At 72.3% G+C, this 44,261-nt stretch carries 48 protein-coding genes and 2 pseudogenes; 14 read left to right on the forward strand and 36 right to left on the reverse strand.

Features of this window, described 5'->3' with window-relative positions; translation table 11 throughout:
• Positions 1-895: pseudogene (locus BMY61_RS44565) on the reverse strand (transposase); the annotation flags it as partial.
• 170 nt (positions 896-1,065) lie between these two features.
• Between BMY61_RS44565 and BMY61_RS40785 the strand changes: the two are divergent.
• Together BMY61_RS40785 and BMY61_RS40790 are read left to right on the forward strand one after the other, a co-directional pair.
• Positions 1,066-2,235, forward strand: coding sequence for a tyrosine-type recombinase/integrase (locus BMY61_RS40785; RefSeq protein ID WP_236656653.1), 1,170 nt, complete (start codon positions 1,066-1,068; stop codon positions 2,233-2,235).
• Positions 2,236-2,238: 3 nt separating this feature from the next.
• Positions 2,239-4,587, forward strand: a complete 2,349-nt coding sequence (locus tag BMY61_RS40790; protein WP_075004258.1) for a site-specific integrase — start codon at positions 2,239-2,241, stop codon at positions 4,585-4,587.
• 136 nt (positions 4,588-4,723) lie between these two features.
• Here the strand turns inward: BMY61_RS40790 and BMY61_RS40795 are convergent, their stop codons facing one another.
• The 13 genes from BMY61_RS40795 to BMY61_RS40855 form a co-directional block, all read right to left on the reverse strand.
• On the reverse strand, positions 4,724-4,990 hold the full coding sequence (locus tag BMY61_RS40795; RefSeq protein ID WP_052439499.1) for a DNA cytosine methyltransferase: 267 nt from the start codon (positions 4,988-4,990) through the stop codon (positions 4,724-4,726).
• The gene (locus tag BMY61_RS40800) at positions 4,987-5,943 is read right to left on the reverse strand and encodes a serine/threonine-protein kinase (protein ID WP_042459743.1); all 957 of its coding nucleotides are present in this window, start codon (positions 5,941-5,943) and stop codon (positions 4,987-4,989) included. The genes BMY61_RS40795 and BMY61_RS40800 overlap by 4 nt, the downstream gene beginning before the upstream one ends.
• Positions 5,940-6,533 carry a hypothetical protein gene (locus tag BMY61_RS40805; protein WP_042459740.1) on the reverse strand — a complete coding sequence of 198 codons (594 nt, stop codon included), beginning with the start codon at positions 6,531-6,533 and terminating at the stop codon, positions 5,940-5,942. Before BMY61_RS40805 ends, BMY61_RS40800 begins: the two co-directional genes overlap by 4 nt.
• A complete protein-coding gene (locus tag BMY61_RS40810) occupies positions 6,530-7,054 on the reverse strand; it encodes a hypothetical protein (RefSeq protein WP_042459737.1) in 525 nt (174 codons plus the stop codon). Before BMY61_RS40810 ends, BMY61_RS40805 begins: the two co-directional genes overlap by 4 nt.
• A gap of 11 nt (positions 7,055-7,065) precedes the next feature.
• Entirely contained in the window at positions 7,066-7,626 is a 561-nt protein-coding gene (locus BMY61_RS40815; RefSeq protein WP_143094775.1) for a hypothetical protein, read from the reverse strand.
• A 39-nt stretch (positions 7,627-7,665) separates the two neighbouring features.
• Positions 7,666-8,424, reverse strand: a complete 759-nt coding sequence (locus tag BMY61_RS40820) for an SPDY domain-containing protein (protein WP_042459732.1) — start codon at positions 8,422-8,424, stop codon at positions 7,666-7,668.
• A 40-nt stretch (positions 8,425-8,464) separates the two neighbouring features.
• A complete protein-coding gene (locus BMY61_RS46830) occupies positions 8,465-9,229 on the reverse strand; it encodes a hypothetical protein (RefSeq protein ID WP_042459729.1) in 765 nt (254 codons plus the stop codon).
• Positions 9,230-9,275: 46 nt separating this feature from the next.
• A complete protein-coding gene (locus tag BMY61_RS40830) occupies positions 9,276-10,382 on the reverse strand; it encodes a DnaB-like helicase N-terminal domain-containing protein (protein ID WP_042459726.1) in 1,107 nt (368 codons plus the stop codon).
• The gene (locus BMY61_RS46835) at positions 10,379-10,552 is read right to left on the reverse strand and encodes a hypothetical protein (protein ID WP_161791360.1); all 174 of its coding nucleotides are present in this window, start codon (positions 10,550-10,552) and stop codon (positions 10,379-10,381) included. Before BMY61_RS46835 ends, BMY61_RS40830 begins: the two co-directional genes overlap by 4 nt.
• A gap of 41 nt (positions 10,553-10,593) precedes the next feature.
• Positions 10,594-11,886: a hypothetical protein gene (locus tag BMY61_RS40840; RefSeq protein WP_042459720.1), complete on the reverse strand. Its 1,293-nt coding sequence runs from the start codon at positions 11,884-11,886 to the stop codon at positions 10,594-10,596.
• Between the two features lie 26 nt (positions 11,887-11,912).
• Positions 11,913-12,401: a hypothetical protein gene (locus BMY61_RS40845; protein WP_052439498.1), complete on the reverse strand. Its 489-nt coding sequence runs from the start codon at positions 12,399-12,401 to the stop codon at positions 11,913-11,915.
• Positions 12,402-12,475: 74 nt separating this feature from the next.
• The gene (locus BMY61_RS40850) at positions 12,476-12,655 is read right to left on the reverse strand and encodes a hypothetical protein (RefSeq protein ID WP_042459717.1); all 180 of its coding nucleotides are present in this window, start codon (positions 12,653-12,655) and stop codon (positions 12,476-12,478) included.
• A gap of 31 nt (positions 12,656-12,686) precedes the next feature.
• Positions 12,687-14,129, reverse strand: coding sequence for a DNA cytosine methyltransferase (locus tag BMY61_RS40855; protein WP_042459713.1), 1,443 nt, complete (start codon positions 14,127-14,129; stop codon positions 12,687-12,689).
• A 26-nt stretch (positions 14,130-14,155) separates the two neighbouring features.
• Here BMY61_RS40855 and BMY61_RS40860 point away from each other — a divergent pair, with 26 nt between their 5' ends.
• Positions 14,156-14,542: a hypothetical protein gene (locus tag BMY61_RS40860; RefSeq protein WP_042459710.1), complete on the forward strand. Its 387-nt coding sequence runs from the start codon at positions 14,156-14,158 to the stop codon at positions 14,540-14,542.
• 246 nt (positions 14,543-14,788) lie between these two features.
• Here BMY61_RS40860 and BMY61_RS40865 read toward each other — a convergent pair whose 3' ends face one another.
• The 22 genes from BMY61_RS40865 to BMY61_RS40970 form a co-directional block, all read right to left on the reverse strand.
• Entirely contained in the window at positions 14,789-15,622 is an 834-nt protein-coding gene (locus tag BMY61_RS40865) for a hypothetical protein (RefSeq protein WP_042459775.1), read from the reverse strand.
• A 65-nt stretch (positions 15,623-15,687) separates the two neighbouring features.
• A complete protein-coding gene (locus tag BMY61_RS40870; protein WP_042459707.1) occupies positions 15,688-16,137 on the reverse strand; it encodes an XF1762 family protein in 450 nt (149 codons plus the stop codon).
• On the reverse strand, positions 16,134-17,912 hold the full coding sequence (locus BMY61_RS40875; protein ID WP_042459703.1) for a type IV secretory system conjugative DNA transfer family protein: 1,779 nt from the start codon (positions 17,910-17,912) through the stop codon (positions 16,134-16,136). Before BMY61_RS40875 ends, BMY61_RS40870 begins: the two co-directional genes overlap by 4 nt.
• Before the next feature lie 163 nt (positions 17,913-18,075).
• On the reverse strand, positions 18,076-19,170 hold the full coding sequence (locus tag BMY61_RS40880; RefSeq protein ID WP_042459696.1) for a hypothetical protein: 1,095 nt from the start codon (positions 19,168-19,170) through the stop codon (positions 18,076-18,078).
• Positions 19,167-19,517, reverse strand: coding sequence for a hypothetical protein (locus BMY61_RS40885; protein ID WP_042459693.1), 351 nt, complete (start codon positions 19,515-19,517; stop codon positions 19,167-19,169). The genes BMY61_RS40880 and BMY61_RS40885 overlap by 4 nt, the downstream gene beginning before the upstream one ends.
• A 73-nt stretch (positions 19,518-19,590) precedes the next feature.
• Positions 19,591-20,100 carry a hypothetical protein gene (locus BMY61_RS40890; RefSeq protein WP_042459690.1) on the reverse strand — a complete coding sequence of 170 codons (510 nt, stop codon included), beginning with the start codon at positions 20,098-20,100 and terminating at the stop codon, positions 19,591-19,593.
• Positions 20,097-21,170: a GNAT family N-acetyltransferase gene (locus tag BMY61_RS40895; protein WP_042459687.1), complete on the reverse strand. Its 1,074-nt coding sequence runs from the start codon at positions 21,168-21,170 to the stop codon at positions 20,097-20,099. The genes BMY61_RS40890 and BMY61_RS40895 overlap by 4 nt, the downstream gene beginning before the upstream one ends.
• Positions 21,167-22,456, reverse strand: a complete 1,290-nt coding sequence (locus tag BMY61_RS40900) for an ATP-grasp domain-containing protein (RefSeq protein WP_042459684.1) — start codon at positions 22,454-22,456, stop codon at positions 21,167-21,169. The genes BMY61_RS40895 and BMY61_RS40900 overlap by 4 nt, the downstream gene beginning before the upstream one ends.
• 589 nt (positions 22,457-23,045) lie before the next feature.
• Positions 23,046-23,339 carry a hypothetical protein gene (locus BMY61_RS40905; RefSeq protein ID WP_042459681.1) on the reverse strand — a complete coding sequence of 98 codons (294 nt, stop codon included), beginning with the start codon at positions 23,337-23,339 and terminating at the stop codon, positions 23,046-23,048.
• A gap of 11 nt (positions 23,340-23,350) precedes the next feature.
• Positions 23,351-23,845, reverse strand: a complete 495-nt coding sequence (locus BMY61_RS40910; RefSeq protein ID WP_042459679.1) for a hypothetical protein — start codon at positions 23,843-23,845, stop codon at positions 23,351-23,353.
• Positions 23,846-23,877: 32 nt separating this feature from the next.
• Positions 23,878-24,588 carry a hypothetical protein gene (locus BMY61_RS40915; RefSeq protein ID WP_042459676.1) on the reverse strand — a complete coding sequence of 237 codons (711 nt, stop codon included), beginning with the start codon at positions 24,586-24,588 and terminating at the stop codon, positions 23,878-23,880.
• An 81-nt stretch (positions 24,589-24,669) separates the two neighbouring features.
• Entirely contained in the window at positions 24,670-24,993 is a 324-nt protein-coding gene (locus BMY61_RS40920) for a hypothetical protein (protein ID WP_042459671.1), read from the reverse strand.
• 353 nt (positions 24,994-25,346) lie between these two features.
• Positions 25,347-25,877, reverse strand: coding sequence for a hypothetical protein (locus BMY61_RS40925; protein WP_042459668.1), 531 nt, complete (start codon positions 25,875-25,877; stop codon positions 25,347-25,349).
• Positions 25,874-26,602 carry a ParB N-terminal domain-containing protein gene (locus BMY61_RS40930; protein WP_042459665.1) on the reverse strand — a complete coding sequence of 243 codons (729 nt, stop codon included), beginning with the start codon at positions 26,600-26,602 and terminating at the stop codon, positions 25,874-25,876. Before BMY61_RS40930 ends, BMY61_RS40925 begins: the two co-directional genes overlap by 4 nt.
• A gap of 217 nt (positions 26,603-26,819) precedes the next feature.
• Complete coding sequence (locus BMY61_RS40935) at positions 26,820-27,110, reverse strand: hypothetical protein (RefSeq protein WP_042459663.1); 291 nt, start codon at positions 27,108-27,110, stop codon at positions 26,820-26,822.
• A 41-nt stretch (positions 27,111-27,151) separates the two neighbouring features.
• Entirely contained in the window at positions 27,152-28,678 is a 1,527-nt protein-coding gene (locus BMY61_RS40940; protein ID WP_042459659.1) for an ATP-binding protein, read from the reverse strand.
• Positions 28,679-28,706: 28 nt separating this feature from the next.
• Positions 28,707-29,141: a DUF6238 family protein gene (locus tag BMY61_RS40945; protein ID WP_042459656.1), complete on the reverse strand. Its 435-nt coding sequence runs from the start codon at positions 29,139-29,141 to the stop codon at positions 28,707-28,709.
• 42 nt (positions 29,142-29,183) lie between these two features.
• Positions 29,184-30,647, reverse strand: a complete 1,464-nt coding sequence (locus BMY61_RS40950; RefSeq protein WP_042459652.1) for an SCO6880 family protein — start codon at positions 30,645-30,647, stop codon at positions 29,184-29,186.
• Between the two features lie 57 nt (positions 30,648-30,704).
• A complete protein-coding gene (locus BMY61_RS40955) occupies positions 30,705-32,150 on the reverse strand; it encodes an SCO6881 family protein (protein ID WP_042459649.1) in 1,446 nt (481 codons plus the stop codon).
• A gap of 34 nt (positions 32,151-32,184) precedes the next feature.
• On the reverse strand, positions 32,185-32,850 hold the full coding sequence (locus tag BMY61_RS40960) for a hypothetical protein (protein ID WP_042459646.1): 666 nt from the start codon (positions 32,848-32,850) through the stop codon (positions 32,185-32,187).
• Complete coding sequence (locus BMY61_RS40965) at positions 32,850-33,167, reverse strand: DUF6112 family protein (protein ID WP_143094776.1); 318 nt, start codon at positions 33,165-33,167, stop codon at positions 32,850-32,852. Before BMY61_RS40965 ends, BMY61_RS40960 begins: the two co-directional genes overlap by 1 nt.
• Positions 33,168-33,324: 157 nt before the next feature.
• Complete coding sequence (locus BMY61_RS40970; protein ID WP_052439497.1) at positions 33,325-34,449, reverse strand: C40 family peptidase; 1,125 nt, start codon at positions 34,447-34,449, stop codon at positions 33,325-33,327.
• Positions 34,450-35,063: 614 nt separating this feature from the next.
• Between BMY61_RS40970 and BMY61_RS40975 the strand changes: the two genes are divergently transcribed.
• From BMY61_RS40975 to BMY61_RS44570, 11 genes and pseudogenes are all read left to right on the forward strand, one after another.
• Complete coding sequence (locus BMY61_RS40975; RefSeq protein WP_042459644.1) at positions 35,064-35,804, forward strand: DNA-methyltransferase; 741 nt, start codon at positions 35,064-35,066, stop codon at positions 35,802-35,804.
• Between the two features lie 49 nt (positions 35,805-35,853).
• Complete coding sequence (locus tag BMY61_RS40980) at positions 35,854-36,453, forward strand: GNAT family N-acetyltransferase (RefSeq protein WP_052439496.1); 600 nt, start codon at positions 35,854-35,856, stop codon at positions 36,451-36,453.
• On the forward strand, positions 36,450-36,929 hold the full coding sequence (locus BMY61_RS40985) for a hypothetical protein (protein WP_042459641.1): 480 nt from the start codon (positions 36,450-36,452) through the stop codon (positions 36,927-36,929). Before BMY61_RS40980 ends, BMY61_RS40985 begins: the two co-directional genes overlap by 4 nt.
• Positions 36,930-37,053: 124 nt before the next feature.
• Positions 37,054-37,749, forward strand: coding sequence for a hypothetical protein (locus BMY61_RS40990; protein ID WP_042459637.1), 696 nt, complete (start codon positions 37,054-37,056; stop codon positions 37,747-37,749).
• A complete protein-coding gene (locus BMY61_RS40995) occupies positions 37,746-38,618 on the forward strand; it encodes an SPDY domain-containing protein (RefSeq protein ID WP_042459634.1) in 873 nt (290 codons plus the stop codon). Before BMY61_RS40990 ends, BMY61_RS40995 begins: the two co-directional genes overlap by 4 nt.
• Positions 38,619-38,649: 31 nt before the next feature.
• On the forward strand, positions 38,650-39,618 hold the full coding sequence (locus BMY61_RS41000; RefSeq protein ID WP_052439495.1) for a hypothetical protein: 969 nt from the start codon (positions 38,650-38,652) through the stop codon (positions 39,616-39,618).
• A 48-nt stretch (positions 39,619-39,666) separates the two neighbouring features.
• The gene (locus tag BMY61_RS41005; RefSeq protein ID WP_143094777.1) at positions 39,667-40,464 is read left to right on the forward strand and encodes a winged helix-turn-helix transcriptional regulator; all 798 of its coding nucleotides are present in this window, start codon (positions 39,667-39,669) and stop codon (positions 40,462-40,464) included.
• A gap of 48 nt (positions 40,465-40,512) precedes the next feature.
• A complete protein-coding gene (locus BMY61_RS41010) occupies positions 40,513-41,094 on the forward strand; it encodes a hypothetical protein (RefSeq protein ID WP_052439493.1) in 582 nt (193 codons plus the stop codon).
• Positions 41,095-41,108: 14 nt separating this feature from the next.
• Positions 41,109-41,705, forward strand: coding sequence for a hypothetical protein (locus BMY61_RS41015; RefSeq protein ID WP_143094778.1), 597 nt, complete (start codon positions 41,109-41,111; stop codon positions 41,703-41,705).
• 711 nt (positions 41,706-42,416) lie between these two features.
• Positions 42,417-43,313: a hypothetical protein gene (locus tag BMY61_RS41020; RefSeq protein WP_075004260.1), complete on the forward strand. Its 897-nt coding sequence runs from the start codon at positions 42,417-42,419 to the stop codon at positions 43,311-43,313.
• 53 nt (positions 43,314-43,366) lie between these two features.
• A pseudogene (locus tag BMY61_RS44570) lies at positions 43,367-44,261 on the forward strand (transposase); the annotation flags it as partial.

Genomic DNA, 44,261 nt, shown 5'->3' on the forward strand with positions numbered 1-44,261 from the left:
CAGGCCTTCAGCTTGTTGATCAGGCGCTCGACGGTGTTCCGCTCCTTGTAGAGCTCGGCGTCGTGGCCGACCGGCCGACCGCCCGCGCGGCCCTTCTTCCTCCGATTCGCGGCCTGGTCCGTCTTCTCCGGGATCACCGCCTTGATATGGCGATTTCGCAGATGGGTTCGGTTGCCGCGGGACGAATAGGCCTTGTCTCCGGCGACTGCGTCCGGCCGGGTGCGAGGACGTCCGACGGCCCCGCGGACCCGGATCTTCTTCAGCACTGGGATGAACTGGGGGCTGTCCGCGGCCTGTCCTGCGGTCAGGATGAACGCCAGCGGGCGGCACTTGCGGTCCGCGGCCAGGTGCACCTTGCTGGTCTGTCCGCCTCGGGATCGTCCCAGGAGAGCCTGCTTCAGTCGGAGTCTGTGGCGTCGCCGGATACGTCGGCGCTCTTCCCGGTTGGGATAGGCGTCTGCGTCCTGCCGGTTTTGTTCCTCGGCGCTGCCCCCTTTGACCTGGCCGTCTCTTCCTCGGCCGCGGCCTTTTCCAGGGCGGTGAGCACGTCCTCGCTCAGGTGCATCCCAGCGGCGTCGTGATGGGCGCGCGCGGTGGTGGAGTCAATGCTGACCAGGGACAGGTCCACCTCGCCCCGCCTCGCGGCTTCCGCGATCAGGCCCTCCAGCAGGGCCTCGAAGACTCCGATGTCACGCCACTGCCGGAAGCGGTTGGCGACCGTTGACCAGGCGCCGAACTCCTGAGGCATCTCCCGCCACTGCGCGCCGGTCCTGAAGCGCCAGACCACGCCCTCGAACTGCTGCCGCAGTCGCTCCGGATACGGCCCGAAGGCGCCGACCGGCAGGTAGGGCTCGATGAACTCCCACTCCGCATCGTTCAGTTGCACGCGCGTCACCCAAGACGATCTACCGGATCCACTTCCACAACGAAGCAGATCCGGCAGATTGATCACAACCCGATACGCGCCCTAAGTCCTTGATCTTTGACCCCTGGATCGGCGGAGGAGTGCAGGTGAGTGGTGGAGCGCGCGATGTCGGGTCGTTGCAGCTGCCGAGAGTTGGTCGCGTGGCGGAGCCGGGTCGGGACGGACTCCCAGTCGAGGTTGTCGACGCGGCGGGCGAACCGATCGAGGCGATCACGCAGTTCATCCGGGAGTTGACGGCGGGTGACTACGCGTCGTCGTGCCGCTCGTACGCCTACGACATGCTGCGGTGGTGGCGCTTCCTGGCAGCGAACGATGTCGAGTGGGATCACGCCTGCCGGGAGGACGTCCGGGACCTCGTGCTGTGGATGCGCTCCGCGGACAACCCGCAACGTCGGCGTTCGCGCCCCGACACGCCCAGGGCCGGCGCGGTGAACGCCCGCACGGGAAAGGCCCATCTGCCAGACGGGTACGCGCCGCGGACGATCAACCACCAACTGGCCGTCCTGAGCCGGTTCTACGAGTTCCACCGCTCGTTCGCGCGTGGCCCGCTGGTCAACCCGGTGCCGACAGGTTCGCGCAGCGAGCGAGCGGGGGCGCACGGCAACCCGATGCTGCCCGTCGCACCGCATCGCCGCGGCGCCTACCGGCAGAAGGTGCCCAAGCAGACACCGCGGGCCCTGCCCGACGCCCTGTTCGACGAGCTGTTCGCCCTGATGACGAGCCACCGCGACCGCGCCCTGCTGGCGCACTACATCTCGAGCGGCGCGCGGGCCTCCGAACTGCTGGGGATGACCTGCGGAGACCTGGACTTCGGCCGCCAGACCATCCAGGTGATCGGCAAGGGGACACTGGCGGTTGAGAAGGTACCGGCCTCCCCGGACGCCTTCGTATGGACCCGGCTCTACCTCGCCGAAGGGCGGGTCAGCCCGGCCGACCAGCCACTGGATCCCGGGGCGCCGCTGTGGGTGACCCTGCGCGGAAGCCGCCGCCCCTTGAGCTACACCGCGATGCGCGCGGTGCTCAACCGCGCCAACGCCAAGCTGGGCAGCAACATCACGCTGCACGATTTGCGGCACACCTGCGCGACCCGCATGGCGGCTGACCCCAACATGGCCATCACCGACGTGCAGGCGGTCCTGCGCCACAAGAGCCTGACCAGCACTCAGGTCTACACGACCGTCGAGCTGGAGACGCTGATCGCCCGCACCCTGGAGCACCACGCCCGTCGCGCGGACCCGCCGCCGCCCCGCCCGCATCCCGCCTACGACGCGGCCGACCTTGCCCTTCTCTTCGGCGACGGGCAGGCATAGACGATGACCGGCACCAGAGACGCACTCACTCTGATGCGCCAGGCATCGGTGCTGACCGCCGCCGACTTCGCGGCGCCCGTGGTCGACCGCGCGGCCCTGGCCGCGTGCGGTCCCGAACTCGCGGACGCGGACGTCGACGCGCTGGAAGCCCTCAGCGTGGAGGTCCTGGGCGTCGAGGACCCGGTCCGCCACCACTCGCGGCGCTGGTGCTTGGAGGAGATCGCCAGGTGGCTGTCCCGCTTCCCCGGCACGACCTGGCAGCAGCGCTGGCTCGCCAGCGGAATCCAGGACGCGGCCAGGGCGTTCAGTGAGGCCTCCAACGCGCGCCGCTACCGCCTCGTGAAGGGCGTCGCCGTCCTGATCTGCTGCGGAGTGCTCCACCCCGACGCGGACTGGCTGGTGCGGCACAAGTTCGTCGACCTCTACCCGCTCTACCAGTCCTGTCGTGAACCGGAGCGCTTCGTCCTGCTCGCCAAGCTGCTGCGGGACCAGGGAGCGGACGACCGCATCGTCGGCATGGCGATGCGGCACCTGGTGATGATGCTGGTGTCCGCGGCCAAGACCATCGACGAGATCGCCGCCGAGGACCTCATCGCTCACCACTGGCGGCTCAAGGCCCGGTTCAACAAGATGCCGATCACGCCACTCGAAGCCCTCTGGCGCGTCATGCACGACCAGCACATGATCGAGGGGCCGGCCCGCCTGCGAGCCGCGGTCCAGTTCCGCCAGCTGACCGTCGAAGAGCTGGTGGACCGCCACGGCCTGGTCCACCGGCCCATGCGTGACCTGCTCGTGGAGTACTTCCGGCACCGGGCGCCGGGCACGGACTACAGCACCTTGTCCAACCAGGTCTACTGGCTCGGCGAGCTGTTCTGGGGCGACCTGGAACGCCACCAGCCCGGCATCACGTCCCTGAGCCTGCCGCCCCAGGTCGCCGACGCCTGGAAGCGCCGGATCGCCACCCGCCCGGACGGTACGGTCCGTCAGGAGCGTTACGCGCTGCTGAACGCCGTGCGGGCGTTCTACGCCGACATCAACCACTGGGCCTACGAAGACCCGGCTCGCTGGGCGGTCTGGGCGGCCCCCTGCCCGGTGACCAAGGGCGACCTGGCCGCCCGGCGCAAGCACCAGGGGGAGGTCAAGGCCCGGATGCACGCCCGCACCCGCACCCTCGCCCCGGCTCTGCCGCACCTGACCGCGGTCGCCCGCGCCCGCCGCGACCACGCACGGACACTGCTGGCCACCGCGCGCACGACGGAGCCCGGAACTGCCTTCGCCGTCGACGGCCGCTCCTACCTGCGCGTCGCCTGCAAGACCAAGCAGGCGCGACAAGTCTTGGTGCAAGCGACGCCAGCCGGCGACGCCAGGCCCTTCGATGCCGTCGCCGAGGAACGCGAGAGCTTCTGGGCCTGGGCCGCGATCGAAGTCCTGCGCCTGTCCGGGCTGAGGATCGAGGAGATGATGGAACTGACCCACCTCTCCATCCGCCGCTACACCCAGCCAGGCGGCGAGATCGTGCCGCTGCTGCAGATCGCCCCCTCCAAGATCGACGCGGAACGGGTCTTCCCGATCACCCCGGAACTGGCCCACGTGTTGGCGCAGGTGGTCACCCGAGTCCGCGGGGCGAACGGCGTCATCCCCTCCTGCTCGCGCTACGACATCCACGAACGCGTCTACGGCCCGCCGCTGCCACACCTGTTCCAGCGCACCGTCGGCTCGGGCCACCAGGTCTTCAGCCCCGAAACGGTCCGGAACTGGATCAGCCGCACGCTGGAGCGCTCGCCGGTCTACGACACCGACGGCACCCTCATCAGCTTCACCCCGCACGACTTTCGCCGGCTGTTCGCAACCGACGTCGTCAACACTGGACTGCCGATCCACATCGCGGCTGCGATCTTGGGGCACACCAGCCTGGACACAACGCGCAGTTACGCGGCGATCTACCCGGAGGAGACGCTGCGGACCTACCAGGCCTACATCCATTCCCGCCGACAGGACCGGCCCGGCGAGGAGTACCGCGAGCCCACCAGCGAGGAATGGGCTGACTTCGAGCGCCACTTCACGCTCCGCAAGGTGGCCTACGGCAACTGCGATCGGCCCTACGGCAGTCCCTGCGCTCATGAACACGCCTGCGTGCGCTGCCCGATGCTCCGAGCTGAGCCCAGCCGCCTGCCCTTGATGCGAGAACTCGAGGAGAACCTCGACGCGCGCATCACCGAGGCCCGCGGGCGGCAATGGCTCGGCGAAGTCGCAGGCCTGGAGCAGACCTTGATTGCCCTGCGGGCAAAGACAGCACACGTCGAACGCCTGCTCGGCGAAGGCGTCAGTGACGCCCCCGCGCCAATGTCCTGAAGTCCGACGCTGGGGCCGACCGAGCACCCGCCCCAGCGTTGACAAGTGCAGAGAAACCAAGGAGGGTCGAAGGACGGATATGGCGTCAGCGATGGTGTGCCACAGGCCGGAGCGGGCTCCGGCCAGACCTGCGCGCTTACCGGCGACGGAGAGGTCTTTGACAAGGGAAGCCGGCCACCAGGACGTCCACCGGCTCGGCCTGGGACCAGTCCACGGCGGTGAGGTCGCCCAGGTTCGGGATGCCCGGCCAGTGACGGGCAAGGATCCGGGCGGCGTCGGGATTGATCTCCGCATGCCACACGAGCTCGCCGCCGAAGACCTCCAGCGCGGCCAGGTCCAGCCCCCCGTAGCCGGAGCACATGCTGCCGATCCGCAGCCCGCCCGGCTGCCGGTCGGCACTCACCGGCGCCTGCGCTGCGTCGGCACACCGGAGCTGCGGGAGGCGCTCTTCGTCTGCACGATCGTGGGCGAAGTGCCGCCGACAGTCGCGGCGTTGGCCAGCCCGCGAAGGACCGCGACGGCCTGGTGCAGAGCGACGTAGGCGTCATCGAGACCGTCGTCGAGCGAGGCCCTGGCCACGTAGTCGCGGCCCGCGTCGGGGCGTGCGAGCGCCGCCTGGTGACCGGCGGCGTCGCCGAGCGCCGCGATGCCGCGACCGACGTGGCTGAGGGCGATGCTGAGAGCCGCATGCGCCTCCACCTGCCCCGGATCGGTGGCATCGGAGAGCTCGCGGATGTGCGCGGCCAGGACACCGGCGACATCGAAGGGCCAGTACGCCTCCTGAGCCAGGCGCAACTGTCCAACGAGGCCGTCGTGCCCTTCGCAAGGACGCGGAAGCCGGCGCAGCACGACGGCCAGTCGCCCAGCTACGTCCTCGGCGGACCGCACGGCATCCTGGCCCACGGCGGCACCCATGGCAGGAGGAGCCGGTGAGGTGGCGGCCTCCTCGACGGCATCGGCGCCCTCGCGGATCAACAGGCTGGCGGTCTCATGGAGATGCTCGCGGACGCGGGTGAGCCGGCGGGCGACCTCGTCGGCGTGCTGGTCGTCGGTGCGGATGAACCGGCGCACCGGGTCGAGGCTGTCCAGCGCCCCTTGCAGGCGCAGACGGCCGCTGGTCAGCGCGCGCAGGACGCCGGGAGTGGCACTGCCCGGGGTCATGGCCTGGAAGTGGACCTGCTGGGCCAGGCGCCGGGTCAACGCGTCGACGCCGTCGAGCAGACGCGAGAAGCGCTCCGCTTGGGTGGGGGCGAGACCGGGTGCGTGGTCGGGAGCCGCCGTGGGGTTCTCGTCCAGCAGCTGGTCGATCAAGGCCGCAACCACCCGGGGAGTGAGCTGACCGGGAATCTGGGTCATCGCCGCGCCCCGGTCCTGGAGTTGACGGTGCTCGGCCGCGCGGTAGCCACAGATGCGAGCGCGGTGGACCGGGTGGCTCGGCGTTCTTCGTGAGTGAGCAGCGGCTGTCCCTGGTAACTGCGGTCCAGCGACGCGGCGTGCGAGGTGATCGCGTCAGCGGTCCGGATCGCGGTGCTGCGGGCCTGGGCGAGGGCGAGGTTGCCACGGGTGGTCAGCGTCGCGTGCCGGACATCCGAGGTGGGCCCGGGGCGCAGCGCAGGCGCGAGGAGCGACGCGGAGACGCCGTAGGCACGGGCGAGGTGGGACTGGGCGCCTGTGAGCTGGTCGACTGCTTTGCCGTAGTCGGCGGTGAGGTCGAGGTGCTGCGGGTCGCTCTCGCCCTGTCCGGCACGGAACCAGCTGAAGGACACCATGCGGGAGAACAGCAGGTCCAGGCTGAGCACGTGGCGCGACAGCGTGGGCAGGTCGGGCAGCTCGGCGCCGGGGCGCGCGGCGGGCAGGTGCTCGGCCCACTGCCGCAGTTCGTCGGCGACTTCGCGCAGGGCGCTGCCCGCGGTGGGACGGCTCGGGTCGGTGGTCGTTTCGGTCACGGGCGGCTCCGGGTGGCGACGGGGCTGGTGGGGGCGGCGACGGCGTGGGAGGGAGCGCCCGGCGTCCGCGTCGGGGAGGGGGCGCGCAGGCGCTGGATCTCGCAGTGCAGCGCGCTGTGGGCGAGGAAGAGTTCGGTGCGGGCCTGGTGGACCTCCTGCGCGAGCGCCGCACGGGTCCGGACGGCGGACTCCCCGGCGGCAGAAGCGCCGTCTTCGGTGGGCAGGGCGTAGGGGAGGTGTCCGAGGCCGAACCCGAGGTGGGCGCCGGCCTGGCCCAGGCAGCCGGCGGTCCGGCCGAGCACGGTGAGGACCTGCGCGGTGTCGCGGGTCGGTGGTGTGGCAGTGAGTAGGGAGGCGTGCTCGCCGCACAGCTTGTAGAGGTCGGCGACCTGTTCGATGTGCCACAGGTAGTCGTCGACGTCGGGGGAGGGGTCCAGCCGGAGCGCGCACAGTGCCCTGCGCGTGGCTTCGACTTGGGTGTCCAGGCTGCCCAGGAGGCGGGCGGTGGTGGGATCGGTCACAGGCGGCTCCTTCAGTGGGTGCGGCGGCGGAACGGCAGGACCGTGGCCGCGCGCTCGGGTGCGGGCGCTGGTGGTCGGTGTCCCGCTGGTGCGAAGCCGGGCAGGGCGGGGGAGCGTTGGGTGGCGGCGACGGTGCGCAACTGCGTGGCGTCCGTGGGGTTGAGGGTGTCGTGGTGGCTGGCCAGCTGGGCGGCGTCGTCGATGCAGGCGCGGGCGAGGGCCGCAAGCACGCCGGTCGGGATGCCGTCCTCGGGTCGCTGACTGGACGGGACGGTCATCACCGCGGCGGCCTGGCTGAGGTGCGCGCCAGCGGTGGAGAGCAGCTCGGAGACGTGCGCACAGCTGGCGATGGCGCGAAGGAGTTCCGGGAGGTCCTTGGTGGAGGGAACCTGCCCGGCAACGTCGGCCAGGGCCTGGCCGGCGCGTTGAGCCAGGTCCAGGACGACGGGCAGATCCGCGGCCACGACCGGCAGGCTCGGCAGGGGATAGCGGGGGTCGAGGCTGGGCAGCGCGGTGGCGGCGGCGATGGCGTCGCCGAGCGCGAGCAGGGGCGAGGGGCCGGTTTCGGGCACGATCAGCAGTCCCAACGACGGTGCGGGAAGAAGGAGCGGTCAGCGATGTCGGACCGTCCGAGAACCTGGGCGGGCCGACATCGCGGCGGACAGTCCGGCCAGCGCGGGCAAGGCGGTGACCCGGGCTCCGCGGGCCATTCCCGTCAGGCTGGTGCGGGTGACGGGGCGGCGATCCACCGTTGCCCTTGCGAGCGCGGACAGCAGGGCGGCAGGCGTGGCTCGGCTCGCGGTGGCAATCCACGGCCCATGGCCGCCTGGCGCGCTGACCAGCCAGGTCTCGTCCAGGTGCGCCATCTCGCGCTCGGGGTCGACGTCGTAATGTTGACTGGCGTCGGCGAGGTAGCGACGTTCGGTGTAGAGGGTGCCGAAGCGCCCTCGGTGCCGGGACCAGCCCGCCTGTCCGAATGCCGCGAACGGATCGACGCCCGCCGCCTGTTGATCGCGGTCGGCGCGGGCCAGGGCGGTGGTGAACCCGGTGACGATCTCCACGGGGGTGTCCCAGGTGAAGGTGGCCGTCCACACCGCGCCTGCGGTCGCGCGGTCTGGGGCGAAGGCGTAGACGGTCCAGGCGGCGAAGACCCGGTCGTCGGGCCGGTGCCGCAGCAGCGTGTTCAGGTCCGGGGACAGCAGCGTCAGCCCGTCCAGGGCGACATCGCTGACCGGCGTCCAACCGGCCTGCAGCAGAGGCGCGAGCGCCTGCTCCGGCTGCTCTCCGGGACCGGCCAGATAGCGGGGCGACACCAGGTAGCGACGCCCGGGCGGCTCGGGAGGGGACGCGCTCGTGGGGGTGTCGGTCAAACGTGATCTCCATTCGCCAGATTGGGAGGTGAGTCGCTGCTCAGCGCCGTCGCGGGCGCCGCGGCGCCCCGGAGGCTGGGCGTGTCGCGCTGTTCGTGGCCGGGCGGACGGCGGCGGGTGTGTTGGGCGGGAAGCCGTCCCGGTGCCAGGTGTCGGCCTCGTCGGCGGTGGCGAAGCGGGCCTCGCGGACGCGGTAGTCCAGCGGCGCGTCGGAGGTGTCGGGGACCTCGGCCTGCGCGAGGTACGGAGGGAGCGCACCGGGCTGGTGGTCGCGGTAGAGCACGTAGACGGGGCCGTCCTCGTGCGTGAAGTGGTCGACCACTTCGAAGCGGCCAGCGCGGTCGGCCCGGATGCGCTGCTCGGCGGCGCGGCTGGCCGAGTCCGTGGCCCTCACGGTCCCGGCCGCCGGGGTCAGCGTGGTCGGGGCGAGGCCCTGCTCGGCGAGCCACCGCTGGGCGATGGCGAGCGTCGGAACCCGCTCGGCCCGCAGCCGGAACGTCTTCGCGCTCGGGGTGTGGAGCAGATGCACGGCCACCAGGTCCGCTGTGCCGGGCATGTCGAAGACCGCGCGGGAGTCGAAGAAGACCGCGGCCGTCTCCAGCACAGTGACCAGGCCGCCGCCCGGCAGGTCGAACAAGCCTGGCGCCGCTGGGGAGGGCGGGGCTTGCCGGAGCGTGCCCGTGTGGTGGGCCAGGACGGTGAGGCAGTTCGCGTACAGGTCGAGCGTGTTGACGGTGTCGGCGGATTCGGTGTCGGCCGGTCCGAGCCGGTCAAGGGCCCGAAACGGGAAGGCGAAGTCGGCCACGGGGCGGCGGGTCTCCAAGCTGGGTCGCGGAGTTAGCGGGGGTGGGTCAGCGGCGGGCGCGGAAGGACTGGACCCGCTCGGCTGCGGGCGCCGTGGCTGCCTGCCAGCGCTGGCGGGCCTGTTGGACCGGGGCGAGCAGCGCGAGCGCACGCGGGACGAGGCGGCTTGGCGGCATCGTCGCCGCGAAGTCCCGCACCTGCCATGCCGCCGCGCTCGCGGTGCGCGCCAGTGCGCGGCGGGCGACGATCTCGCCGCCGAACGCGGGGTCGCCCGGCGCCGGTACGAGGCCGAGGATTCGCTCCACTGTCAGTACCTGGTCGGTGAGCAGCCCTCGCCTGCGGGCTTCCCACAGCAGCGTGACCTGGTCGATCGCCCGGCCGTTTCGATGCAGGGCGACGAGCAGCGAGAACACGGCGCCCAGTCCCGGATCGGCGAAGTCGGCGGGGCGCAGCCACACCGCCATCTCGCCGATCACCTGCGGGGTCTGCAGCAGCGTCCCGAGAAGCATCTCCTCCTCGGCCAGCAGGTCCTGCCCCAACTGTTCCACCGAGCCGTTGACGACGGCGGGTTCACCCAGGCCCGGCGCGGACTGGTCGGCTCCGTGTCCCGGGCGGGGGACACCGGCCAGGCGGCCGAGCTGGTCGAGGACCTCGGTGAGGATGTCCAGGTGGGTGAGCAGGATGCGGGCCTCGCCGCCTGCGGCCAGTGTGGTCTGGGCGGAGGTGAGCATGCGTGTGGCGTGCTCGGCGACGGTGCGTTGCAGGGCTGCCTCCACCACCATGCGCCCGTAGACCGGGGCGTGGTCGCTGCGGGGGCAGGCAGCGGCCAGGGTGTGCGGGTAGGAGGGAGAGATCCCGCGGGTGGTGCGGCTCGCCGTTGCGACGGCGTCGGTCAGCCACGCCAACGCCTCCTCCTTCCCGGGGTGGGGGGCGAGCGCGGGGTGGCCGGCCCGGAACTGGTCCACCAAGGCCTGGTAGAGCGCCCGGTGGGCTGCCCGGTAGAAGTTCTGCGCCGCGAGCCACTCGTGGACTGTCCGGGTCTGCTGCGGGTCGAGCAGCAGCGCGCCGAGGAGCGCCTGCTCGGCCAGCACCACCGGATCCGGCCCCTCCACCGCCGGCGGCGTGGTGCCGAGGGTGTTCTGGGAGCCGGTCATGAAAGGGTCTGCCCGCATGTTGTGGCCGTGGCGATGGCGCGATCGGCGGCGGCCAACGCCGCAGCAAGCGCGTCGAATTCGGACGCAGCCTGCGGGTCGGTGACCTGGATCTGTCCGCTACGGCCCATGAGCAGCCATTCGTCGCCGGCACGCAGCAGCGGCACCGTCATCTCGCCGACGCTGTCGACGACGGAGGACCGCGGAGTGGGCTTCATCGCCGCCTGCCGGCGCGTGTCGTCGGCGCAGCCGGGATAGCGGCGGCTCGGTGGGGTGCGGACCGGGCAGTGAGCGGCGCGAGGCCGGGTCGGACGAACCGAGCGCTCGCGTCGAGGGCCTGCTCGGTCAGGGAGCCGCCGTCGGCGCTGAAGCGCTGGCGCAGGACGTCGACGGCGGAGGCGAGCGTGCTGTCGTTGCTGTGCCACAGCGAGGTCTCGCCGGTCTCGTCGGGGCGCACGTGGAGGGCGACGTGGGCGCCGGTATGGCTGCGGGCGACGATCGCGGTGCCCGGCAGGGCGCCGCTCCACGCCGGTGGGGTGGGCGTGGTGGCGAGCACGGTCAGCGGGGCCTGGTGACGCAGGAGACCCCGGAGATACCGGGTGCCGGCCGTGTGGGGGCCCTGGGCGAGTGCCCACTCCCAGCCGAGCACGTGCGGGGTGTGCAGGCCGCGGTGGTTGTGCTCGGCCGGGATGGCGACCGCGCGCGCGAGGGTGGCGAAGTCGGCCTGGTAGGCGTCCAGCCGGTCCAACAGAGGCCGCGCGTCCTTGGCGCGCATCCGCTTGGCGCGGTCGCGGACCTCCTGGGTTCGCGGGTGACCGGGAAGGATCATGGACATCGCGTCCGCCCAGGTGCCGCGCAGCCGTCGGCCCTCCAGCACGAGGTCCCGCATGCCGTGCAGGGCCGGGAACGGCATCCACAGGCTGGGATCGTGCACGGCGGCGCCGGGCGCCAACAGCCGGATGCGGTCCAGGACGGGCGCCGCGTGGTCGAGGACGTAGTCCAGGTACGGCCAGGCCGCGGTGTAGTCCCGCACGAACTCCACACCGTCGCCGTCGTACGTGCGCGTGATGGTCTCGCCGCTCAGGCGCTGCCCGTTGCGGAACTGTTCGGCGTGTCCGGACCGGCCTGCTGCCTCGCCGACGGCGTCGAGCAGCAGGTCCAGGCGCCGCACGTAGACGGCCAGTTCGGCGGTCGGCAGCAGGCGGCGGGCGATCCGGGCGGCAGCGCGCGCGGGATCGTGGTCGTCCAGGTGGAGCGCCGCCGGAAGCGCAGGGCGGGCGGCGGCCCGTGCCAGGGCGGGGTCGGTGAAGACCGGGACGATGCGCCAGCCGGGACGGCGCCGCAGCGGCGTCATGGCCAGGTCGACCCCGTCCGGGCCGCGCAGCAGGTCGCCCTCGGGGCGCACGTGGGCACTCCACCCGTCCAGGCGTGCTGCCACCTCGGCCGGGAAGCCGGTCAGGCCGGGCAGCGGCCGGGACCGGTCAGGGGTGGAGGGGGAGGATGTCAACGAAGGTTCTCCTGAATCCGTGCGGGTCATCGGCGCGACCGCGCGGCAGGTGCGCTTCCGGTGCGGGGAGCCGGGGCGGAGATCTTTATCCGGCTGTCCTGGCGGGCGGGGGTGGGAGCGGGCGCTGGGGCCGGGGCCAGTCCGGTGAACGCGGTGATGTAGGTGCGGATGGCGTCGCGGAGCCGGTCGGGGTGGCAGCGGTCGGGCTGGAAGACCCGGTCCTGGTTGTAGAGGGTGATTGCCGCTGCCCGTTCCCCGTAGGCGAGTGACTCCTCGGCGTTGGTAAAGGTGCCGTGCTCGGTGAAGCCGAACACGTTGGTGTCCAGCACCCCGTGCTGCAGGGAGATGATCCGGACCCGGACGCCGGGGTAGGTGTCCGCCCGGATCGACTGGGCGAGGTCGGCGGTGACCGTGAGTCCGGCGTCGGGCAGGTGGAGCGTCTGCTGGCGGCCGGTGACGGTGCCGGAGTTCAGCGGGTCGAGGCGGGCAAGGACGAGGGCGTGGTCGACACGCATTGGGACGTACCTCCGGGGCAGGGGTGTCGTGGAAGGCGCGGCTTGGGGGAGCGGCTTGCGCGGGACCAGCGCGGTCAGACCGCGGCCCAACGTGGTAGGCCGGAGGTGTCGTCGCTGAAGTGGCGGCTCGCAGGCGATCGGGCATCGCCGAAGTGCAGCACGTCCTCGGTGCGGGTCCGGTCCGTCGCCGAGCCGGATGCCTGCGTGGTGGGGTGGTCGACGCTGTCGTGCAGGTCGTAGTCGGGGTGGGACATCGATCTCCTCGGCGGCTTGTTCGGGGTGTGGTCAGCGAGAGCTGTGTGCGGGGCGCCTGGCGGCTGGGGGCTTCGCGGCGGGGGTCCACTGGTCGAGGCCGGGCAGCGTCGGGGAGGCCGTGGTGCTCCAGGCCTCCAGGCCGGGAAGCATCGGGGAGGCCGCTGAGGCTGCTGCTCGGCGGCGCGGCGCTGGGGCGGGCACTGCCGGTTCGGCGGCGAGGGCCTGGCTGTGGGGCCCGTACAGGTCGGCGAGGTAGTCGGCGACGGCGCTCTCCCACTGGCGGCCGACGAGCGGACCGAGGACGGCTGCCCCGACCGGGGGAGTGACCAGGTCGCCCAGCTGTTGGTAGGCGCTGGACCGGGACCCGGTCCAGGGGTAGGTGGCGGGCATCCCGACCAGCAGCGCGCCCTGCGGCACCGGGAAGCGATGCGTGGGGTCGTCCGCCGGGTACCAGCCGCGCATCTTCGAGGTGATGGCGATGGCGGGCCTGTCAGCGGGCCACTCGTTGCCGCCGCTGGTCTTCCTGTTGCCGCGCGTGTTGACCCGGATACCCGCAGGCCAGCCCAGCGCGCGAGCCGCGGTCATGGGCTCCACCGGCGAACTCGGCACCATCGCTGCCAGATCGATCCTCATGTGCCGCCCGCCGACCAGGAACGTGCGTTTGCGCCGTGAGGCGAGCCCGTAGTCGACCGCGTCCAGTACCTGCCATCGGGCGTCCGCCCAGTCGGCCTCCTCCAGGTAGTTCGCCAGTGCGTCCAGCACTACCTCCGGCAGGGCGCTGGACTGCTCCATCGCTAGCCACCGCAGTTGGTCGTAGCGCGCCGTGAGCGACAGCGACCAGATCAGCGTCTCGGCGATCAGGCCGATCCGCTCGTCCGTCATCTCCTTGATGGGGGCCCGTGCCTCGTCCAGGCTCATCAAGGCTCCGGTGAACCCGGCATAGCCGTCCCACGCCGGATCGCAGCAGACCCCGCACTCGTCCGGCTCGACGCACAGTTGGTTGTCGTGCCAGAACCCGAAGGTCGCGTCGAAGGCGTTGGCCAGGGTGTCCAAGAGGAGTTCGAGGTTGAGGTCCGTGTGGCCGGCGCGCTTCCCGGCAGGCGTCCAGACCTGGCAGGGAGCGGAGAGGATCAGGCCCTGCGCCCACTGCAGGCACAGGTGGCCCGGGTCGAGGGAGCGGACGTCGGCGACGATCCGGCGGTGTCCGGCCGCGACGGCGGTCGCTGCGGCGTCGAAGCCGATCTCGACGCCCACCACGTCGAACTCGCCGTCCAGCAGGGACAGCGACTGCTCCCAGCCGCCGGCTCCGGCGAAGAGGTTGATGATGCGCGGTGGATCACCGGGCTTCGGCGGGAACAGCCACTCGATCGGCCACGGGTGGGCCAGGCGTGCGAGCTCGTCGTGGTTCCACGGCCCCATCTGCTGGCTGGACGGCGGGTGGTTGAGGTCGCCTGCGCTGGACAGGCGCGGCACCAGCTCGTCCGCAGGCCAGACCTTGCGTGGATCGCGCCAGGTCAGCGCTGCCCCCGGCGCGGGGGGTTCGGTGCGGTCGTGGACTGGCGGGCCCCGCCGTCCGACGCGCTGCGGATGCCCGAGTCGGTGATCCCCGGGGAGGCGGACTGGGCAGCCTGCGCGCGGGCGCCATCCGGCTCGGGCGGTGTCGCGGTGCGGTCCGCATCGACCAGGTCGACGCCGACCTCGTCGAGGCGGTCGCCGATCTCGCCGAGCGCACGCGTCTGCGCCTCGATGACGCCGGCGACGTGGGCGGCGCCGGGGATCTGCCGGACGCGCTCCGCCGCCTCCTCAAGGAACTGGTGGAGCCGGGCCAGGGCGGCGTCGTCGGTGCAGCAGACGTGGTGGATGACCGCGGCCAGCTCGCCCGGTGACTCGCAGCCGGCGAGCGCCTCGGTCCAGTCCAGGACCGAGCGCCCGGGAGCAGGCGGCTCACTGCCCTGCGTGGTGCGGCTGCGGACGCGGGCGAGGCCGCTGCGCAGCAGATCGTCGTGGGTCGGTTCGCCGGTGTCGTAGGAGCGGATCTGCTCGGTGGTGCGGCCGGCGTTGTCGTACAGCTCGAAGTCCGGGGTGCTGATGGGGCGACTCCTCGAAGGCTGAGAGGGAGGTGGTGAGTTGGGTCAGGCCGCGTCGCCGCGGCATGCCCAGGGGGAGCAGCCGCCGGGCTCGTCGTCCTCGTCGGCGTCGGCGAGGGGGAGCAGGTCGAGCTGCTGGCCGCGCCGCTCGGCGCGCGAGAGGCGGTCGATCGGCGCCTGGTCGAGCGGGAGGCGGGATCGGTGCAGGTACGCGCTGCCGAGCAGCGGTGAGCCGGTGGCGTTCGCGCGGGCGCTGCCGGCGCGGATCGCGGCGTCGAAGCTGACGACGTCCGCCCACTCCTCGGGGCTCTGGTCGCGGATCTGCCGCCACTGGCGGTCCGAGTGGAACGGGCACCCAAGGCACGAGGACTTCGGGGTGTCCGGGAAGCCGTTCTCCGCCAGGAGCCGCAGGCAGTCCTCGCGGGTCAGGTCGAGGTCCAGCAGCGGGAAGCGGTTGCGCATGTAGCGCACATCGGCGTCCTTGGCCCGGTGGAACTCATCCCGTGAGATGCCGATCCACTGCTCGACGAACACCCCAGCCGGAATTCGCGCCGGATACGGGTAGCCGAGCAGCTCCCTAACCTTGGCCTTTAGTGGTTTGATCTTATATTCGCCGGTGCACTGACGACGCGTCATCCCGTCGCCGCCGTCCGGGTTCTTGATGAACAGCGGCATGCTCGCGAAGCGGTGGTCGGGGTCGAGCGCGTCGCGGCGGATGTTGCCCGAGGAGACCCGGAAGACCTTGATCCCCGCCGGGGCGGCGACCTCGCGCTCCAGCCGGTCCAGGTGCGCGTACACCGACCTGGGCTCCCACCCGGTGTCGCTGAACAGCGCATATTCGATCTTGGGAAGGTGTCCCTGAGCTGCGAGGATCAGCAGGAGCGAGCTTTGGACTCCGGCCCCGAGGGACAGGCAGCGGAACGCGGGCTCGGTGTTCGTGATGGTCACGGCGCCTGCCACAGGGTGCGGGCGACGTGCTCGGTGCCGAGCTCCGTGCGGGGCCGGGAGGCGGTGTGCCAGCCGGGTCGGGGCCGGCGCTGGGCGAGGACGCGCCATCCGGCGCCGCGCAGGCTCGCGCCGGACTCCCCGGACTGGGTGTAGGTGAGCAGCCGGGTGTAGCCGAGGGCCTTGGTTGCGCGCCACGCGGCGGCGTAGAGCAGGGAGTTGGCGTTGGCGGCGCCGTCGGTGCAGGTGCGGGTGACCTCTAGGGTGGCGCCGTCGTCGAGGTGCCGGGCGACGGGGCGGCCGACGATCGCGACCGCGCGCAGGCGGCCGGTGCGGTCGGCGGCGCCGACGGCGAAGACCTGGCCTTGCGGGGGACGGTGGTGGCGGTGGTGCTCGGCAACGAAGGTGTTGGCGTCGCGGGAGCGGACCGGGACCAGGTGCAGGCTCACGCCTCACCCCCGGTCACCTTGGCCAGCGCGCGGGCGGTGATCGCGGCGGTCGCTTCCGAGGAGGCCTTGGCCAGCGGTCCGGCGTCCGGCTCGCGGTACCAGGGGCGCAGGTCGAGCAGGGCGGCGCGGATTCCGGTGGCGAGCAGCAGGGCCTTGCCCTTGGGCAGGGCGCGGATCTGGTCGGGGGCCAGGATCCGTTCCTGGCGCATGCTCGTGGAGGTGGAGCGGGAGCCGTCGCTGACCGAGATGGAGACGGTCTCCACGTCGTGCTCGCCGACCAGGCGGGAGAGCTTGTCGGCGAAGTCGGCGTCGTCGATACCGGAGCCGATGACCTTGACGGTGGCGGCGGACCACAGGGCGTCCATGCCGGACTCGCCCCACACGCGGACGCCCTGCCGGTAGGACTGCAGGATCGTGATCGGGATGACCCCGCGCGATCCCAAGTGCGAGTACAGGTCGGGGAGGTCGCTGATCTTGCAGACGTTTGCGGCCTCGTCCAGGATCGCCAGCAGGGGCGGGTCGAGGCGTCCGCCGGCGAGTTCGGCGGCGCGTACGGCGGCGCGCATGACCGCGTCGGCGGCTGCCGCGATCAGCGCGGACGCGGAGCCGCCGCCGTCCTTGGACAGCAGGTACAGGGTGTCCTTGGCGTGGACGAACTTCTCGGGGCGGAACTGCGGCAGATCGTCCTGGGGGGTGACCCAGGCGGCGATGTTGGGGTCGAGCAGGCAGGCCGCGTACTGGCGGGCGGTCTCGTAGATGCCGTCACGGGTCTCGACGGCTCCGGCGACGGTGCCCTGCAACTGGGAGGCCACCGCGGGGAATCCGGCGTCGCGCAGCAGGTCGATCGGGGTGCGATCGGACGGGGAGGCGAGCCAGGCGAGGACGTCGGTGATGGGCCGGTTGTTGCGGGCGGCGGCCAGGAACAGCGCGCTGAGCGTGTTCGCGGCGGCGGTGGACCAGAAGTCCCCTGCGTTGGACTCGTCCACGCTCGCGGCGACGAAGTGCCCGGCGAGGCGGCGGGCGCCGCCGAGGTCGCGGGCGTCGGCCAGCACGTCCCACCACATCTCGCGGGTGGCGTGGGCGATTTGCTGCGGGTCAAGCGTCCACACGCGGCCCAGGCGGGCGCGGGCGTCGAAGGTGGCGCTCCAGGCGTCTCCGCCGGCTTTGTTGGAGGTGAGCAGGACCGCGCCGGGGGCGCGCAGGATCGCGGGGATCGCGAGCCCCGAGGTCTTGCCGGAGCGCGGGGCCATGATCGCGAGGAGGACGTCCTCCCAGGAGGCGCGGACCTCCTGCCCGGCGGGGAGGTTGCCGACCAGCAGCCCGGTCTCGTCCGGGTCCAGCTGGGCGGACTTGACCAGGGCCAGGCTCGGGCGCAGGCCCTTGGCCTTAGCGGCGGTGTCCTTCGCCAGCAGCGCGGACAGCTCGGCCGCGCCGGCGAGCCCCTTGCTGCCCCGGCGGGAGCGCCAGCGCATCCACAGCGCAAGGACCGCGGCGGCCAGGACCAGGAGCAGCAGGCCGGGCGCGATGCGGGTGGCGGCGAGCAGCCAGCCGCTGGTCAGGTGCGGCCACAGCTGCTTCGGGTGCAGGACCGCGGCGATGGGGGCGAACGCGGCGCGGGGGGTGTGGGTGAACCAGGCGGCGGCGTTGCCGAGCGTCCAGGCGAGCGACCCGAAGGCGGCCAGGACGGTGGCGGCACCGATGAGGAGGGCGAGGGCCAGGTCGGTGCCCGGCGTCGCGGAAGACGAAGTAGAGGGGGCGGAGGCGGTTTTGGGCAAGGGCGGTCCACGGGTCCGGGGCCCCGGCGGCGCGTGGGCGCGCGCCGGGGCAGCGGCGGAGATGGCCGGGTGCGTGAGCGGACCGGGTCTTCTGCACGTCATGGCGGGTGGATCCCTTCGGACAGGCGGGTGCTGGGGCAGGCGGGGTTGGGGTGGGTGAGGGTCAGCCGCGGCCGTCGTCGTAGACGCCACTGACGCCGCCGGAGGTGGTCCAGGCGTTGCCCTTGGCGTTGCCGTTCACCAGGCGGACGGTGGGGTCGTAGCTCTGGCCGTCCCAGACGATCTCGATGCGGTGCCGGGTGGAGCAGCGGTTGTGCCAGTAGACGGTGGTGGTCCACCAGCCCGGCGACCAGGAGTAGGCGAAGCAGCCGGAGACGCCGCGCTGCGGGACGTCGGCGCTCGCGGGGACGATGCCGATCGCGGTCACGGCGGCGATGGTGGCGGCGACGACGGCGCCGCGGGTACGGGACAGACGCAAGGGCTTACCTCTTTCAGCGGGGGATGGATGAGGGAGAGGGGCGGGGGTATCGGTGCCGCTGGCCGCCGGAGCGGGAGGCCGGCGGGCAGCAGCGGCGGTGGCGGCGACGGACGGGTTGCGATGTGGCGGTGTCTGGCCGGACTCGTCTCGCCGGCGGTCCATCAGCGCCAGGTCGGCGCGCAGGCGGGAGATCTCGCCCGCGACGGCGTGCAGTTGCTCGGCGAGCTCGGCCAGGCGCTGGGTTGCCGGCATGTGGTCGACGGGGTGCTCGGCTCCCCACCACCACTCGGCTTCCCGCAGGGTCTCGGCGGCGACGGCGAGGATCCCGCTGGAGGGCGCGGAGAGCTCCAGCAGCGTCCGGGCCACGTCGTCGCTGTGCCCGTCACCCCAGGGCCGCCCGAGATCACCGCCCTGCCCGAGCTGCTGGCGCAACGCCGACCCGAGCAACGGCTGACTCAGCTGCGGGACGGCCTGCGGGTCCTCCAACTGCCGGGCCAGGCGCACCGGGTGGCCGATGGCCCGAAGCGTCGCCGCGGCGGTCGCCGCCTTCAGGCGCTGCTCATGGCCCGGGAGATGGGCGGGCAGGACCAGCACGGTCGCGGACCCGTCGGTGACCGGGACGAACCCGATCAGCTGGAGCAGCTCGCTGGACAGTGTGTGCGCGCGTCGCCACTGCAGCACACTGCGCGCGGTGACCGGCCCGTGGAGCCGGGCCCGGCTGATCACGATCGGCTCGCGCAGCGGGTCGGGGCGTTCGACGCTCCCGGTCGGCCCGGTCACCGTCGCCGTCCGGCCCGGGACGGGGGCGGCGTGATGCTGGTGGGCGCGGACGGCGGCAGAGGCCGGGGTGTGTCCCGCGCTTCGGCCGAGTGGGAATCGGCCGCGGGAGGGGCTGTGGGCGTCGTGGTGTCGAAGTCGACGAAGAAGTCGAGTCCGGCCGCCTCCAGCAGGTCTGTCGCCAGGCGCAGGGCCCGCAGTTGCTCCGGGTCTGAGAGGTGGTCGGGCAGGATCATGCGCAGGGTGCCGTCGGGGTGGGGGACGAACCCGGCGTACAGCAGGAGGTCGTAGGTCTGTGGACCGCCGTCTTCGGCCAGGATGCGGCCGTCGTCGGTCTCGGTGATCCTCATGGCGAACAGCTGATGACTCCCAGCAGCAGGTGGGTGGGAACGGATGGGCGGCCCCTGGGCCGGACGAGGGGTGTCAGCGAGCCGGGCCGCGGCGGCCATCGGGGTGGCGGGTGAGCGCGGCGAAGCCGACGTAGGGGCCGCTCTGGTAGCGGCCGACGACGTAGGGGACCGTGGGCGCGTCGCCCGGCTCGGGCGAGGCAGCGGTGGCGGGCAGGCACCGGTTGTACGCGGCGGCGGTGCGGCGCAGCAGCTTGGACTGCTTCTCGTGCGGGAGGGTGTCGATCTTCCACACGAAGTAGGTGAGGTTGCCGTTGAACAGCGAGGTCGGCGTGCGGGCGAGGGTCCGTGCCAGGTAGCCGACCGCTTCGGCCTCCACCAACGGCGCGTACTGGTCTGGCAGGCCGGTGTGCTCACAGGCGTACTCGGCGCCACCGGGCAGCGCGCCGGACAAGGTCAGCCCTTCGCCATCGATGATGTCGGCCACCGCCTCCAGCATCAGGGTCGTGGCCTGCCGCAGCTTCCAGCGCAGCGTCCGGTCGTCCAGCCACCCCAGCCGCGCCTCGGCCGAGTTCATCTCGCTCACCGCATCGCCCCGGCGGCCTGGCGATCCGCGAAGCTCCGGATGCGGGAGCCGAGTTCGGCTGCACCTGCCGCGAACTTCGGTGCGGGCGCGGTGAGGTGGACCAGCGTGTGCAGCTCGCTGGCGAGGAAGCCGTGCCGGCGCTTCCAGACGGTGTTGCCGCGCCCGATGTCCACCAGGGCGATGCCCTCGGCGTCCGCCCAGTCGAGCGCTTCGGCGATCAGCCAGCTGTAGGTGCGCAGGTCGCGCTGCCGCTCCCGGGCCACCCCCGCTGTCCACAGGTGGACGCGGTCCTTGTGGACAAACCCCAGGAAGCCGCCGACGAGGTCGCCCTCGTGGAAGGCCGCCAGCATCACCGCGCCGGGGACCGCCGCGAGGTGGGGGAACATGCCCCGCGTGTAGAGGGCGGTGCCGTGCCGCTCGGCACTCGCTCCCGCCAGCGTCGCGAAGCGGCCGAGCCAGGGCAGCATCTCCGGTCCGTGCAGCACCTTCAGGGCCAGGCCCGCGTCTGTGCCGCGCCGGTGCTGGCGCAGCAGGTCGCGCATCACCCGTCGGCTTCCCGCCCGGGACGCGAGGCCCTCGATGCCGCCGCGGGCGTCGGCGCTGAACGCCAGGTCGGTGAAAACGGCCACGTCCGCGGGTCGGGCCCACTGGAAGCGCGCGGCCAGCACCGGGGTCAGGTTCGGCACCATCAGCGCCGCCGCCCCAAGCTCGCGGGCCAGGTCCAGCCCGGCCCCAAGAGTGGCGGCCAGCATCGCGTCGCTGGTGGTGGCCGCGCCGCCGTACTCCGCGTACAGGCTCCCCGCGAACAGCACCGGCCCCGGCCACGCGACGCTCATGCCGGCGTCGTGCTCCATGCGCGCCCAGAACGGCGACGACCCGGTCAGGTGGAAGGCGGCGTACTGCCGCACGCCGTCGTGCTCGACGACCAGGTGGTGGTGGGAGAGCACCTGCTCCGGGCATGCCTGCTCCCAGGCACGCGTCCACGCGGTCGTGTGGAACGGCTGCTCCGGCTCTGCGACGGCCGGGACCGCGTCCGCGTCCTCGTACCAGGTGAAGTGGGTCTGGGTCATCGCACGCACCCCTCGATCTGGCCGGCCGTGCGGGAGGTGACCCGCAGGCCGAGGGCATGCGCGAGACGTGCGGCGTCCAGGGAGGCGGTCTCCAGCGTGGCGGAGGCGAAGGCGATCCGGCCTGCCAGCGACATGGTGCCGAAGCCCGTCGGCACCGGCTCCCCGACCCGCAGGTTGATGTCTACCTCCACGACCCCGGCCAGGTCGTACAGCTGCTCGGCCGAGGCGACGTGGGTGACGACGCCCTTTGGAGGGTGCAGCCACAGGTGGGACAGGACCCCGGCGTCCGGGTCGACGGGGATGTCGGGGCGCTGGCCGAGGGCGAGCTGGGCCAGCACGGTGGGGACGTCGACGCCGTGCTGGCGCGCGTACAGGGCGGTGACGCCTCCGCCGCCGGGCCGGTGCCCGCCCTCACCGAACACCCAGCCCCGCTCGGTGCGCATCACCTCGCAGTGCACGACCCCGGTGCCCGACCCGAGCGCCCGGCACGCATCGGAGGCGACTTTGATCACCTTCGCGGCGTCGGGGTGGGACGGCGGGACGAGGGAGATGTGGTGGTGGCCGCCGAGCGTGGACAGCAGCGGCGCGCTGTACCGGCCGGGGAAGGCCGCCAGCACCTCGCCGTCGTGGAGGTAGACGTCGCAGAACCACTCCTCGGTCGGTGCGACGAACTCCTCGACCATGAAGCCCTTGGCCTGGTGCAGCGACACCGTGAATTCGCCCGCGCCGAACCGGCCGGTCGGATCGTCGACCGTGGCGTCGAAGAAGCCGTCCGCGAGGAGCTCGTCCAGGTCCGTGCGGCTGCGCACGACGGTGGTGTTGACGGTGCCGGCGGCCCGGCACGGCTTGACCACGACCGGCCACCCGAACTCCTCGGCGACCGCGGCGACCTGGCGGCCGTGGCGGACCACACGGTGCCGCGCCACCGGGACGCCCGCCTCCTCCAGCACCGTCTTGGCGACGTGCTTGTCGGTATGGGCCAGCGCCGCCTCCACGCCGATCCCCGGCAGGCCGAGGTGCTCGCGCACCCGGGCGCAGGTGACCACGGCCTGCTCGTCGGTGGTGGCGACCCGGTCGAACACCCCGTCCGGGATGGTGGCCAGGACCTGGGCGAGGCTGGCCGGGTCGTGCCAGCGGTCGATGCCCAGCACGGTGGTGGCGCGCGGGGTGTCGACCCTGCGGGCGTCGACCTGCCCGGTGGGCACGAGCAGCGACACCTGGTGCCCGGCGTCCAGGAGCGCGTTCTCCAGGACGGTGCTGCCGGAGCTGGCGACGAGGACATGCATGAAGGGGAACCTCCGAAGAACAAGGGGAAGAAGAGGAGTTGGCCGTCGGAGCGGTCAGCGATGACGGCGCTGGGCTGCCGGGGCCGGCACGACCCAAGGCGCGGAAATGCGGGCCGGAAGCGGAGTGCGGGTGAGGACCTGCAGGACGGCGCGGACCCTCGGCGCCGTGTGGCGCAGGTCTGGGCGGCTGCCGTCGGCGCGCATCAGCGTGGCCAGCACGATCAACCGGCGCGGATCGCAGGTCCGGATCGCCACCCACGGGCAACCGCTGGAGAGTCCGCGTCCGTGGCCAGTCCGGCCGCGGCGACGACCCGCCGGGCCACGTGGGCCCACTGGTCGTCCGACGGGGCAGACTCACCGGGGTCGAGCTCGATGGTGCACGACCCCACCCGACGGTCGGCGGGAGTCGTCCGGTGGTTGTTGCCGAGCAGAGGCCGCCGCAGTGACTGCGTGAGATCGTCCGGTTGGACGGTGCCATCCGGCAGGACGTCCGCAGACCCGGCCACGGGCGCGGGTTGGCGGCCTGGGCCAGGGCGGAGGGCGTGAGCGACGGCCTGGCCGTGGTCCCATAGCCGAGTGATCGAAGCGATCACTCGGCCGCGGCGGCGGGATCGACGGTGGGGAGCGCCGCGATGGCGGCAGAGGCCTCCGCGATCCGGCCGGACAGGTCCTGCACCGCGGTGAGCGTGGCCATGCACCGGTCCCAGGCAGGGCGGCGGCGGCCGGTGGCGACGGCCGCCGCGGCCATCAGGTCCAAGAGGTCCCGGAGTGGCCCGTCGTCCAGGTCGGCGACCGCGGCCAGCGTCTCGCTCACCTCGGCGTAGGAGGAGACGGCGACAAGCTCAGCGACCGAAGCAGAAGTGGGGCTGGCGTGACGTGGCATTGGCGAGGCTCCTAGAAGGGGTTCTCGGTGCCGCGATCGGAATCGGAGGCGGCGTCGAGGAGTTCGGGCAGGTCGGCCGGATCGGCCTCGCGCTGGTCGATCCACCAGCCGGCGCGGGTGACGGTGCGGACCTTGTCCTCGACCGTCGTCCATGCCTCGTCGTCGATGCCCTCTTCCTCGACCAGGACGGTGTAGGCGGCGGTGACGAGCTTGTGGCGGACCGTTTCGCCCCAGGCCAGGGCCCGCTCGGGGCCGTCCAGCGGCGGCATCTGGAACTGCTCGGCCCACTCGCCGGCCGCGGCTCGCTCTTCCGTACGGCGCGCGGCGAGCCAGGCGGCGGTCTGCTCGGCGTCGCGCCGGTGCTCGGCTTGCCAGCACTCACGGCAGGGGCGCTGGCCCAGCCAGCGGGCGTGACCGGCACGCCGGTCGGCGGGGCGGTCGGACAGGTCGACCTCGGCGATGTGGCCGCAGGCGTGCTCGATCGACCAGATCAGCTTGACGCTCATCGCGTCGCACCTCCTTGTCAGTTCAGGGTCGGTCAGCGGGCCCGCGACCAGGCGTGTCGTGGATCGCCGACGGCGGCGGCACGGGCCGGGGCAGCGGTCCGGGCGCTGGCAGCGTGGGGGGAGACTGCGCGGGCGGCGCGGGCGCGGGCCGCGACCTTCGCGAGCCGCTGGTCGAGTGCGGCCGGCGGCTCGTAGGCGAGATCGGACGCCACCGCCAGCCCGGCGGCGCGGAGCCCGGCCAGCACGCTGCGCGCGGCGGTGAGCCTCTCCTGTGCGGTTCCGGTGTGAGCGTGCAGGCGGCTACCGGGAACCGGCGCGAACCCGGCCTGCTGGAGCACCCGGCGGGCTGCGGGCTGGTCGTCCAGGAGGCGGACCACAGTGCCGTGCTCCGGGTGGGAGCCGATCGCGACCTGCAGCCTGGGCCGGTCCACGGCGTCCAGGACCTGCACGGCGCCGTCCAGGGCCCGCTCCGCCGCGGGGGACTCGGTCTCGGCGGCCAGGTAGTCGAAGGCGGGGTCGGCGTTGACGCGAAGGCCCAGCCCGCGCAGCGCGCTGACCAGTTCGCGCAGGTGGAGGAAGACGCTGCCCTCGGTGGGGCCCAGAGCCCAGGGCGCGTCCGGGGTGCGGCGGGCGAACCCGAACTGTGCCAGGACCTGCGAGACCTTCTCGATGGCGGGGCTGTGCTGGCCCATCTGGGCGATCACACCCCACTCGGGGTCGCGGACCACCGCGACGTCGAACAAGGAGACAGGGGACGGGGAGGACTCGGGGGAGTCGGGGATGGTGGCCTCCAGGCGGGGACGGGCGGGACACGACGGGGACGGTCAGCGGCGAAGCGGCGCGGATGCGGGCGGCACGGGCGTGTGGGGTGCGGACATCTGCGCCAAGGTGGCGCCGGGAGACCTGGCGGGCGGGGCGTGCTGGGCGGCCAGGGCGAGGGCAGTGGTGCGGGTCTCCTCGTCGGCGACCACGGTGTGGCCGAGCCCGGTGAGCAGGGTGCTGGCCTGCGCTGCAGCCAGCACCTGGTCGACCCACAGCATCCGCGCGGGCAGCCGCCAGATCCCCTTGTCGGGGTCAAGGGCGAACCCGAAGTGCCGCAACACCGTCGCAGGCAGCCCGGTGGAGTCGTCGTCACTGGTGGCGGCCACGAGACCGAGAGCACGGTCACGGGCGAAGGCGACATCCGCCGACTCATGACCGGGGCCGGGCGGGGTGTCCGTGGACCGGGCATCGTTCAGTGGTGTGCCGGGGAGAGCGGACAAGCGGATCCTCCAGAGGTGAAGATGTCCCGTGGCGTGCCCCGTTGCCCCTCGGCCCTGGGACCTGGGCGCGCGGGGCGGGCGATCAGCGAGAGCGCCGAAGCAGGGACAGTTGCAGGGCGCGGACCAGCTCCGTGCTGCCGGTCGGCCGTCCCTGCGCTGGGCTGGAGTTGCCAGGCCGGGGCGGACTGGATGAGGCGCCCGGCGGTGAGCCGAAATCACCGGCGCGGTCGGGGAGGCGCCTAGTTGTCATCGGCGTCCTCGTCGCTGTCGTCGAAGGGCAACTCGGCGTCGATGTAGCCGAAGTGGGTGCGCTCCAGCTCGTCCAAGGTCTTGATGTCCGGGTACAGCGCGAACGCGTCAAGCCGCGAGTGGAAGTAGCGCTGGACCTCGTCGTCAGCGCGGTCGACGCGGTTGCGGTTCAGCGAGGACTGCCGCGCAGCCTCAAGGCCTTCCGCCGCCGTGGCAGAGGCGGCGCGGACCCAGACACCGTTGCCGAGCTTCCAGACTGTCCGCGGGTCGTAGATCACCCGGCCGTACTTGTCGCGCCTGGGGCGGTGACGGTCGCCGTAGTTCCGCACCCGGGCCCGGACCGAGTCCATGGCGATCAACGCCCGTACCTCGGGCGGGATGTCGTCCTGGGACAGGCGCTTGGCCAGGGCGGCTTCGAAGTCGGCTTTGCGGAAACAGCCGTCCGAGCCGGTGACGCTGTCGGCGACCTCGTCCTCTAGCGCCGCGAGGAAGAGCTTCGCCTGTCCAGGAGAGAGCGTCATTCCAGACCACGCTCCTGCCACACCTGGTCCATCTCGCGCAGCGCGCTTATGGCCTGCGCGATCCGCTCGCGCGTGACAGCCTGCTCGGGCGGGGCCAGAGCTGGGTCGTACTGGTGGAACGCGTCAGTGGCCGCCGTCTTGGACAAGGGGGTGACGGTCTGGCACAGGAGCTGAGTGCTGGCCTGCCGCTGCCGGGCTTCGTCCTCCAGACGCGCCGCTCGCTCTGCCACGGCCCCGGCCAGAGTGAGTTCGCCTTCCACCACACGGTTCGCCAGAGCGGGGTCGTCCTTGCGCAGCCGCTCCAGCTGGGCCTCAGCGGAGCTGGCCTGATTCTTCCGCTTCTTCGCTTCCTTGTAGGCCTCGTTCAATCCGATCGCGCCGCTAATGACGGAGTCGACGAGGTCGGCGGCGAAGCGCAGCACCATGTTGGCCTGGCCGATGCCACCGAGTGACACCCCGGCTTGTTCACTGAGTGAACGCGCGGTCAGTTCATCGAGTGAACGGAGCGCGTGTTCATTCGATGAACACGCCTTGGCGGCGATCATCGCGGTCTGCCCCTTGGTCAGGCCCCGCCGCCGAAGGTTCACCGTCAGTGCGTAGCCGCCAGGGTCCTCGCCCTCGAAGATGACCTGCTCTGGCTCGAAGCCGAGTTCGCGGCAAGCCTTCATGCGGGCGCGTCCGTCAAGGAGCAGGCCGTCGGAGTCGACGACGATCGGCTGGAACATGCCGTCGTGCTTGATGCTGTCGACCAGCGCCTGCAGGTCGTCCTTGTCGGGCTCCGGGAAGAGCGCGAGGATCGGATGGGTCTGGATGACAACTCCAATGAGAGATGCGGGAGGATGGGGGACGCGTCCTGTCGCAGCCGCGGTGGCGGGCTCTTCGCAGGTCGAGCGGGTGGATGCGGGGTTGGTCAGGCGAGGCCACGCTCGAGCCAGACCCGCTTCATCTCCGCCAGCGCCTGCCGGGCTGCGGCGATGACCTCGCTGGTGATCTCGTAGCCGGCCGGGGCCAGCGCAGCGCCTGGAGCGGATGGGTGCTCGCGGCGAACTGGATGTCGTAGTCGGAGGTCTCCGGGAGCCAGCCGCAGCGCACCCGCAGGCAGGGGCTGATCAGCACGGTGGTGTCGGCGCCGTTGTCGAGCATCGTCCAGCCGCGCTCGCGCAGCCGCGCCGTCCAGGCTCCCCAGGTGTCGCCGCAGCTGTCGCCGGCGAGATAGCGCGGGCTCACCAGCACCGTGTCCGGCTCCGGTGGTGCGTCCCGGTAGCGCGCGATGCTCAGGCGGCCTCCCGCAGCCGGGCCGGGGTGGCCTCCACCGGCACGGGGCGGAGCCTGGCATCGGTATCGAACAGCTGCAGCTCGGCGGGGTGCAGGGCATGGTGGGTCACGAACGACCGGCCCGCGACCTTCCACAGGCCGCGCCCGCGCGGGAGCTGGGCGACAGCGGCGGTCTCGACGCCGGTCAGGCCGAGCAGGTGGGCAGTGGCGGCGAGCTGGTCGGCTTCCTGCCGGTAGATGATTCGGGTCGAGCAGTCGGTGAGCAGGCCCTCGGCGAGCGCGCGGCCGCGAGAACCGGCGTCGCCGGCGGAGAGCAGGTCGGACAGGCGGTGGATCACCATGAGGTTGGCGATGCCGAGACCGCGGGCGAGCTTCCACTGGGACTGCATGCGCTCCAGCAGCGCGGTGTGCCGCAGCACGCGCCATGCCTCGTCGTAGATGACCCACCGCCGCCCGCCGGTCGGGTCGGCGAGGGCAGCTTCCATCCACGCCGACGCGCAGGTCATCGCGAGGACGAGGCCGGTGTCATCGCCGGCGGAGCCGAGGCGCGACAGGTCGATGGAGAGCATCGGCGCGGTGGGGTCGAAGGAGACGGTGGAGGGGGCGTCGAACATGCCCGCGAGGTCGCCGTGGATGAGGCGGCGCAGGGCGTGAGCCAGGTCCTGGGCGGCGTGGCCGAGCTGCGCGGTGGGGTCGCCCGCTACGTGGTTCAGCTCGTCCTGGTTACCCAGAAGTTGGGCGATGTCGCCGAGCAGCGGGGTGCGCTGCTGGGTGGCGGTGGTGTGGTCGAGGGCGACGTCGAGGGCGGTGTGCTCCATCGGGTGCAGGTCCCGGCCCAGCACGGTGCGAGCGAGGGAGCCGACCAGCATGAGGCGACGCTTGCGGACCTCGCCGGTCCAGTCCTGTTCGTCGAAGCCGTGGGGGCGGGCGGGCGCGTCGAGGGGGTTCAGCCTGCCGGGCAGGCCGGGCCCGAGCGCGATGGTCTGGCCGCCGAGCGCGGAGGAGACCTGGGTCCATTCGCCCTTGGGGTCGCAGGGCACGTAGATGCGGTAGCCGTGGGCGATGGCCCGCAGGGCGAGGGACTTCGCCAGCGCGGACTTGCCCATGCCGATGACGCCGGCGAGCAGGATGTTGGGGTTGGTGAAGCCGTCGAGCTTGCCGTAGAGCTCGAACGGGTCGAAGCAGAAGGAGCCTTCGGCGTGGACGTCGCGGCCGATGTAGATGCCGTGCGCCCCCAGTCCGCCCTCCGCGAGGAACGGGTAGGCACCCGAGGCGATAGCGGTCGTCATCCGGTGCGCCGCCAGCTTCACCTTGCCGCCGCGCGCGGATGCCGCACCGGGACGCCCCGCGACCGGGTAGGCGGCCCGCAGCTCGGCGCCGTCGGCGTCGCCCTGCCCACGGTCGCGCCGGGTGGGGCGCTGGTCGCGGGCGGTGCGCCGCGCCTCGGCGAGAGCCTTGCGGGCGGCCCGGCGAGAGGACCGGTCGGCGGCGGACGGAGTGAACAGCGGGCTGGCGCTGGCACGCATCGTGGAACAACTCCCTTTTCGCGGAGGGCTAGTGGCGGACCAGGCCAGTGAAGGCGGCGGCGCGCAGGTCGGCCGGGGTGGTGCTGCGGCGCACCCGGACCGCGGTGGCCAGATGGCGGCGGCAGATCGAGAGCCGGGGAGCGCCCTCGGGGTGCCGGGCCGCGCACTGCTCCGGCGTCGGCGTGCTGCCGTCCGGGCGGGGGGCGGTGTGGAAGGCGTCGTGGAGGTGCTCGGCGGCCTGCCACAGCCGGGTCCGGGCGGCGTGCAGGTGGTCTGCGCCGACCGGGTTCGCGCCGCGGGTGGCACCGGTGTGGGTGTCCAGCAGCTCGTAGAGCGCGGTGGTGTGGGCGTGCAGGGCGTCGAGTTCGACCCGGTCCACGGCTGCCGCGGGCTCGGGGAGCGCGGTGTGGTGGTGCACGTCGAGGGCGGCTGTGGCAACGTGGAGCAGATCCGGGTCGGACATCGTGTCGGCCTTCGGCGTCAGGGGACAGGGAACGGGTGCCGGTCAGGGCCGGGCGAGGGGCAGGGCGGCCTTGGTGAAGGCTTCGGCCTGCTGGAAGTCCAGGCGCCGCAGGTCGAGTTGGGCGGTGACCGCGGCGGTCTCGACCAGGGCGCAGGCGTGGTCGAGCTGCTGGCTGGTCTCAGCGGAGACGGTGAGCAGGCCGGTGAGGGCGACATCGGCGTGGCCGGCGATCAGCTGGCGCTCGCGGGCCTTGATGTCGGCGTACTCGACCGAGTCCTCCTCGGAGTCGACCTGGCCGCGCCGGGCGCGCTCGGCGGCGTCCGCGATCACGGTGGCCTTGCGGCGGCGCACGTCGCGGAAGGCGGCGTTCATCTCCTGCGGCTCGTAGGTCAGCGACAGGGTGCGGCGCACTCCGGCGGCGAAGACGACCTGGTGCAGGAACCCGGGGCTGGTCTCGGTGCGCGGCCAGTTCTCCACCCAGTACACGGCGTGCCAGGCGCTGTCGGTCCGCAGCCGGTCCTCCTGCTCGACGACCACGACCGGGCCCGCGGCGGCGAGGTCGGCCTGCGGGCGCCCACTGGCGGACCAGCGGTCCAAAGCGGGGAGGGCGGCGGGGTCGTAGGCGGTGCGGACCACGGCGGCGACTTGCTGCGTGGTCAGCCACCCGGCCGGGGCGAGACCGGCGCCGCGCACCGCCTGCTCGGCGGCGGAGGCGAGCTGAGCGAGCACGGTGAAGGCCCCCGCCAGGCCGCCGCCGGCCTGGTTGGCGAGCCGCTTGGCCGCCTTCATGTCCAGCGCCACCGACAGGTACGCCTCGTGCGGGGCGGCGGCGGGACCGGCGGCGTCGAGCAGCTCGCGGTAGACCTGCGCGGCCTCCGGGGCTTGTGGGTTGTGGTGCTGCTGCCAGTAGCGGTGCAGGGCGTCGCCGCTGTCGGGGACGGTGCGCTCGATCACCTGCAGCCGGGCGACGTGCCCGGTCCGGGCCAGGGCGGCCAGCGCCCGTCCCCAGCCGGCCACGTGGGCGTCCTGGGTGCCCGGGTCGAGCAGCGCGAAGGCCCGGGAGGTGACGCGCAGGACCGCGGTCAGGGTCTGCTCGTGCGGATCGTGGACCGCGCCCAGAAGCCCGTCGGAGGAGGTGAAGGCGCGCAGCGACGCGGCCGTGCCAGGCAGGTGCAGCAGGCCCCGCTTGATCGGGCGCCGTCCCGGCCGGGCGAGCCAGACCAGCTGGCCGCGCCAGCGCCGCAGCAGGTACCGGCCGGTGATCGGGGCCCAGTCGGCCAGCGGGCGTCCCCGGCGCCGCAGGAGCACCAGGGCGGCCAGCCCCGCCCACACCGGGGTGAGTGCGAGCGCGCTGGGCACCCCGCCCGCGGTGAGCACCGCGAGCAGGAGCAGCAGGGAGAGCGAGGCCAGCGCCAGCTGCGCCGGGCTCAGCCCGAGCAGCACTCCGCGGCGGGTGCGGTGCGGGAACTTGACGGTGGCGGCCGATTCAAGGGAGGAGACAGACACGAGAGTGGCTTCCTAAGCGCAGGGGGCGGGCTGGCGGGCCGGGGACGGGGCGGCGGGTCAACCGCTGGTCGGTGGCTCTGGCGGCGGCATCACCCGGGACGGGCCGACCGGGGCGGAGGCCACCGGTGACGGCGCGACGGACGGCGCCGAGGTTGCTGCCGAGGGGCTGCGGGTGGCGGGGTCGGGGAACACCATGAGCCGCCCGGCCGGGGCCGGTCCCGACCCTCCCGCTCCCGCACCTTCGGCGCCGGGCAGGCCGCCGGTCGCACTGCCCTGGCCCGGCGTGGCCGCGCCGGACGAGGCGGCGGCAGCGGGGGAGCGGGTGAACAGGGGGGTGCCGCCGTCTCCGGGCTGCGAGGAGAACACCGACCGGCCGCCGTCCCCACCAGATCCTGTGCGGGAGTTGAAGCGGAAGCTGGTGGGCTGCGCGGCCGTCTGCTCCGGCTCGGAACCCGGTGCATCGGAGGGCCCCTGCGGGGAACCCGTGCCGTCGCCTGCGCCCTGCGCGCCGCCCGCGGCCGATCCCGCGGCGGCAGCCGCTGCCCCGGCGCCGCCGGTGGAGGCGGTGCGGGCGGTGGTGTACGCCTTCTGCGCCTTGCCGGCGGCGTTGGTCAGGCCCATCGCGGTCGACTGGTGCAGGTCGGCGTGCTGCGGGTCGCCGGCCCAGTGCACGAACCGGTAGATCGCGAACGGGCACATCAGCACCAGGGCCATCACGACCAGGCCGGCGAGCATGTCGGACAGGGCGCCGACGCCGTCGCTTGTCTTGCTCTGGCCGATGGCGGAGACGCCGATCAGGAAGACGATCGTGATGAGCAGCTTGGAGAAGACGACGGTGGCGGTCGCCTCGATCCAGCCGCGCCGCCAGCGCTGGGCTGTCTCCCAGCCTCCTCCGGCCCCGGCGAACACGGCGAGCGCGACCAGGACCAGGACGGTGACCTTGCGGAGCATCATCATGCCCCAGTAGAGGAACGTGCCGATCGCGCATCCGGCGGCGACCACGGCCGCGACCACCCAGCCAAGTCCGGTGGTGGCGCCGAGCTCGCTGACCTTGACCAGGCGCCGGATCGAGTCGTCGACGGAGGTCCCGGCGGCCTGGAACAGTCCGCTGGAGAGTGCGTCGGTGACGGTGACGGCGACCGAGGTGAGTGCGATGGCGGCGAACGCGAACAGGACGCCGCTGAAGGTGCCGGTCACGGCTTGGGCTAGCGCGTTGCCGTCCCTGCGCCAGGCGGCGCGGATGAGCTGGAGGATGAATGTCATCACGGTGACGACCAGGCCGATCGGCAGCAGCAGCTCGTAGTTGTGCCGGAACCAGTCGGAGTTGAGGTCGATGGCGGTGGTGGCGTTGATGCCCTTGGTGGCCAGGTCGACGCCGCTGGTGGCCAGATCGCCGATCGAGCTGGCGATCCAGTCGCCGATGCTGCCGGTGACCGCGCCGGTCAGGCCGTCGGTGACCGGACCGCACAGCACGCCCATGCCGGGGATGTCGCAGAAGCCCATGGGGCGGGTCCTCCTTCTTCCTTGGTGTGTGCGGTCAGGGGCTGGTGGTGGGGGCGATGGCCGCGAGGGTGCAGGCGTTGCCGGGTCGGCACTGGACCGCGACGGTGATCGCCCGCCGCTCGGTGCCGGAGCCGCCCTTCCAGCCGATGCGGACGGTGCCGGTGACGGTGACTGGGTAGACGTAGGCGGCGGTCAGCTGCGAGGGGTCCTTGGCGACGGCTGCGCTGAACGCGGAGGGGATGTGGCCCTCGGTGATCTGGGCGGTGGCGTGCTGCTGCTGGCCGGCCAGGTCCTGCCACAGTGCGGCGGTGGGGACCTGCTGGGCGACGGAGTTCCAGTCGGTGTACGCGGGATCGGCGTTCACCCAGGACCGCAGCCCGTCCAGGAGCTGCGGCTGACTGGTGGTGCGGGTGTCGTAGCTCCACAGCGCCCCGGCGAACGCCTTCGCGAAGTCCACAGGGTCGGTGGTCGTCGGAGGCGTCGCCACAGTGCCTACCGAGGCCGAGGTCGCCGGGGAGGGGACAGTGTCCACGGCCGGGGAGGCGGACGGCGAGGAGCTGGGGCCCGGTGCGGCCTGGGTGTGGTGGGTGAGGCGGGCGCCGATGACGCCGAGCGCGGCGAGTACGACGACCAGGGCGGCACCGGCCAGCAGCCTTGCGCGGCCGGGCGGCAGCGAGGGGGACAGTCCGAGTCGGGGCATCAGTGGACCTGCGCCCCCAGCGTCGAGGCGAACAGCACGATCCCGTTCGCGGCGCCGATCAGCAGCGCGCATCCGGTGCTGACCAGTGCGCCCTGCTTGCCCTTGGCCTCGGCCCCGTGGGAGCCGGAGTGGTGGCCCCAGGCCCACACCACGCCGGAGACGCACAGGGCGCCGACGACCGCGATGATGCCGAACAGCGAGATGGAGTCGACGACCTTCTTCAGGACGTCCAGGCCCGGCAGGCCGCCGGCGGCGGGCTGGACCCCGGGGTCGTACGCGAGCTGGACGATCGGGTGGGCGAGGGAACGCAGCGACAAGGGCACTCCAAGGACGGCCTGGATCAGGGCAGGGGAAAGGGGGAGGGGCATGTCACCCGTGAGGGGGATGACCGAAAGGGCACGGATGCGGGACGATGCCTACGAAAGGCAGGCCGACCGGCGAGCGGGCCCCGAGAAGCCGGGCAAATCCGCTGTTTCAGCCGGTGATGTGACGGGCCGCCACGATCTGGGAGCGCCAGTCGGCGAGGGTGTTGATGTCGACCACCGCGCCGGTGTGCGGGGCGTTGATGATCAAGCCGTCACCCATGTAGATCCCGACGTGACCTGGGCCCAGGGCGCCGGGCTCGGTGAACAGCAGGTCGCCCGGAACCAGGTGATTCACGTCGGTGGGAGTGCCCTGGTTGACCTGGTCGTAGGTGGTGCGCGGCAGTGAGATCCCGGCCGCCTTGTACGCCTGCTGGACCAGGGAGGAGCAGTCGCAGCGGCCCATCGGATCCGGGCCGTGGGCGTCGGTGCACGAGCCGCCCCACTGGTAGGGGGTGCCGAGCTGGCCCATGGCCCACCGGATCGCGGTGCGCGCGGCGGGAGAGGCGGTGGCGGGTATCTGGGAGCCCGCCGGCACCGTTCCGGGCGGGATCGGCCCGAACGATGCCCCGCCCCCCGTGCCGCACGCGCTGGTGCCGGTCGGCAGGGTTGTGCCGCTCGGCGAACCGGGCCCGGGTGTGGGCCCGGAGACCGGGGTGGGGGCGAGGGCCTGCTGCAAGGCGGTGGCCAGCGGCTCCCACTTCGCGTACGCGTCGGGGAAGCCGGACTGCTGCACGGCCTGGGCGGCGGCGGTGACCGGGAGGTCCTGCCAGTCGGGCACTTTGAGCAAGTGCTCGTAGAACTGGGTGGAGGCGTAGACCGGATCCATGATCTGCGCTGGGGTGCCCCAGCCCTGCGACGGGCGCTGCTGGAACAACCCCAGCGAATCGCGGTCGCCGTAAGAGAGGTTGCGCAGGCCCGACTCCTGCAACGCGGTTGCCAAGGCGACGACCTGGCCGCGGGCCGGCACCTTGAGCGCGATGCCGGTCGCGACGATCGTCGCGGCGTTCGGCACCTGCACGGCCGGCGCGTCCAGGCCGGGCACCTGCACCGAGGTGGGCAGCTTCGCCAGCACCGCCTTGACTGCGGCGGCGACGGCCGAGGGGTCGACCTGCGGGGTGGACGGGCTGCATGCCGCGGCGGCGGTGGCACCGCTGGTGATCACGGCCACGGACAGGCCGAGCGCCAGCGGGGACAGCAGCAGGCAGGCGGTGAGGGAGGCGACGGCCTTCCTCACCAGCGCCCCGCACCAACAGGCGGCGCGGCAGCGCGGGTTGAACAACTGCGGGTGAGGCGAGTGGGGCGGTGCACGATTCTCCCTCGGGGTCGCGACGGGGCCGCGTGCCGGGCCCGCTCCCGGGGCGGGGAGAGACCCGGCGCCCCCGGCGGAGAATTCCACCCCTTTCAACAAGGAGGGCGAATCACTGCCAGGGTGCGGTCAGGTGGCGGAGGGCAGCCGGAGGCTGCGGGCGTAATCTTCGAAATTCCACGAAAGGGCCCTTCTGGAAGACGGGAATCGCGGGCCGGGGCCCGGAAGGCCGGATCATCAGGTGGGGATCTCGTGGCCCCGGCCTGCGATGTCGTCGACACTAGCCACGGGGCGAACGGCGTGGCAAGGGAAGTCGGATTCCTTGGAATTGTTTGCGCGTCAGAGGCGACCGTGCTTATGGTCGGGGACTTCCGGCTATTCGGGCGACAGTTCCGTGACAGGAATTGACGCCCTGTGCTGGATTATGCCGAGCCGTGCCGGGAAATGCCGCACAGTCCACCCCGGCAGAGCGAACGGCCCATCACCCGCTCACCCCTTGCCCGCCCCGGCCGCCCTGTGGCCGGACTCCTGGAGGTCTGCCCTTGACCTACACCCTGCACCGAGGCGACGCCCTGTCCGTCCTGGCCCAGCTCCCCGACAACAGCGTCGACGCCGTCATCACCGACCCGCCCTACAACTCCGGCGGGCGCACCGCGAAGGAACGCACCTCCCGCACCGCCAAGCAGAAGTACACCTCGAACGACGCCAAGCACGACCTGCCCGACTTCCCCGGCGAGAACAAGGACCAGCGCTCCTACGGGTTCTGGATGACCCTGCTGCTCACCGAGGCATACCGGGTGTGCCGCGAGGGCGGCGTGCTGCTGGTCTTCACCGACTGGCGCCAGTCCGGGGTGACCGAAGACGCCCTGCAGGCTGGTGGCTGGCTGTGGCGCGGCATCGTGCCCTGGCACAAGCCGCAGGCCCGACCGCAGACCGGACGCTTCACCCAGAACTGCGAGTTCGTGTACTGGGGCAGCAAGGGCGCCATCGACGGCTCCCGCAACCCGGTCCACCTGCCCGGCTGGTACTCCGCCTCCCAGCCATCCGGTCGTGAGCGCGTGCACATCACGCAGAAGCCGGTCTCGGTGATGCGCGACCTGGTCAAGATCTGCGTCCCCGGCGGGGTGGTGCTGGACCCGTTCGCCGGCTCCGGCTCGACCGGCGTCGCCGCGCTGCTGGAGGGCCGCGACTTCGTCGGCGTCGAACTGGCCCGCCGCAACTACCGCAACGCGAGCCGCCGCCTCGCGGAGACCGAAGCCGAACTGCGCGCCCGCCAAGAGTGACCCCGCGCACCGTCCATCAACCGCCGCACTGACGAAGGAGAGCAAGCCGGTGCAACGTCCAGTCCCCGTCCAGGCGACCGTCCCCAGTTCGTCGGAGCCGTCTGCCCGCCGACGCTGGAACCGCCCGCCCGCGCAACTCGCGCTGCTGCCGGACCAGAGCGTGGTGCGGATCCGCACCGCGGTCCCGGCCGACCTGGACGCGGTACAGGACCTGCACCGGCGCTGCTCACCCGCCACCCGGTACGCCCGATACCACGCGGGCAAGTCCCGCCTCGCCCAGGCCGACTGGGCCCACCTGAACAACCCGGACCGTGCGGTGTGCTGGCTGGTCACCGAACGAGGCCGCCCCGAGCACGTGATCGCCATGCTCAACCTCGTACGCCATGCCGCGGACACCAACGTCGTGGACCTGGCCGTCCTGGTCGAAGACCCCTGGCAGCGGCGCGGCCTGGGCAGCGAGCTGCTGCACCTTGCCCTGCGTCACGCCGAGCGCCATCGGCTGCGCAAGGTCACCGCGACGATCCCGTCCTGCGCACGGCGCATCTGCACCGGGCTGCGGGCCTACGGCTTCCACACCACCGACACCTCGGGCACCCACACGGCCCTGGTCCTGAATCTGCCACGGCCCGCGGACGGAGTCACCAGGTGAGCACCCCCGCAACGCCGCAGCACAGTGCCACCCCGGGCGCCGACCTCGTCCGGCGGGAACTTGGCCTGAGCACGGACGAACTCGACTCGCTGCACCCCGGCGGCACCGCCCACGGCGAGCTCGCCCGCCAGACCGCCGCCGCAGCCGAGCGCCTGGACGAACTCGTCGAGCACTTCCGCAACCGCGCCGACTGGGCCGCCACCGACCTGGCCCGCTATGCCCAAGGACACCGAGAAGTCCGGTCCCTGGCCTCGGGAATCCTGCAGCTGCGTGGCGTGGAGATCGACATCCTCGCCGCCCGGATCAGCGACCAGCACACCCGGGTCGAGTCCCTGTGCCGCTCGTGCAAGCGCGCCGGAACCGTCCCCAGCAGCGGACAAGCCGCGCAGCACGAGCCGCAAGCCCGGGCCACCGACCTTTGGCCAGCAGCGCCGGCGACCACCCGCCAGCCGTCACGCGCACCCCGACGGCGCTGACCCGCCCCAACGACCGCCACCCGACCCTCGCCAACCGGAGCGCACCCTTGCCCGTGATCGACCCCGTCTCTCCCGGCCCCCTCGTACAGACCGATCGCTCCCTCGCGCAGCACGGAGGCGCTCTGTGACCCGCTCGGCCAACACTCAGTGGCTGCTGGCCGCGAAGAACCTCGCCGTCAGCGACCTGACCAAGCACCTGCAGGCCCTCGGGATGCTCGCCGCCGCAAGCGGATGGATGGTCCTGGGTGATGACGACGGCCCGCTGGTCCTTTCGAGCCCGTGCCACCGCATCGGCGTCGGCTACGAGACCGCCAGCGCCGAGACGGACCAGCCGCAGCTGGTCGCCGTCGCGCGCTCCAGCAAGAGCGTGTCCGGACGCTGGTACCTCAGCCTCAACGGCCACATACCGGTGGAGCTCATCGCGGTCCTGATGACGACCCTCCAGCGCGAGCTGGACCGCGACGGCGACGCGTTGATCTACGGCGTCGGCGACGGCCAGGCCCCGCTGGTCCTCCAGTACGACGAGAGCGTGTGGACGTGGCAGGAGCCGGAGGAAGCCGACGGGTTCGCCTTCGCGCTGCTGTCCGCCGACGGGACCGTCGCGGTGTTCGGGCAGCCGTTCGCCGACCGGCCCGCCGAGCCCGACGGCCCCCCGGAGTGGCTCGTCGTGGCCTCGGCCAGCCCGGAGAGCGAGCTGTGGAGCATGCGCCTGGGGCGCGGTGTGCCGCACCACGTCGCCACCCGCCTGCTCAACCACCTCCTGGACACCACGCCCGTCCTGCGCCCCGGCGCGGACCCGACCACGCGCGAGCGGATATGACCTTTCCCGCAGACGACTTCCTCGAGATGCTGGTCAGCCCGGTCTACCTGGCCGGCAGCACCGGGATCGGTGACCCCGGCCTGCGGCCGATCCTCGACCTCGACCCGGTCCGCGACCGTGACGACCTGGGCAATCTGCGCCTGCGCACTCGCTGTGGACGCGTCCGGGTCGGCTTCGAGCCCGAGCAGGACTGGGACACCCTGTGGAAGATCGCCGTCCACCGCGCCGGCGAGGTGGCGAGCCCGTTCGACCCGCCAGTCTGGTGCGCGAATTTCAGCGAGGACACCCCCACCGAGATCGTCACTGCTGTCACCCGCACCCTCGCGGACGCGATCCGCACCTTGCCCGAAGACGCGGAACTGGACGCCGACACCCTGGACGAGGCCACCTACGGCGACGACGGGCCGCTGGACGTTTTGTGGGACCACGGCTGGAAAGCCGCTCTGTCCGGCGGCGAGTGGAACGCCGTGTCCCGTGACGGGCACGCCATCATGTCCTGGCAGCGGCGGCCGATCGAGGCGGAGCTGGCCGAGCAGGCGGGGCAGGACGGCCGCTGGTACCTGGGCGCCGGAGGGCAGCACCTGGGCTGGTACGGCCGGTTCTCCAGCCGCACGCCCCTGACCGTGGTCACCGCGGCGACCAGGACGATGACTTCCCCGGATCCCGTGCGGCGCTGGAGCGGCGAACTGTCCACCCTCGCCCACCTGCACGCCACCGTCACCCGCGTGCCCACCCCCGCCGACCTCGCCCGGCCCCGCCCCCGGCCGACCGCGCCTCTACCGCGCACTGCGAGCCCAGTGGCGGGTTCGCGCCTGGCCTGGACCAGCACCACGCCCTCGCCGGCCCCTGGGCGTGGCCGGGGCCGCTAGCAGCGCATCCGCCCGAGCATCGGAGACCTGATTGACGATCCGTTTCTTCGACCGCCCCGACATGGGCATCCTCGCTCTGACCGGCCGCACCCAGGCCGAGGGCGTGGTCGTCCTGCTGGAGAAGGCCGGCATGCGGCAGGACCCCATCCTGCGGACCCGCTGGACCTTCCCCGACACCATCGCGCGCCAGAGCCAGCACGCCGCGATCAGCTTCGTCATCGACAACCTCAAGCAACTGGGCGAAGAGGTGATCCTCGACCTCGACCTCGGCCACCCCGCCGAACCCGAGCCGGTGCACCTGTTCGACGACGAGCCGGCGATGACTTGCGTCCAGGTGACGCAGGGGCTGACCGGGGCCGTCAATGCCGAGCACCAAGGGCCCGACGCCGGCCTCGCCCGAGCCGTCCTGATCTCCTGCGGCTTCCGGCCCGCGGGAGAGGCGATGCGGCTGATCCGCGTGGATGGCGAGGAGGAGCACTACGCCGCCAAGGCGGTCACCGCCCTGCGCGAAGCCGGGTTCACGGTCACCGCCGACCCGCACCTGGATCCCGAGCAGGAGTACAGCGAAGCCGACCAGGAATGGGTGGACTACCCCATGCCGTGGCTCACCCGCGAGGAGGTCCTCCAGGTCAGCGCCGACGCGCAGCGGATCTTCGAAGACATCCACTCCGGCCGCCTCCTCGTCCACGCGCACGCCTTCGACGGCGACATCCCGGTCGCGGTCGCCACCTACCTCGGCGGCGACACCGTGGTGCTGCACGGCAGCGACCACCTGCGCCAGGAGATCGAAAGCGATGCCGAGCCGCTGCGCGTCCTGGAGTCCTTCGCCCGTCAGTACGGGGCAACCATGGCGCCTGGCCCGGCGCCGCGCACCATGGCCGAGCAGCTCGTGTGCCTCGACCCGGCCGCGCGCATCGCCGAACGCACGACGAACCGGCCCAGCAGTACTCCCTCGACCGGCACCAGCCCCGCCGCCGGGCAACCCCGGCCGCACCGCTGACCCAGTCATCCGGGCCGCCCCAAGATCCGCCTGCCTCCAGGAGACCTCTTGCCCCGTGCTGTCCTCGTCACTGCCCCCGCAGACCCGCCCACCGCGCAGGACACGCTGCGGTCCCTGGCCCCGCGCTGGGCCATGTGGATCACCAGCACACTGCTGTACACCGCCCGGCCGTTGCAGCGCGGCGACCTCGACGACGCGCTGCCGTTCGTCCCCGCCGCCACGATGAGCCTGCGCCTGACCCACCTGCGCAACCTCGGGATCATCGAACGGCCCGGCGGCGGGCACCGTGCCCCGATCCAGCTCAACGACCGCGGCCAGGAACTCAGCTCCCTCTACACCGCGCTGTCCGTGTGGGCCGGCAACCACGTCGACATCGGCACCACGGCCAACACCGAGCGCGTCGAGAACGCGCTGCACCGCCTCACGCTCACCGACACCAACCGCGTACTGCAACTCCTCGCCGACCACGGCTGGATGCGCATCGTGGACATCGCCGAGCAGATCGGCCAGTCAGAGTCCGTCACAACCTCCCGGCTGCGCCGCATGCAGGACGACGGCCTGATCGACCGGACCGGCCCCAATTGGGGAGACCCCTACACCCTCACCCCTGCCGCCCGCGAACTGCCGCCGGTCTACGCCGCCGCGCACGACTGGGCCAACCTCCGTACCGGCCAGACCCGTCCGCACCCACAGGCACGACGGGCGGCCGCCACACTGACCAGCGCCGTGCCCGCTGTGGCGAGCGCGGGACGGCCGGTGCCCGGCGTGCGGTTCAGCGACCTCGCCTCCGCCCCGGCGGCGTCCTACGCGGCACGAGCCGATCGGGTCATCGCCGTCCGACGCTGACCCGCACGAAGTTCACCAGCAGCCCAACCCGCAAGGAGAAGAAGACCGTTGCCGACCCGAGCACTTGTCGCCCGTCCCTGCCCGGACGGCGGTTTCAAAGGCCGCTACGTCCACAGCGACGGCAACCCCGACTTCATGGTCCCGGTCCTGATCGCCGCCCGGCGGTCCCGCTTCGCCGACGACCACGACGCGCTGGCCGAGCACCTGCTCAGCCACGAGGCGGGCTGGGAGTCACTGGGCGAGGACCTGATCCAGCCCACCGGCGACCTCGCGGCCATGTTCCACGGCCTTGGGGACGGGACGTGCTTCTGCCACGACTTCGATGGCGCCGACGCCCAGCCCTTGATCACCGAGGCGGACATCGCGGACCGAGCCGACATCGAATGGGTCTACGTCCTGCGGCCCGACGGCCTGGAGGTCATCGACCCCCACCGCGACCCGGACGACCCCCGCGGCCCGCTCATCCCCTGGGACCACGACCTGCAGATGCCGATCCCCGAGTGGCTCCTGCGCCGCTGGCGACCGACCACGCCCGCGCCACCGCGCCGCCCACCACCCACCCGAGCCGGCGCCAAACCGGCCACCGCCACGAGGGCCGACGTCATCACCCGCAAGCCCCCGAGCCGATGACCCCGGCTCCGCTCATGCACACACCCCACCACGCCCCGGCCGGCAACACGATGGCGCAACTCGATGTGTTGGGCACCGCCGTCGCTCAGCGGCTGCCCGGCACTTGGACAAGCACCCACCTCGACCTCAACGACCAGGCGACCCGCACCGACCTCGTCGACCGGCTCTGGGACCAGGGAATCGCCCACTGGGCGCTGAACGACTTCGTCCAACCCGATGGTGGCTGCCTAATCCTCGGGCCGAAAGAGCAGCGACTCCTGCTGCTACGCCGCCCCCTCGCCCAGCGTCGCCGTGCCCCCTACGTGGTGTCGGGCCTGGTCCCAGGCTGGGCGGTCGAACTCGCCCAGGGCCGTGATCCCGCCAACGCCATCTCCATTCCCGCTGATCCCGTCCGGGCCGCCGCGCTCATCGCCCGCCGCCTGCTGTCCCGATACGAAGACGCACTCCACGCCTGGACCGAGCAGGACACGCTCGACGCCTGGTGGCAGTCCCTGGCTCTGCACGCCCAGCGATCGGGAACAGCCTGGCGGAGGACCGGCAGGGTGGGGCAGCAGCCGACAACGCCCCTGTCCGCGTCCGCAGCAACTCGTCCGCCGACACGGTCACGGTGAACCATCCTGGCGTCCCTCCGTCCCAGTCAGCTCAGCAAGTTCCGCTTGCGGACGGACGGAATCGCGGACCGGCCTGTCCGTCCGCGAGTACCGAAGGCCAAGCTGCGCGCCGTCCCAGACATCCGGCTGGGTGGTCCAGAGTCAAAGTCAATTAGCCGGGTAGACCGGTGCACGGGGCGCCGAGAGCGGAACAGCGTCCGCCGATTCATCGCTGAGCAGCGCGGACAACGGGGCAGAACCTGCGTGCGCCAGGTCACAACACGCCCTCGTGAAGCAGACGGTCCGGCAGACGGACGGTCGACAGCGGTACTGGCCACGCTGCGACGGCGGCCAGAACGAGCGCGGGCATCCTCCGGAGCCCGCCCCACGGGCCAGCCGACTGTCCGCAGCGGACAAGGCGACCACTCATCGGCTATCCGCAAAAGCGGCGGACAGCCCTCCGCGGCCGACGGGCAACGGCGGTTCGCACCCCTCCGTCCGCCGCTGTCCGCTGTCCGTCCGCTCCGGTCGGCCACCACCGCACCAAGGAGCAAGTCGCCGACTCCTTCCACGCAGTGATCAGCCGTCTGCTCGCGGTCGGAAGCGCCGGGCACTGCATCAGGACCCCGGGGCGGCGCGGTTGATCGAGCGCAATGTCGCAGCCCGGCAGCGTCCTTCTACGGCGCTGAAATCCGTCGCGCCCAACCAACCCGCCGAGACCCTCTTGGGAGAGTGAATATCGACGACCACGCGGCAGTCATCCGACCGCATCACGAGGACTACCTGATCCACCGCACCCGCGAACGCCTCACCCCGGCCGAGCGGCTGCCCGAACTCCTGGCCTCCTACCGCAAGGCCGACGGCGACCTCGGCGCGGTTCTTGGGCGGTACGGTCTGACCGACCAGCTCGGAGACGGACCCCTGGAAGCCGACTGCGAGTGCGCCAGCTGTCAGGAGCCGACGGACTACTTCGACCCGACCGCGACGCTGCAGTGGGCGTACCTGCTGACGCCGGCGGGCATCCACGTCGCGGGCCCTTTCGACATGTGGCTCCGCCATGAGGAGGCGGCTGCCGTCTGGGCGGCCGAAGCCGACGACTACCTTCCGACGGCGCCCGAGCCCGAGGGGCGGCTCGGCCAGGGCACGCTCGTGCCCTGGACCACAGACCCCGGTCAGGACTTCACCGCGCCCGCCTACCGATGGCAGCTCGGGAATCCCGTGGAGGTGGTGGACACGACCGCCTACCGGGCAAACGACGTCACGTACGCCTATCGCGTCGCCGCGTACGGGCGCGCGGAGCAGCTCCTGCTCGACCACGGCTGCGTCCCCTCCGGTCACGGCGACCAGCCGGCCAGCATCGGGGTCGCGGCCACGCGCGGCTACCGACTCCCACCGGGCACGCCCCGCTGGGTCGTGCAGGGGCGCAGCGAGGCCGACCGCGCGCTGGAAGACTACGCCGAGCCCGTGCTCAGCATCTACCACGACGCTGTGCGCAGCCACCGGCACAGCGAAGACCTCGCCCAAGTCGTGCTCCGGCACGTGCGCCGACCGGGAGAACAATCGGTGGCCCTGTCCGGCTATCGGCAACTGGAGGAGGACCTGCAGACTAGGGCGCGTATCGGGTTGTGATCAATCTGCCGGATCTGCTTCGTTGTGGAAGTGGATCCGGTAGATCGTCTTGGGTGACGCGCGTGCAACTGAACGATGCGGAGTGGGAGTTCATCGAGCCCTACCTGCCGGTCGGCGCCTTCGGGCCGTATCCGGAGCGACTGCGGCAGCAGTTCGAGGGCGTGGTCTGGCGCTTCAGGACCGGCGCGCAGTGGCGGGAGATGCCTCAGGAGTTCGGCGCCTGGTCAACGGTCGCCAACCGCTTCCGGCAGTGGCGTGACATCGGAGTCTTCGAGGCCCTGCTGGAGGGCCTGATCGCGGAAGCCGCGAGGCGGGGCGAGGTGGACCTGTCCCTGGTCAGCATTGACTCCACCACCGCGCGCGCCCATCACGACGCCGCTGGGATGCACCTGAGCGAGGACGTGCTCACCGCCCTGGAAAAGGCCGCGGCCGAGGAAGAGACGGCCAGGTCAAAGGGGGCAGCGCCGAGGAACAAAACCGGCAGGACGCAGACGCCTATCCCAACCGGGAAGAGCGCCGACGTATCCGGCGACGCCACAGACTCCGACTGAAGCAGGCTCTCCTGGGACGATCCCGAGGCGGACAGACCAGCAAGGTGCACCTGGCCGCGGACCGCAAGTGCCGCCCGCTGGCGTTCATCCTGACCGCAGGACAGGCCGCGGACAGCCCCCAGTTCATCCCAGTGCTGAAGAAGATCCGGGTCCGCGGGGCCGTCGGACGTCCTCGCACCCGGCCGGACGCACTCGCCGGAGACAAGGCCTATTCGTCCCGCGGCAACCGAACCCATCTGCGAAATCGCCATATCAAGGCGGTGATCCCGGAGAAGACGGACCAGGCCGCGAATCGGAGGAAGAAGGGCCGCGCGGGCGGTCGGCCGGTCGGCCACGACGCCGAGCTCTACAAGGAGCGGAACACCGTCGAGCGCCTGATCAACAAGCTGAAGGCCTG

Origin of the sequence: Streptacidiphilus jiangxiensis (assembly GCF_900109465.1) — a bacterium.
Taxonomy (GTDB): domain Bacteria; phylum Actinomycetota; class Actinomycetes; order Streptomycetales; family Streptomycetaceae; genus Streptacidiphilus; species Streptacidiphilus jiangxiensis.

Bases quoted from the DNA above. Each gene is read 5' to 3' on its own strand.
- BMY61_RS40790 (WP_075004258.1), top strand. From the start codon at position 2,239: ATGACCGGCACCAGAGACGCACTCACTCTGATGCGCCAGGCATCGGTG.
- BMY61_RS40800 (WP_042459743.1), bottom strand. From the start codon at position 5,943: ATGACCCAGATTCCCGGTCAGCTCACTCCCCGGGTGGTTGCGGCCTTG.
- BMY61_RS40830 (WP_042459726.1), bottom strand. From the start codon at position 10,382: ATGACCGGCTCCCAGAACACCCTCGGCACCACGCCGCCGGCGGTGGAG.
- BMY61_RS46835 (WP_161791360.1), bottom strand. From the start codon at position 10,552: ATGACGGTGCCGCTGCTGCGTGCCGGCGACGAATGGCTGCTCATGGGC.
- BMY61_RS40845 (WP_052439498.1), bottom strand. From the start codon at position 12,401: ATGCGTGTCGACCACGCCCTCGTCCTTGCCCGCCTCGACCCGCTGAAC.
- BMY61_RS40850 (WP_042459717.1), bottom strand. From the start codon at position 12,655: ATGTCCCACCCCGACTACGACCTGCACGACAGCGTCGACCACCCCACC.
- BMY61_RS40885 (WP_042459693.1), bottom strand. From the start codon at position 19,517: ATGAGGATCACCGAGACCGACGACGGCCGCATCCTGGCCGAAGACGGC.
- BMY61_RS40895 (WP_042459687.1), bottom strand. From the start codon at position 21,170: ATGACCCAGACCCACTTCACCTGGTACGAGGACGCGGACGCGGTCCCG.
- BMY61_RS40900 (WP_042459684.1), bottom strand. From the start codon at position 22,456: ATGCATGTCCTCGTCGCCAGCTCCGGCAGCACCGTCCTGGAGAACGCG.
- BMY61_RS40905 (WP_042459681.1), bottom strand. From the start codon at position 23,339: ATGCCACGTCACGCCAGCCCCACTTCTGCTTCGGTCGCTGAGCTTGTC.
- BMY61_RS40910 (WP_042459679.1), bottom strand. From the start codon at position 23,845: ATGAGCGTCAAGCTGATCTGGTCGATCGAGCACGCCTGCGGCCACATC.
- BMY61_RS40925 (WP_042459668.1), bottom strand. From the start codon at position 25,877: ATGACGCTCTCTCCTGGACAGGCGAAGCTCTTCCTCGCGGCGCTAGAG.
- BMY61_RS40930 (WP_042459665.1), bottom strand. From the start codon at position 26,602: ATGTTCCAGCCGATCGTCGTCGACTCCGACGGCCTGCTCCTTGACGGA.
- BMY61_RS40940 (WP_042459659.1), bottom strand. From the start codon at position 28,678: ATGCGTGCCAGCGCCAGCCCGCTGTTCACTCCGTCCGCCGCCGACCGG.
- BMY61_RS40945 (WP_042459656.1), bottom strand. From the start codon at position 29,141: ATGTCCGACCCGGATCTGCTCCACGTTGCCACAGCCGCCCTCGACGTG.
- BMY61_RS40955 (WP_042459649.1), bottom strand. From the start codon at position 32,150: ATGGGCTTCTGCGACATCCCCGGCATGGGCGTGCTGTGCGGTCCGGTC.
- BMY61_RS40960 (WP_042459646.1), bottom strand. From the start codon at position 32,850: ATGCCCCGACTCGGACTGTCCCCCTCGCTGCCGCCCGGCCGCGCAAGG.
- BMY61_RS40995 (WP_042459634.1), top strand. From the start codon at position 37,746: ATGACCTTTCCCGCAGACGACTTCCTCGAGATGCTGGTCAGCCCGGTC.
- BMY61_RS41015 (WP_143094778.1), top strand. From the start codon at position 41,109: ATGCACACACCCCACCACGCCCCGGCCGGCAACACGATGGCGCAACTC.